Below are 53,747 nucleotides of genomic sequence, written 5' to 3'. Positions count from 1 at the left end.
ATATCGGTGATAAAAGTTGTTATATAACACGTTGTAGGTAATTTACCAACCCAATAAACTGAATGGAAAAAATTCAAAATCAGAAACACACAAAAGAAACATTTTACTACAGTTTATCAAGAATGCTTGAAAGAGCATCTTATTATGGTCTTCGAGCTCTTATTGTTCTTTATATGGTTGGAGAAACAATGAAAATGGAAAGAAGTGAAGCGTTAATTATTTATGGTTGGGTTACGGGTTTATTAGTATTTAGTCGAATCATTGGAGCTGTACTTGGAGACTTACTTATTGGAAATAGAAAATCCGTAATTATTGGTGGAATTATTCAAGCAATCGGAGCTTTTAGTTTGTGTATACCTTCGACAACTGGACTTTATTTAGGGCTGTTTCTTGTTGTTTTAGGTAGCGGATTTTTTACGCCTAATATCATTTCAAATTTCGGGAAATTATATTTAAACAAAACCAAACTGCTAGATTCAGGATTTACGATATTTTATCTTGCAATAAATTTAGGTTCATTTCTCGGAATTTTACTAATTGGATATTTAGGAGAAACATATGGCTACAATATTGGATTTGTTATATCTGGAATACTAATGTTATTGTCAATAGTTCCTATAATTATTTCAAAAGAAAAAACATTAAAAGAAATTGACAAAAGTAAATTTTCGATCAGCAAAAGAGTATTAAATATTTTAATTGCATTTCTTGTTGTTGGACTATTTTGGAGCATTTACGAAATATCAAACATTCGAATTTTTGATTTACAATTGCAATTCAGCGAAATATCAACTTTAGGTATTCCAAAACATTTATGGCAATCTGTCAATGCTATTTTTATTTTACCAATTAGTATAACCGCAATTATATTATGGACATATTTTTATAGCTCTCAATTTTTTAAATTAATGCTTGGTTTCATTTTTGGAGTAATATCATTTGGAATATTGTTTTTAATTCCAGAGATTCCAACCGACAAACAAACAGTTATTTATTTGGTTTCCCTACTTTTTCTTGGAATTTCGGAAATTCTTATTGCACCAATAATTCATTCGATATTGACAAAATATTCAAACCCTAAATATTTAGCAATACTGATAAGCCTAGCATTTATACCGACAAGATTATTTTCTGTGATTTTTGGATTGTTTAACGATAGATTTTATGACAATCCAATGTTAGGACTGAAATTCGGAATTGTTGCAATGACATTTGTTGGAATTGGACTGATTGGATATGTATGGTGGAATAAAAAAACTACCTACAACAATGTATAAAAAACATAGGGTATTTGTGCTAAACCGAAAGGTCCGTAATTATTAACAAAGTCCGCTAAATATAAAATTTGGCGTTTATAAAATAAAAGATAAAAGCAAAATATTTATATTTAGCTAAGTAATAAATCGAAACGAAAGTGCTTTTTAACTGCCCTACGTTTCTTATACTAAACGTTGTGCATAATGTAAGCCGACCCTCAAAAACCGAACTGAATTGAATAAAATACCGAATAATATAAAATATGTGATTTGCGGAATTTCTGCTTTGATTTTTTTGTTATTTTTTCTTGGAATAATTAATCCTTTTGGATTTAATGATTCTCTACAAAAAATTACTGGATATTTTTTCGGACTTTCCTTTAATAATCTTGACTATTTAGCCATTTCTTCGATTCCTATTTTCGGAATGTTATTTAATTCGAAGCGGAATGAATTTAAAACAGCGGAATTAATAAAGGATATTTTATATATCGTACTTTGTGTTTTAATAACAATTGCAATCGGACTTTACTTATTGACTTTTATTGGAAAACCAACTAATCCATTAATACCTCAATATTTAATAACTGAGCCATTTTTTTTATACTCAACATTAACAATCGGAATTGGAATATTAATACCATTCCTTATAATAAAACGGACTGTAAAGCGGAACGAAATAAATGACATTGGAATTGAAAACTGAAAAAACACTATGCACAACACCGTATAAAAATAATTGCGGTTTAGTACTTAATCAAAGGTCGTTGCGTGTTTGTAACGTCTGATTTTCCTTCGGAAAATCCTCGCATACAAACCCGCAACTATTCTTATACATAAACGTTAGGCACAACCTTAAAACAAACTTTGTAACACCTATCCAATTCTTGTATCTAACAAGAAAAAACATCAAATGAATCAACTTGGAGATAAATATTCAGAGGAAAAAAATATAGAACTATTGAAATCCTCTTTGGATGGTAACAAAGATGCATTGAATAAGCTCGTAAAAATTCACAGACCTTATATTTTTAATGTGGCTTGGAAATTCACCTTTGACCCACAAGACGCAGAAGACTTAACTCAGGAAGCACTTATCAAGGTAATTACCAAACTATCACAATTTAAATTCGAGAGCCAGTTTCGAACTTGGCTGTATCGCATTGTATTTAACGAATTTTTGTTATCCAAAAGACGAAAAGGAGACAAACAATTCACGGATTTTGAAAATCAAGGAAAACGACTTGACTCTATTGAAAATGCAACCTTAGACGAAAGTGAAGAAAAGGAATACGAGGAATTGGCAAAGGAGCTTAGATATCGTTGTCTATCAGGTATGATAATGTGTCTTACTAGGGAGCAAAGGCTTTTATTTATTGTAGGAGAAACGTTCGGAGTCGACCACAATTTAGGCTCTGAAATATTCGGAATGACAAAAGGTAATTATAGAGTAAAGCTTCATAGAGCAAGAAAGGAGTTAATCAACTTTATGCAACAAAAATGTGGACTGATGAACCCTAAAAATCCTTGCAGATGTGGCAAAAAGGCAAAAACTATGCACAAAAATGGTCATCTCACTGAAGACCAACAATTTTTCAATGTAGGTTACAAAACCAAAGTAGCGGACTATGCTTTTCAAAACAGTGAATTGGTTGCTGATATTGTAGATAAAAAGCATTTAGAGTTACTTCGAGATATTCCAGCGAAGGATGATTTTTCTAAAGAAACCATTGTTGAGGAAATTATTGGGAGTAATGAATTACTAGATTTTTTTGAGCTAAACTAGTATTACCAATACTTATAAACAAGCCCGTGATTATGAAAATTACGGGCTTTTTGTTTTCTGTTTTGTAACACTAGAGAGTTTTCTGTATCAAAAGGGTGAATTAAAAATTTATACAAAATGGAGATAAAAAAAGAAACCATAATCAATCGTCCTATCCAAGAGGTATGGGAAGTGTTGGGAAATCAATTTACAACTGCCTATATATGGGCAAGAGGTTTAACACATTCAAAAGGTTTTGGAAAACCAAAATTTGATGGATTAGAATGTAGCAATCGAACTTGTGAAGTACCTGGATTTGGAACAATTCAGGAAGACGTCAAAAAATTCGACTCAAAAAATTATGTATTGACTTATGAGGTCGTCAAAGGCTTTCCCGGTTTTATCACTTCCGCTATTAATACTTGGTCTTTGGAAAGAAAGGGAAACAATACGCTCGTAAGTATGCACCTGAAAATGGAAACCAAAGGCTTTAAAGGTGCTATTATGGGGCCAATGATGAAAATGCAACTTAATAAAACGGTAGCAGGCGTTATTGAAGACCTAAAAATATACGTTGAAACTGGTAGCCCAAGCGTATACAAACAAAAAGAATTGGCAAAAAACAAAAAGAAAGTAGCCTAATTCTGTAACACATCAATTAATACAGTATCAAAAGGTAAATTATAAAAATCATTAACAATTAAAAATTACAAACAATGAAAATTAAAAATCTATTATTAAGCACGTTAGTCCTTTTATTAAGTGCAAATTTGGCATCTGCCCAAACTATGGCTGAGCCAAAAGTTCAATTTAGCAAGGTAGTAAATAAGTCTGCAGATGAACTGTGGAAGACAGTTAGGAAACTAGACCAAGTACATAAGTATTCCTCTGCAATTGCAAAGGTTGATTGGAATGGCAATATGGGAGTTGGAGGAGAAAGAATTTGTCACACACCAGATGGGAAAGGATACTTCAAAGAAAAAATTGTTGCTTATGATGAATCATCACGTAGCTTTTCATATGCCTTACTTGAGGGAGCACCAGTAAAAGGAATGACTAACTTTATGCAAGTAGTTGACCTTGGCTATGGAAAATGCATACTTGTTTGGTGGTCAAATTACGATGAGTTTATGAAAAATCCACAAATGACTGAAGAACAATTTCAAGCCTTTATGCTAAGTTCTCTAGAAGAAATGACAGAAAAATGGCTAAAGATTCATAAAAGGCAGTGCCTAATAATGTGTATAAGCAATAGCGGTTTGAGTGATAACTCGAACCGTTTTTTCGTTTAAATAAAGTATATTGCTATCTGAAAAGTAGTTGCTAAGAATCCGCTACTGCTCATACACTAGACCGTTCAAAATTGATATTAACAAAAAAACCGAAGCTTTCACTTCGGTTTTTTCTTAAGTATAAAAATAAATTCTTATTTATTCTCTTGAGACTCAACAAAAGCATCCATAACTTGGTCACTTACGCCCATATTGCTAAATCCTCCATCGTTATAAAGATTTTGAAGCGTTACGCGCTTTGTTAAATCACTAAACATAGAAATAGTATAGTTTGCACAATCTAAAGCAGTAGCGTTTCCTAAAGGACTCATTTTATCTGCATAAGCTATAAAACCATCAAATCCTTTAACACCTTGTCCAGCTGTAGTTGGTGTTGGAGACTGAGAAATAGTATTTACTCTTACATTTTTATCTCTTCCAAAAAAGAAACCAAAACTACGTGCAATACTTTCTAAATAGGCTTTGTTATCTGCCATATCATTATAATCTGGAAAAACACGTTGTGCAGCCATATAAGATAAAGCTACAATACTTCCCCACTCGTTCATTGCATCGTTTTTATATAATGTTTGCATTACTTTATGAAAAGACATGGCCGAAACATCTGTTCCTTTTTGTGTCCAATCGTATTTTTGATCTGTATAAGCTCTACCTTTTCTAACGTTTACAGACATACCAATAGAATGCAATACAAAATCAATTTTTCCACCTAAAATCTCCATAGATTTAGCGACTAAGTTTTCTAAATCTTCTATAGACGTTGCATCTGCAGGTATAATTTGAGAACCAGTTTTTTCTGCTAAAGCATCAATTTGTCCCATACGCATAGCAATTGGTGCATTTGTTAATACAAATTCTCCACCTTCTTCATGAACACGTTCTGCCGTTTTCCAAGCGATTGAATTTGGATCTAGTGCTCCAAAAATAATTCCTTTTTTCCCTTTTAGTAAGTTATAAGACATTGTTATATGTTTTAAATGTTTGGTCTTTTTTAATTGTTATACAAATATAGTGTTAAATAGATAATTGTAATACAAAACTATTGTAATAACTGCTTTGCATGTGCAATTGCAGAGTCGTGTAATTCTGTACCACCAAGCATTAAAGCAATTTCTTTTATACGTTGATCTTTATCTAAAGCTACTAAATTAGTAAGTGTAGTATTATTTACCGTTTCTTTATATACTTTATAATGCATAACACCTTTAGAGGCAATTTGCGGCAAATGCGTTATACTAAATACTTGCATGTTTATACTCATTTTAGACATAATATCTCCCATTCTATGAGCTATTTCTCCAGAAACACCAGTATCAATCTCATCAAACATAATGGTTGGTAGTTTTATGTATTGAGAAAGAATTGCTTTAATTGATAACATAATTCTACTTAATTCTCCTCCAGAAGCAGCTTTTTTAAGCTCATTATAATCCATTCCTTTGTTAGCAGAAAATAAGAAAGCTAAGTTATCTGTTCCATTTTTATGAAATGTATCGCTTTCTGAAACCGATATTTTAAACGTTGCATTTGGCATTCCTAAACCGGATAATAATCGTTCTAACTTTTTAGTTAAAATTGGTATTGCAACTTCTCTACTCGTTCTAATTTCTAAACCTAAAGTTTTTAATGAATTTGAAATGTTATTAATCTCTATTTGACATGTTTTTATTGCATTATCTAATCCTTCTGTAGTAATTACTTTTTGATCTAAATCTTCTCTTATAGAAATTAAACTTTCTACAGAATTTACAGTATGTTTTTGAAATAAGTTGTTTAAAACCGTTAAATGATTATTTACAATCTCTAAACGTTCTGGACTTACTTCTAAATTTTCTTTTAAAGTTTCTAACTCAGAAACAACATCATCAAATTCTAAAAAGACACTTTCTACACGTTCCGAAATTGATGCGTAATTTTGTGACAATTGACTTAGTTTAGATACTATTGTTTTTAATTGTACCAAATTAGACTGAATCCCTAGGTTTTCGTCTTGAATTAAAGCATCTACTTCTTGCGCTTTTTCAAGAATAGCTTCTACATTATTTAAGGTTTCGTATTCTGCTTCTAAATCTTGTATATTAAGAGTTTCTAATTTTGCTTCCTTTAATTCATTTAATAAAAATAAATTATAGTCGTAAGCCTTTATGGCTTCATTTTGCTCTATTTGAAGTGTTTTTAATTGTCTTTTTAATTCTTTGTAAGATTTTAACTCTGAATTATATTGAAGCCTTAATTTATCGTTTTTTGCTAGAGCATCTATTATTTGAAACTGAAAACTCTCATCTACAACTTGGCGTGTTTCATTTTGAGAATGAATATCTATTAAATGTTTCCCTAATTCTTGAAGGCTTGATAAATTTACAGGTGAATCGTTTACAAACGCACGACTTTTTCCTGAAGGTAGAATTTCTCTTCTAATAATTGTTTGTGATTCATAATCTAGATCTTCAGCTTTAAAAAACGATTTTAACTTATAGTTTTCTATATTAAAAGTAGCTTCTATAACACACTTGCTATCTTTAGACCTTAAACTAGATAAATCTGCTCTTTTACCTAAAACAAGAGATAATGCACCTAATAAAATAGATTTACCTGCTCCAGTTTCACCAGTAATTGTTGTGAATCCAGAAGAGAAATCAACATTAAGCGCTTCAATTAAAGCATAATTTTTAATTGTTAAAGCTTGTAGCATTAAATACTAGATATTTTATTAGAATTTTAAATTTCGCCATTTGGCAGAATACATTGGAGCAATTCTGTTTAAAACGGTCAATAACCTATCGACATTTACCGAAGGTCCATCTGTAAATAGTTTTTCTATCTCATCTGCTTTTGTGTCAAAAAAAACACGTGTAACATAAGCGTTTGGTCTTTTACTAGCAATGGAATTAAAAAGAGACAATGCATTTACAATTTGTGTTTTTCCTTCTTTTACATTTTCGTTCATTAAGTCTAAACCTAATCTGTGGTAATTATAAACAATAGTTCTATAGTCAGAAAATGCAGGAGAAAGTAAATCGTCTATTAATTTAAACCTACTTTGTAAACCATCAGATAATTTCCAACCAGCATAATTTTCTTGTTGCGAATAATTTACAATTTGTTGTGCTTGCTTAAAATGTGGCGTTCCACCATTTGGTGAAAAAGAATCTGCATCTAAACCTAAAATCATATAAATATGAAATGCCATTACAGACACTAAATTGTTTTGGTATTGATTTGGTGTAAATTGCATAATTTGAAACTCTGTATACTCAAAAGTAAAATCTTTATCGTTTACATTGTACAAAGATGATGCGTATGATGATCCAAAAACTGGTCTTGACGATTGAACTTGTAAATTTCCACTAAAAAAAGTTCCTGAATATTCTGTAATATTTATAACAAAGTTACAGTTTACACGTTCCTGAGATTTCACCTCTTTTTTAGACCAATTGGAATTATTTACAAACTCATTTAATTGTTTTTCTAAAGTCTTAAATACTTGTATGTTTTCGTCTCCTGTTAATTGTGCATTTACAATTACTTTTGCATTTAAATCTTGACTGAAGCCAGTTAACGTTACAAATAGTAAAAATAATAAAATAAAGTAATTACGCATTTCTAACAATAATTTCGTTAATAATATCTTTAGCAACCTCAGTTTTAGATTTTAATGGAAATTCTTGAATATTATCAAGTTTATCAATTAGAGTTACTTTGTTTGTTGCACTCTTAAATCCAGCACCTTTGTCTTTTAACGAATTTAAGACAATTAAATCTAAATTCTTACGCTTAAGCTTAGATTTTGCATTCTCTATTTCATTATTAGTTTCTAAAGCAAAACCAACTAAAAATTGATGTTTCTTAATTTTTCCTAAAGATGCTAAAATATCTTTTGTTTTTTCTAACTTTAAAGTTAACGTACTTTCTTTCTTTTTTATTTTATTGAGGGCAATTTCTTTTGGTCTATAATCTGCTACAGCTGCTGCTGCAATAGCAATGTTAACATACTGAAACTCTTTATGGCTGGCTTTATACATCTCTTCAGCACTAACCACATGTATAACTGTAATTAAACTATGAGATAATTTTAAATTTGTTGGTCCTGTAATTAAAATAACTTCTGCTCCTAAATTAGCAGCAGCCTTTGCTAACTCGAATCCCATTTTACCACTAGAGTGATTTCCAATAAAACGTACAGGATCTATAGCTTCGTATGTTGGACCAGCTGTTATAAGTACTTTTTGGCCTTTTAAAGGTAATTGGCTTAAAATATCAGCTGTTATAAAGCCAACAATATCTTCTGGCTCTGCCATACGACCTTGACCAACTAAACCACTTGCTAACTCACCAGAAGTAGCTGGAATAATAGTATTTCCAAAAGAATTTAATTTTGCAAATGTATTGGTAGTACTTTGGTGTTTGTACATATCCAAATCCATTGCAGGCGCAATATAAACTGGACATTTTGCAGAAAGATATGTTGCTAATAATAAATTATCGCATACACCATTAGCCATTTTAGACATTGTATTTGCTGTTGCAGGTGCAATAACAAAATAGTCTGCCCAAAGACCAAGTTCTACATGATTATTCCAAAGTTCGTTGTCATTATCCTTTTCGTAAAAATGAGATTCTACAGGATTTTTTGATAGTGTAGATAATGTTAATGGTGTAACAAAATCTTTAGAAGCAGGCGTCATAACCACTTTTACGGTTGCGCCTGCTTTTATAAATTCTCTAACTAAAGAAGCCGATTTATAAGCAGCAATACCAGCGGTAACGCCAAGTAATATATTTTTGCCACTTAGTATAGACATATTAATTAGTCTTTAGTTACGTCTTCTGTATTTCTGTGATAGATTTTACTATCTAACCATTCTTGAACTGCTAAGGCATGTGCTTTTGGTAGTTTTTCGTAAAATTTAGAAACTTCAATTTGCTCTTTATTTTCAAAAACTTCTTCTAAACTATCGTTATAGGTAGCAAACTCTTCTAATTTTTCAATTAATTCTTTTTTAATTTCAGAATTAATTTGCTCACTACGCTTAGCAATTACAGAAATAGCTTCGTAAATGTTTTCTGTTTGTGCATCAACCTTATTTCTATCGTAAGTAATTGTTGATAAAGGTGCGTCGATTTTTTTTAAATCCATAGTATTAAACTTTTGCTACTTAATTATTATTTTGTTTCCTCTGCTATAACTTTTTCTTCTTTTTCTTCTTTTTCAGAATTATCTAAGAATTGAGTATTAGGAAAGGTGTTTTTTAAAATCTCTAAATATTTTTGTGCGTCATCTAAACGCTCCTCTTTTTTCCACTCTACACTTTTAGCAGCAAGCTCTTTTGCTGTAGCGTATCTAATATACATTATTTCTTCTTTAAAAGAAGATCCCGGAAAATCTGACAAGAAGTTATTACAAGAGGTTAAACAGGCTTTAAAAGTTCCCATAGCTGGAGCAATACGATTATACTGCTTAGCTATTTCAAAAGCTTTTTTCTCAAGTTTATAATCCAATTCTTTTACCATTGAATTAATTTCTGGTAAATATTTAGAATCTGGATAAATGTTTGCAAACAATTGTAACTTCTCTAAAGCTTCATATGTTTCCTCTTGATTTTTAGAATAAACAGGAGATAATTTGTAATAAGACAAAGCACTTTTGTAAGCAGCTTCTTCTATTTTTTCACTTTTAGGATAAGCTGTTACAAAACGCCCGTACTGATAACCTGCAGAATAAAAATCTTCGGTTTGAAAAAAAGTATCAGCATATAAAAACATTAGTTTTTCTGCTTGAGGTTTTCCTCTATAATTAGGAACTATTTGCTGAAAAAGTCTATTTGCTTTATTATATTTTCCTTCTTCATATTTTTTTACACCAACAGTGAATTTCTCTGAAGTTTCTTCAGATTTAAGTGCTTTTTGATACTCACTACATGAATTTAGTGATATAAATATAATTAAGATGTAAAATAAGTGTTTCATATAAAATTTACAGGTTGCAAAAGTAAGTTAATATAATGGATTTAAAAAATAAATTTAATCGCTAAACTATAACAATACACTTAGCTTTATAAACGATTAAGTATTATTTAACTTTTACCTTAATATATTTATAAATCATTAAGAACAACTATTATATATTTAAATCCAATTGTAACTACTATTCAATTGTTGGCGCTTTCCATTTTACATTGTCTACACTATTTTGTGTGGCTTTGTTTATTGCTTTAGAATTACGTTTTTTATCGTAAATCATTGCTCCTGTCATTATTAAACTTGTACCAATAATTACAAATAATAATATCCCTGGTTCAAAAGAAGCAATCTTAGCTTCTTCTGGAATTGCATAAAAAAGCAACACTGTAATTAAGCCTCTTGGCGCTATAAATAATTGTGGTATAATATCTTTACCAACAAATATTCTTAATATTACAAAGCGAATAGCATAAATAGACGCAATAATTAAAGTGCTAATTAAAGCAACTTGAAAATTTAATAATGATGAAATAACAATTGTAATCCCAAATACTACAAAGAAAAACGTTCTAACTACAAATGCTGTCTCTGCAGTAATTATATGTAATTCATGATAAATATGATGTGCTTTTTCATAGTTTAATAATTGTTTAAGCTTTCCTTTAAAAAACAACTTCATATTTGCTATAACTAAACCAAAAATCAAAATAATAATTAAAGAAGATAGGTGCATTTTTTTACCTAATGCATACAGTAACAATAAAACTGCTATCAAAAGAAATAGTTTAACTTGACTTTTAATCTTTTGAAATATTAATATAATAGCATAACTTGCTATTAAAGATATTACTATAGTAAGAATAATGTTTCCTGCAAAACCTACTACTCCATCATCTTCAGCCGGATTTAACTTTCCTGTTAAAAAGTAAAACATCATTATTCCTACAATATCTGAAAATGTACTTTCGTAAATATGAAACTCTTTTTTAGCAATACTTAATCCACTTACACTTGGAATTATTATTGCGCTTGAAAGAATAGATAATGGCGTAGCATAAAGCCATGCAGATTGCATAGTCATTTCTGGAATAAGATTATACAATATTAATGCAGCAACCCAAGCTGAAGCAATTAAGCCTATTATAGCAATGGCAAAAGATTTTAGAATAGGTATAAGTTTTTCTTTTTTTAATTCTAATTCTAAAGCTGCTTCAAGAACTATCATTATTAAACCAACAATCCCTAAAACTTCTAAAAGTGGTAAAAAATTAATTGATGTTACATTCAAATAGTCTAGAAAAAATCTTAAACCCACTCCAAGTAAAATAAGCATAAGTACCGCTGGTATATTTGTTTTTTTAGATAAACTACTAAACAAAAATGATACTATAATAACTACCGAAACTTCTATTATTAAGTTATATGATGATAATACGTCCATAATTAATTAGTGATTTTATTTGAATTAGTTGTAATATTTAAGGTCTTTAAATAAGATACTATATCTTTATTATTAGCGCCTTTTTCTAATGTGTATTGCAATTTTAAAACTTTAGAGTTTTCTTGTTTTTTTATAATTGGTGGTTCTTTGTAGTTAATAATTGGATTATCAAATAATACATCTAAAATATAATTAGAATCAAATTCTGATTCTACATAAAGTGTTTGACGAAACAAATTATTTTCTTTAGAATGAATTAAAAATCCTTTTTCTTCTACTTTTGTATAATTAATAAACTGTTCTCCGTTTTTAGTATTAACAACTAAACCTAATGGTAACATTTTTTTTATTTCACCTCTTTGATTACCTATTTTAATAGTTGCATTTAATGTTGTTAATGGGTTAATTTTAAAAACAATTCCACTAACATAATTTTTTATAGTAGGATAACAAAACACACAAATCAAAATTAAAATTAACGTATGAGGAACGTAATTTATTGATATAAAATCTAGCAGTAATAAAACACTAGCTATTGGAACAAACAACAGTTTAAATTTTTGCAAACTAATTCTTAACGCTTTATTAGTTTTATTCTTTGCGCCAAAACGTTCTAACGCAAATTTTAATGCATTCAATAAAAAATACATTAAAACCAAAAATATAAACAGTAGAAAAAGACCTTGCCAGGTATCTATTTTTTGAAAATCCCCCATTAGTTTAATGTGCCTTTATAAATTAATAATTGTTTTATATCTGAATATAAAACAGTATTTAAAACTAAATAATTATTTGTGTTTCTAATAATAACTTTAGTGTTTAAGAGTCTTTTAATAGCTGAATTAAACCCATCAGCATATGTTTCGCCTACATAGTTTTTTAACTCTAATTCTGTAAGTTGCCTATACCTTATTATTTGTTTTAAAATAGTTAACTCTTCATTATTAAAAAAGTCTTTAAACTTTAGATCTAAGTCATTATAAATAACTGTATTATTGGTCGTTAACGTGGTACCAAAAGTCCAAGCTTGTAAAATTTCTCCAATATTATAATCTAATCGTTTTGCCAATTTACTAACATTACGTTCTATTTGCAGGTTAGTTAAAGGTGTCAAGTCCAACCCTACAATAGTCTTATGAGATGCGCTATGACGCAACATAACTGCTTTAAATATCTCATCGAAAGTTGCTTTACTAACATCTATTTCTGAACTAAATAAGTCTGTAAATGGCATTCTTTTATCTAAATGAAATTGCATAAGTTTTGATACAGAAACAATAACTAAAATATGTTCCGGAACTGTTTCTAAAAACATTTTTAAGGCTCTAACATTAGATAACAAACTATTAGTTTTATCTCTCCAAAGCTCCAAATCTTCAATAACAACCAATGTATTGGTGTTAGTAACACTCTTTTTTACATCTAATAATGCTGTTTTTAAATCTGTTGAAGTATTAAACTTATTACCTCCAAGAGTTAGAGTTGTATTTGGAAGTAAATACAAAGTGTTTTTTTTAAAATAATTATGAGCGGAATGGTTTATAAATGTAGATTTACCACTTAAAGAATCTCCTGTAACCAAAACTGCTTTTTTAAAACCTTTTCTCCATTGCTCAATAGAGGTGTTTAACTTTTTATCTTGGTATTCTCTTGGTCTTAAAAATAAATCCCCAAGAAAATTCTTATTTAAAAACAAGGTGTCGTAATGTGCATTTTCCTCTTTAAATAATCTATAATTTATAGTTTCTATAGAAGCTTCTAAATTATTTACATTAGAAAATATAATACTATTCTGATATGTTTTTGTAAGCTTAACTAACGACTTCTTTAAGGCGTCTTTTAATTTATAAAACAAATTACTTTTTTCGCTTGCCATCTGTGAAAAAGATGTTTGAAAAGATACATCTAAAAAAGTCGAGTCGCTATATATATTTGTTTCTAAAAACTCATTTTGCAACTTATCTTTTATAGGACTAATAATATCATTAATTTTAATTTCATTATTCCTTAGAGTCTTTTTAACAGCATTTAATGTATTAACCTGTGCTGCTAAAAATGTTATTTCGTTATTAGACTTTTCCACTAATAAGCTTGTCTTTAAATTTATCCAGTTATGCCTAAAATAAGAGAGTACGTTATTAATATTTTCATCCAAATCTATATAAAAAGGTACTAATTCAAAATCACACCATTTTTGTACAGATTTATTAAAATCTATTGTTTTTAATAATAAATTTCCATCTTGAGTAGCTATTGGAAATGTGGTTTTTTCTAAATTATTAATAAAACTAGAAATAGCTGAGTTAAAAGTTTCGATTTTAAACTTTGAGTCTGAATAACTCTTTATTGTAGCATCTATCCAATTTGTTATTGTGCTAATTTCTGATGCATCTTTTAAGTTTTCAATTTTTGATATTAATTGATTGTTTCGCTCTATTAAATCTAGTGATGTCTCTTTAAACTTATCTAACGTCTCAAAATTATATTTTTTTATCTCTTTAAAAACTAATTGTATAGTTTCAAATACGTTATCTTTTTTAAGTATATCAATACATTGAGCTTCTAAAACTAATAATTGCTCTTTGTAAACTATCCAAGGGTTTTCTTGGTGTTGTATTATATTTAATTCTTTTCTATATGCTTTAGATTTTGTTTTAACAAATTGTTCTTTTGCTTTTAAAGCTTTAAGAATAGAGATTGTTGCATTTTCTAACACCAGTTTACTTTCTTCAAAATGTGTATTAAAAGTCTCTAAATCAACTATATCCTCACTAAGCTTATGTCTAGATATTTGTAGCTGCAACAACACATCTCTATGTAGAATAATTAAATTTTTAATCCCAGGAATTAAAGTATAATGTAATAGATATACTTGATCTATGTTAACATCTGTTTTATCAATATAATTCTTGTATTCTTTATCAGACAAAGAAACATAGCTTAGTAATAGTTCTAAAAAAGATGATTTAATTAATAAAGATAAAGCATTGCTTTTATCTGCTTTAACTAATTTATCAAGATACAACTCTAAATTAAAAACCAGAGAACTAGATGATTCTAAATCCAAATCAGTAGTGCTTTTATCTAAATCTGTTTGCATTATTTTTGGCTTTTATTTTTAATATATTTCTGTAAGCTATAAATTTACATTTAGCGAAAATTAACAATTTTTACTCACATTAAATATACACTCTAATTTATTAGTTCTGTATTAAATTTAATATTAATAAATTAAAGTTTTTCAATTAAATCAAACTTATTATAATCTAGAACCATTTCGCCTTCAGAATTATAATGATATGCTGGCTGAAATTTATAGTCTAATAGCACCTCTTTTAATACATAAGAATACATTTGATGTACTTCTTGATTAAAAGATTCGTCGTAATAAGTTAGCATAACCAACAACTCTCCATTTTGATTTACTATATCATTATTAGGCATATTAAAAAGTGGGCTTTCCTTATCTATTTCATGAACAATTGTCCATGTTGAAGGCAAATACGTAATACTATTTCTTTCTAAATCTAAATTATAAAAATCTCGTTTTGGTGTTTTATCTTTTTTAATAGATGTTAATGCTAATGTTACTGTAATTTTAGGCTTAATCATTACAGAAGATCTATTATTAACAATTCTAAACATAATAGCTTTGGTATGATTAAAATCTCTAAGAATTATTGGCTTACTAAATCTAACAGATGCTTTTGGCTTAGAAAAACGTCCATAAATTAAACCTGTTAAGAATGAGAACATGGCCAAGCCAATAAATGCTTCGAAAGACGAAATTAATCCACTTAACCAACCCGTTGGAGCCATTGCACCATAACCTAAAGTGGTTAATGTTTGAGAAGAAAAGAAAAAAGCATTACTAAAATCGGTTAAAAAAGAATTACTTGGTGTAGCAATTTGTTCTATTCCAATTATTATATAAATAAAAGCAAAAACAATATTTGTTAGGAAGAATACAAATGCTGCTAGTCCAAAAAAAGACCACCAAGTTTGATTAATTAAAAAATGATAAGTCTGTAAAAATTGTGACGACTGATTAATACGTTTTATATTAAACGAACCATCTGTATTTATCATTCTACCAGCATAACTTGAAGCTGATGTACCAAATCCTGGATCTTTTACACGTTTTCCCAATTAATAGTTCTTTAAAAATGTGTTGATTTTTGTTTTCAAACCTAAAGTTGCTTCTACTAACGGTAATCTTACCTCAGCTTTACATAAATCTAAAATTTCTAAAACTGCTTTTATTCCTGATGGATTATTTTCAGAAAAAATTAAATCTGTAATTTCCATTAAATTATAATGCAGCTTAAAAGCTTCTTTTGCATTTCCTTGAAGTCCTAACTGTATCATGGAACAAAAATCTTTAGTCATTGCTTGGCCAATTACAGATATTACACCAGATCCGCCAGCAAGTGTAACGCCTAAAGCTAAATCATCATCCCCAGAAATTACAGCAAAATCTGCTGGTTTCTTTTTTAATAACTGGTAATACTGAGACATTTCCCCAGCTGCTTCTTTAACAGCAACTATATTTTTAAAATCTTTTGCTAAACGAATTGTAGTATCAACTTCCATATTTTTAGCGGTTCTTCCTGGCACATTATATAGAATTATATCTACCGGACAAATTTCTGAAACAGCTTTAAAATGCTGATAAAAACCTTCTTGTGTAGGCTTACTATAGTATGGCGCTACAGAAAGAATTCCAGATAAACCTGTGAAATCTGTCGTTTTAATTTCATTTATAACTTGAGTCGTATCATTTCCTCCAATTCCTAAAACCAATGGAACTCTATTATTAGTAGTCTTAATAATAAACTTGGTAATTTCTTTTTTTTCTTCTGCTGAAACAGTTACACTTTCGCCAGTTGTACCAGAAATCACAATATAATTTACGCCATTTTCAATATTAAAATCTACAATCTTTTTTAAGGCATCATAATCTATAGATTTATCTGCATTAAAAGGCGTAACTATTGCTATTCCTGTACCTAAAAATGTTGTAGACATATTATAATTTATTTAAAATGGTTAAGTATTTTTTTAATTCTGAAGTAAACACATCTACTTTAAAAGGAGATGTTGCCACTAATAAATCGTTTAAATTTTCATTATTACAAGTGGTAGACACTTTAAATTTTGCTTGACTAAATGCATTTACAGCATTTAAATAAATAGAATCAGTTTCTGTTAAGGTGATTAAAACATCAAATTGGGTCTGACAAAATATTTTTAAATCTGGATGTTTTAAAACAGCTTTCCATCCTATATTTTTAGGCGAAATTAGTCCTGACTCTTCATTTGTTTTCTTAACAGTTTTAGTGAAATTCAACTGACCTATATTTTCTGAATCCAAAACGTTACAAATAGAAGACAATTCTGAATCTGTAATTGAAACCTCATCTATATTAATTAAAAAACCAATTGTTTTAACCTTAGAGTTTCCATCTAATAATTCTCGTAAATTATTACACTTACTAATGGCTTTTTGTATGGATTTTTCTTTTAAACCTTTAAAAAACATTTATATTTATTGCTTTAACACAAATGTAGCAAATCTTTCTGCATTTTTTGATTATTTTTAAAGAATGAAACCATTTTTATTACCACTTATTTTAAGTGTAATTTTATTTACTTCTTGTAAAAAAAACACCTTTAATTTAAACGAAAAGCAAGCTCAATCTATTCCTGTAGATAAAAAACTAACTGTAGATAAATCTATAGATAGTTTTATTCAACCTTTTAGAACACATTTAAACAAAACTTTAGATAGCGCTTTAGCTTTTGCGCCAAAAACGTATTCTAAAAAAGATTATGGCACAAACAAAGCTTTAAACACAGCAATTGGTAACTTTATGGCAGATGTTGTTTATACAGAAGCACAACCAATTTTTAAATCTAGAACCAAATTAGATCTTGATGCGGTATTACTAAATTATGGCGGAATTAGATCTGTAATTTCTAAAGGCCCAATTTCTGCTAGAACAGCTTACCAAGTTATGCCTTTTGAAAACAGTATTGTTATTACTAAATTAAAAAGAGCTCAAATAGATAGCTTAATTAATTACTTAGCAACCGAAGGAAAAGCGCATCCTATTTCTAATATGAGTTTAACTCTAGATAAAAACAATTCAGTTCTTACAACATCAATTAATGGAAAACCTTTAGAGGATAGAGCTTATTATATTGCAACTAGCGATTACCTAGTAACTGGTGGAGATAGAATGAACTTTTTTAAAGCTGCGGATACTGTTTATAATACTGATTATAAAATTAGAAATGCCTTAATTGAACATTTCAATAAAGCTGATACTATTACTCCTAAAATTGATAACCGATTTATTAAACTGAATTAATTATGAAACGTAGACAATTTATAAAAAAATCGGCAGTAGCATCTTCTTTATTAACCTTAGGTAGTTACGGTTTACAATCTTGTGTTAATAGTATTTCAACTAAAAAAATAACTATTCTACACACTAATGATGTGCATAGTCATATTGATGCTTTTCCTTCAGATGATGGAAAATATCCTAATCTTGGAGGTTTTGCAAGACGAGCAACTTTAGTTGAACAAATTAGAAAAGAAAACCCAAATACATTACTATTAGATGCTGGAGATATTTTTCAAGGAACTCCTTATTTTAACTATTATGGTGGCGAATTGGAACTTAAGCTAATGAGCAAACTTAAATATGATGCAACAACTATAGGAAATCACGATTTTGATAATAGTATAGATGGTTTATATAAACAATTACCTCACGCAAAATTTGATTTTATATCTGCCAACTACGATTTTAAAAATACAATAATGAATGGAAAAACACTTCCGCACAAAGTATTTGCAAAAGATGGTTTAAAAATAGGTGTTTTTGGACTTGGTGTTGAATTAGAAGGTTTAGTGGATAAAAGGTTATATAAAGAAACAGTTTACTTAGATCCTATAGAAATTGCACAAGATCAAGCTAGAATTCTAAAAGAAGATTTAAACTGCGATTTAGTGATTTGCTTATCACATTTAGGTTATAAATATTCAAAAAAACCAGAAAAGGTTTGTGATATTACTTTAGCCGAAAAAACTAAAGATATTGACTTAATTATTGGTGGACATACACATACTTTTTTAGACGAACCAACTAAAGTTATTAATAGTGCTGGAAAAGAAACTTTAGTTAATCAAGTTGGTTGCTATGGCGTAAATTTAGGTCGAGTAGATTTTACGTTTAGTAATAATGAAAAATCAAAATCAAGTGGAAAAGCTTTAGCTATATAATATCGTTAAAGCTTAGTTCAACTTATCTAAAAACTCTTGTTCTGTAATTAGCAAAATACCTAATTTCTCTGCTTTTTCTAATTTACTTGGTCCCATTTTATCTCCTGCAACAATATAACTTGTTTTAGATGAAATTGAAGACGATACTTTTCCGCCATTATCTTCTATCAACTTTTTAAGTTCGTTTCTACTTACCTGTGTAAATACACCAGAAACTACAACAATATCTCCTTTAAGTGTTTCTGTTTGATTAGCTAAAACATCTGCAGATAATTCTAACTGTACACCAGAAAGTATTAAACGGGAAACCATTTCTACATTAGATTCGTCCGAAAAGAAATCTTTTACACTTTGAGCAATCTTTACACCAATCTCATCTACTGCAATCAGCTCTTCTAATGTTGCACTATTTATAGCTCCAATATTTTTATAATGTTTCGCTAGTTTTTTAGCAACAGTTTCTCCAACAAAACGAATTCCTAAAGCAAATAAAACACGTTCAAAAGGAATGTTTTTTGATGCTTCTACACCATTAATTAAATTCTCTGCACTCTTTTCTGCCATACGTTCTAATGGCATTATATCTTCTTTAGTTAACGTATATAAATCTGTATAATTAGTTATTAAGCCTGCATTTACTAGAAGCGCAACAGTTTCTCCGCCTAAACCTTCAATGTCCATTGCTTTTCTTGAAATGTAATGCTGAATTCTACCAATAATTTGTGGACTACATCCATTATAGTTTGGACAATAATGTTTTGCTTCGCCTTCTATTCTAACTAACTCAGTATTACATTCTGGACAATTTGTTCTGTATTGAGTTGGTTCTGAATTTTTTGGTCTGGTAGATTTATCTACTACGGCAATAATTTTAGGAATAATTTCGCCACCTTTTTCTACATAAACTTCATCTTCTACTCTAATGTCTAATTTTTCAATTTGATCTGCATTATGCAAACTAGCACGTTTTACTGTTGTTCCTGCCAATTCTACAGGTTCTAAATTAGCTACTGGCGTAACAGCTCCTGTTCTACCAACTTGATAATCTATGCTTATTAATTTAGTAGAAACCTGCTCTGCCTTAAACTTATAAGCCATTGCCCAACGTGGCGCTTTTGCTGTAAAACCTAATTCTTCTTGCTGTTGTAAGTTATTTACTTTAACAACTATACCATCGGTTTCATATGGTAGATTATGTCTTTCTTTATCCCAGAAATTTATAAACTCAAAAACATCTTCTATAGAACTAACTAATTCTGAAGCTTCTGGAACTTTAAATCCCATTTGTCTTGCCAACTCTAAACTTTCGTTTTGAGAAGCAACTCCTAAATTTGTTCCAGTAAGGTTATATAATAAACATTCTAATGGTCTTTTTGCTACTTCTGCACTATCTTGAAGTTTTAAACTTCCCGAAGCTGTATTTCGCGGATTCCTGTATGGTTCTTCTCCCGCAGAAATACGTTCTTCATTCATTTTATTAAAACCATCAAATGGTAAGACAATTTCGCCTCTTATATCAAACTTAGCTGGATAGTTTCCTTTTAATTGTAATGGAACAGATTTTATGGTTTTTATGTTTGGTGTAACATTATCGCCCTGAAAACCATCGCCACGAGTTACAGCTTTTAATAATTTTCCGTTTTCATAAGTTAAGCTTATAGAAGCACCATCGTATTTTAACTCGCAGGTGTAATTAATATCACCATCTACTAACTTCTTTATTCTAGTTTCCCAATCTTGTAAATCTTCTAAAGAATATGAATTATCTAAAGAATACATTCTGTGTTCATGTATAACAGTTTCAAAATTCTTGGTTACTTCTCCTCCAACACGTAATGTTGGCGAATTAGCATCAAAAAACTCTGGATGTTTTTCTTCTAAATCTTGAAGTTCTTTAAGTTTTATATCGAAATCGAAATCTGAAATAGTTGCATTGTCAAGCACATAATAATTGTAATTATGATCTCTTAATTCTTGGCGTAAAGTTTCTATATGTTGTTGTGGTGTCATTTTAATTTATATCTAAAATATTCAACAAATTATCTTTTATTTTAAATTTATAGTAAAAATAATTATCAGAATCGTCGTAACAAGTGGTTGCTCCCCAAAATTTCATAATAAATGAGGTATTGCTTAACCAGTAAATTTCGTTTTGATCGGTTGATTTAACAAAGTCTAACTCAGTAAGCTTTTCGGTATCAAGATGAATACTTAATACTTTTATTATTTTACCATTTACTATTTTATCTATAAAAAGCGAACGTTGATTTGGACATTCAGTATCATAATCTACAGAAATCACAATGTTATTATTTGGCGACACATGTGGATAACCTCCAAAATAAGTATCCAATTCATTTCCGTTTCTTTTATCTATAAAGTAAAATCTTTGATAATCAAATAACATACTAGAACTAACAATAAATGTGTTTTTAAAATTTACATCTTCATTTACACTATATGATTTTGTTGGTTCGTACTCAGAATGATAAGTGGTGTCTTTAAATTTAACTTGAGTCCCATTTTCCGAAGTTAACGTTATTGTTTTATCTACTTTATACTGCTTTGTAACATCTTTGAGTTTAGCTGTTTTAACAACTCCAGAAAGTTCGTTATTTAATTTAACTTGCTCTATAGTAAACAGTTCTTTTAAACTGAATAACATATAATCTTGAGTACTTGTAGATAACCCTTGATAATCATAAACTTCGTTTTCGTCATCTTCAATATCATCAAAAAGAAAACCAGAAAACACATAGCCTTTATTAGTGTTGTCGATATAAAAATTTTGTTCTTGTTTAAGTAATTTTGGATTTATAATAACTTCAGTTTTAGTTCCATTAATGGTTTTTCCATTATCTACTATTTTCATTTTCTCTTCGGAATAACTTAAAACTGAAATAATATCTAAATAATTATACTTGCCAATCTTATTACCTAATGAATCTCTAATAATTAAACCATTTTTAGCTTTTACAACACGTTTATTAAACTGTCCAAGGTATAAATCCAAATACTTAAACTCTTTTAATACTAAGTAGTTAAACTTAACTGGTTCTTCTTTCATTACAAATGTTCCATCCATTTTTAATAAATATTCAACAGCTTTGTTGGTATCCTTATTATGAACAAATAATCTGTTACCAAAGACATACGTTTCTGTTTGATTCATTTTTTTGGTTAGGTCATAACACGAAACATCTATGGCATCTATAAAATCGTAATTAGTGGTATAATTAATTAATTTGTATTGCATCTGCTCATTTTCATCATATTGATAAGCTACAAAGGATTTCATCGCTTTACTAAAACCAATGTCTTGGGCTAATCCAAATTGAGAAGTTGTCTTATTGTTTTTAAAAATAGTTCTTAATTCTAATTCTATTACACGTTCTTCTGATAAGTTATTGTAAGTCTTAAAATTGCGCGAAGTTATTACATGTGGTTTTTTAGGCTCTAGATAACCAACACGACCAAGAAACTCGTTTTCTAATTTTTGAATAAAAGCAGTTCTATCTTTTACATTAGTTTTTACAGAAACTCCTGAATTATTTTGGACTTCTTTACAAGTCGTAAAAACCAATATTAACAAAGTAATAAAACTAAATTTTAGCATAATCTATAATTTAGAAATGTCTAACCACTCTGGCTTTGGTAATGGTTTAAAGTTAGTCATTTGTGTTAATAAATCGTCTATAGAGTCACTAACTAAAACAGCATCTAAATTAGCTTGTGCTAAAAACCCTTTATCTACCATTTTTTTTATTTGTCTTAATAAATCATTGTAAAACCCATCAGTATTTAAAACACCTATTGGTTTAGAATGTAGACCTAATTGTCCCCAAGTAGAGATTTCAAAAAACTCGTCCATTGTACCAAAACCGCCAGGTATAATTATAAAAGCATCACTTTTTTGGTACATTACAACCTTTCTATCGTGCATGTTTTTTGTGGTAACAAGCTCGGTTAAATCGTTAGAAACAATTTCTCTTGTTTGTAAAAATTCTGGTATAATTCCTATAACATTTCCATTGTTATCCAAACAACCTTGAGCAACCTTACCCATTAGCCCAATTTTTGCGCCACCATAAACTAAAGTAATTGCTTTAGTAGCTAAGGTTTTCCCTAAGTTATAAGTACTATCTATTACACTTTGGTCTGTTCCTATACCTGACCCACAAAATACTGCTATGTTTTTCATTTTCAAATGGTATTTTATGATTAATGTCTTAATTCAGCTTTCAACATTCTATCCTTTTCAAACATATCTTTTACAATTTCTATGTCTTCAAATTTATAACTCGAAACTAAACTTTTCATTTCTTCTCGTAAATATTCGTTAATTTCAAAATAGAGTTGTCCTTTTTTAGTTAATTGCTTTTCTGCAAACTCTGTAATTGCTTTATAAAATAACAAGGGATTATTATCTGCTACAAATAATGCTAAATGTGGTTCGTTATTTAATACATTTGGTTTTATTTCGGCTTTTTCTAATTCTCTAACGTATGGTGGATTAGAAACAATAACATCAAATTTAGTTTCTAAATTAAAATCTTCTAGAATACTTTGTTCTATAAATGTAACATCTACTTTATTTAATTCCGCATTAGATTTTGCTATTTTTAATGCTTCAGCACTTACATCTAAAGCATATACTGTTGCATTAGGTAAATTTTTAGCCAAGCTAATTGCAATACAGCCAGAACCAGTTCCAATATCTAAAATAGTTATTGGCTTTTTAGTTCTACTTAATTTCTCGACTTCGCTCGAAGTGACATTTGTCAAAATAAGCGACACTAATTCTTCGGTTTCAGGTCTTGGTATTAAAGTCGCTTCTGTTACATTAAAAGGTAATCCGAAAAATTCCGTTTTTCCTAAAATATATTGTATTGGTATTTCTTGTTTTAATTGTTCTAAAGCTTCAATTATTTTAGATTGTTCATCTACAGTTATAGACATATTAGTATCTAACGCTAAATCTAACCTAGATAAATTATAAAAGGATTCTATACACAAATAAAAAAACTGATTCACTTCATCTTTACCAAACAAAGTATCTAATTCTTTATGAAATAAGTATTCTATATCTTTTAATTTCAAAGTGTTTTTTTTCTAAAATTATAAACTAAAAAAAGCTAACTATATATCTTTAACCATCCAAATCCCACAAGAAAAATGTCCTGTATTTCCCATTGGTTTATCTAAATATGTAAAACCAAAATTCTCGTAAACGTGTATTGCCGCTTTTAACTCATCTATAGTTTCTATATAAACTTGCTTGTAACCTAATCTTTTAGCTTCATCTAAACAGGCTTGGAATATTTTTTTACCATAACCTAAACCTCTAGTTTCTGAGGAAAAATACATCTTTTGCAACTCGCAAACCGTAGTTTCAAGTCCAGATAATGGTTTAATTCCTGCACCACCTAAAATAGTTTCTCCATTTTCTAAAACAAAATAGGTTTCGTTTGTATTTGCATAAGCTTCAAACATTTGTTTAGTTTCTGGATCTTCATAAGCAGTTCCAACTAATGGCATATTTAACTCTATAAAACAAGCTCTAATTACCTGTTCTATTTGCTTATTATCTTGCGGCTGAATTTCTCTTATAATGATATTATTATTCTTCACTTTAAAACAGTAATTTTACGAGCTCAAGATACAGTAATTTAATTTTTATAGATGAAACATTTATTAATATTATCAACACTTTTTTTAACCATTTTTAGCTGTACAGTCAATAAAAAACCCGAATTTATTTCGGTAAAAAACATTGAGGTTACAGAATCTACCTCAAAACTAATAACAGTAACTGCAGATGCATTATTTAGTAACCCTAATGATGTTAGCGGAGATATAGAAACTGAAGGTATGATTGTTTTTGTAAACGGTAATGAAATTGCTCACGTATCTTCTGATGTTTTTAAAGTTCCTGCAAAAAAAGATTTTACTATTCCTTTAACCGCAAAAATACCTACAGACAGTTTGTTTAGCAACAATAATTTAGGTGGTCTATTAGGTAGTTTATTTTCTAAAAAAATTAAAGTACAATACAAAGGAGATATTAAATATAAAGTTTTTGGGTTTTCGCATACGTATGCTGTAGATAAAACCGAAGATGTTAAATTAAAATTCTAATTTATTTGAGCAATCATATTACATATATGCAACGTGCTTTGCAAATTGCAAAAAATGGCTTAGGTACCACAAAACCTAATCCTATGGTTGGCGCTGTAATTGTTTGCGACAATAAAATTATTGGCGAAGGTTTTACAAGTCCTTTTGGCGGAAATCACGCAGAGGTTAATGCTATTAACAATGTTAAAGATGAATCACTTTTAGAAAAAAGCACCATTTACGTTACTTTAGAACCTTGTAGCCATTTTGGAAAAACGCCACCTTGTAGTTCTTTAATTATTGAAAAAGGAATTAAAAATATTGTAATTGGTTGCGTAGACGATAATCCACAAGTTGCAGGAAAAGGTATTCAAAAATTATTAGCAGCAAATTGCAACGTAACTATTGGTGTTTTAGAAGATGATTGTAAAGAACATCATAAACGTTTTTTTACATTTCATAATAAAAAACGACCGTATATTATTTTAAAATGGGCACAAAGTCTAGATGGTTTTTTAAGTCCTGAAACTAAAAATAAACAAAAACCAGTTTGGATTACCAATCCATATTCTAGAACATTGGTTCATAAATGGCGTACTGAAGAACAAGCTATTTTGGTAGGAACAAATACTGTTTTACATGACAATCCTAGTTTAACAGCCAGAAATTACTCAGGTGAAAATCCAATTCGTGTGGTTTTAGATAGAAAATTAAAGCTAGATGAAAGTTTAGCAGTTTTTAATACTGAAGCTGAAACTATAGTAATATCTAAGGATAATTGTGATTTTTCAAAACCATTAGCACAACAAATTTGCTCTATTTTACATTCTAAACATATAAATTCTGTAATTATTGAAGGAGGATTACAAACACTTCAAACTTTTATAGACGAAAACCTTTGGGACGAAGCACGTATTTTTAAAGGTACAGTTTCTTTAAATAAAGGTACAAAAGCACCACATTTGAAAGGTGAATTATTAAACTCAGAATTTATTTTAGATGATGTTTTAGAAGTTTACAAAAACAATAAAAATGATTAAAACTTTAGTATTCGATTTTGGAGATGTATTTATCAATTTAGATAAAGAAGGCGCGCACAAAAATGCTTTAGAAGCATTTGGCTTAGACGAATTGCCCGAAGATTTTATTGCAATAAACACACTTTATGAGCAAGGTTTCATACCTACTTATGAATTCTTAGAGTTTTATGAAGGTAACTTCCCTGAGTTATCTAGAAAAGACATTAAATCCATTTGGAATTATATCATTCTAGATTTCCCTAAACATAGATTAGAATGGTTGCAAGAATTAAAAGCTTCTAAAAAATATCAACTTATTTTGTTAAGTAACACTAACGAACTTCATATAGATTTTATAAAAGAAAATATTTCTTTTTATAACGAGTTTAAAGACTGTTTTGATAAGTTCTATTTATCTCACGAAATTAATATGAGAAAGCCAGACAATACTATTTATGAATTTGTTTTAGAAGATAATAATCTAAAAGCTAAAGAATGTGTTTTTATAGACGACACTACAGAGAATACAGAATCTGCTTTCGATTTAGGTTTTGGCACCTGGAACATAGACCCAAAAACACAAGATGTAGTCAATTTATTTAAACTTAAACCACATTTATTTTAATGTATTTACTTTTAAGTATTCTTTGTTCTACATTAATTTTCATCATTTTTAAATGTTTCGAAAAATTTAAAGTCAATACACTACAAGCTATTGTGGTTAATTATTATGCAGCTGCAATTTTTGGGTTCTTAAATTACGATGCACCAATTATTGTTTCTAAAATAACAAGTAGCAATTGGTTTATTGGCGCTTTATGCCTAGCTGTGTTATTTATAGTTGTCTTTAATTTTATGGCTTTAACGGCTCAAAAAAATGGATTATCTGTAGCTTCTGTAGCTAGTAAAATGAGTGTTGTTATTCCTATTATTTTTGGACTTTATGCTTATAACGAATCTTTAAATCTACAGAAAACTATAGGAATTATATTAGCTTTGGTTGCTGTGTATTTAGCATCAATAAAAGCAACAAATTCAGGCAGTTTTCAAATTAAGAGTTTAATCTTACCAATTATTTTATTCTTAGGCTCTGGAACTATAGACACGACTATAAAATATGTAGAAACCAATTATGTGGCAGAAAATGGAATCCCATTATTTTCTGCAACTATTTTTAGTGTTTCTGGTTTAATAGGAATTACTTTATTAGTTATTAAAACAATTAAAAAACCTCAAAAACTAAGCTACAAACCATTAATTGGCGGAGCCATTTTAGGAATAGTGAACTACTACTCTATTGTAATGTTATTAAAAGCTTTACAAATGAATGGATTTGAAAGTTCAACTATTTTTACTGTAAACAATGTTGGTGTTGTAATGTTATCTACTTTAGTTGGATTACTGCTTTTTAAAGAGACATTAATTAGAAAAAACTGGATTGGCATTGCTCTTGCAATCGTTTCAATTACATTAGTTACTTTTGCTTAATATGGAAAAAAAAGACACCTATAAAACTATTGATGTTCCTGCTGAAGGTGAATTATTTAAAGATAGAGGTTCTAAGTTTTATGGTTACACATTTCCTATTAAACATGAAGATGAAGTTAAACAACATATTGATGTATTAAGAAAGCAACACAGTAGCGCCGGACATTTTTGTTATGCTTATCAATTAGGAACAGATACAATAAGATATCGCGCTAACGATGATGGCGAACCAAGTAACAGCGCAGGATTACCAATTTATGGCCAAATACAATCTTACGATGTTACAAATATTTTAATTGTAGTGGTTAGATATTTTGGAGGCACAAAACTTGGTGTTGGCGGATTAATAAATGCGAATAGAACTGGAGCGCAATTAGCTTTAGACGCTTCTAAAATTGTAGAAAAAACCATAAATATAGATTATGTTATTTCTTTCGATTATAAGAACATGAATAAAGTAATGCGTATTATTAAAGAGAAAAACTTAACCATTACTAATCAAGTTTTAGAATTAGATTGTAAAGTTTTTATTTCGGTTAGAAAAAAAGAAGCACAGCAAGCTTTTAATTCTTTTGATATAATTTATGGGGTAGATATTAAAGAATTTGAAGAATAGTTTTTTACTTTATTTAGACCTAGAATAGTTACTCCTTACATTTCTTTAAAAATCATCATTTCAAACTAAATTAAAATTTTATTATCTTTAGTATCAGCCTAATAGGTTGAAATTCTATTAAAGATCATATCTATGGATATTAATGAATATACTGTACTTAGCAAAGAACTACAAAAATTAAGTAAAAGTATGCCATTACATTGGGGAACTATTCAGAACAACAAAACAGATTCTAAAATTAATATGTTTCGTTACAAGACTTTACATCAATTAGAGTCCGCCATAATTAACTTAAATCAAGACACTAAGGATTATTTTAAAAGACGATGGTTTATTTGGCAATGTTCTAGAATTGATGAGTATTTGTCTTACAAGTCAACTAATATTCTTAAAAATCCAAATTCCAAAGATCAAGATTGGGACATTGAGTTTAATGGAGATTCAAAACTCAGATTTGACATAAAAGGAACTATTGTTCCAAAAAATATGAGAATAAGTTTTAAGACTTCTAATGAAAAAGAACTTATTACTTCTTATTATAAAAACCAAAGTAAAGGTGTAAGACATCATATTCAAAACAGACTATTTATTGTACATCATTCAGAGCTACAAACAGAACGAAATATGTTTCTAAGATGCCATTGGAAATTAAAAGAAGAAGCTTATAATTATTTTATAAAACATATTATTAATACAGAATTTATTAGCTATAAAACAGCCATTTCTAAATGCATTTTTATACTAGAAAGTGAATCGAACGAATTTAGTTTCAAAATAAATTAATTATATATATTTGTTCAAAACAGACAACTATGGACAAATTATCCCAATTATTAAGAATTGAAACTGTAGCAAACAGACTTAATGTGTCTCAAAAATCAATTAGAAGATACATACATTCTGGAAAGTTAAGGTCTAGTAAAATTGGTGGTGTTCATAGAATTGAAGAATCAGATCTACAAAATTTCATAAAATCGTCCGCTTTTGAAACTACTCCTGAAAAAGAATCAAAGCCAACAAAATCTAAATCTACAAAAACAGATAAGATTAATTGGATAGACATTTCTGATGAATGGGACAATCCTAAAGAATCTAAGTTTACATCTGCAGATCTATTTTGTGGCGCTGGCGGAATGGCTAAAGGTTTTGAAATGGCTGGATTTAATCAACTTTGTGGCTTAGATTGGTTCAAGGAAGCTGGAATGACTTACAAACACAATTTTAACCATCCACATATAGAAGGAGATATTACAAGTCGAGATATAAAAGATAAATTTATTAATACCGTAAAAAAACAACTAAAAGGAAAACCGTTAACCGTACTTTCTGGTGGTTTTCCATGTCAAGGTTTTAGTATGTCTGGTAGTAGAATTGTAGAAGACGAAAGAAATTCGCTTTATAAAGATATGCTAGAAATTATTGAAGAACTTCAACCGGAGTTTATTGTAGCAGAAAACGTAAAAGGCTTACGTTCTATGTTAAAAGGAAAAGTAGAAGACAAAATAAAAGACGATATTAATAATCTTGGCTATAATGTAAATGTTACGGTTTTAAATTCTGCAGATTATTATGTGCCTCAAAAAAGAGAACGTATTATTTTTATAGCAAATAGAATTGGCAAAACAAATTATCATCCTTCACCACTATTAGAGTCTGGGTCTTATATTACTACAAAAGAAGCTATACAGGATTTAATTGAATTAAAAGACTCTAAGGAATTTAATCATATTAGAACAAAACATAGCGATGATATGAAAAAAAGACTAGCCCTAGTTCCAGAAGGAAAAAGTCTCTATGATAATTACTCAGATTCTTGGAAAAAATGCCCTTGGAACGAAGCAAGTTGTACTATAAAAGAAAATCATGGTGGCGTAAATATTCATCCAATAGAGCCAAGAGTAATTACTGTTAGGGAAATGGCAAGATTACAATCTTTTCCTGACGATTTTATTTTTCAAGGCGCAAAAGGAAAACAAATGGTACAAATTGGAAATGCAGTTCCTCCTTTTTTAGCAAAAGCCATTGGATTAACAATAAAAAAAACATTAAATCATTAAAGACGTCATCTATTAAATCTACAAAATACACTTTTAAAGGTTTAATGTTATAATTGAAATTAAAAATTAATTATTTATTAGTATAGTTTTCTAACGCTTTTAAAAAATATTCTGGTGCTTTAGTTGGTCTATTTCGTTCTGAATTAATAAAAACCAATTCTGTAGATGCAGTTGCTAACAAGACGTTTTCTTGATTAAATATTTCATAATCAAATTCTAAGCGAACAGAAGGTGTTTTTTTAGAGATAGTTTTTATGCGCAAAATATCATCATATAAAGCAGATTTTTTAAATTGAAGAGAAATTGAAGTTACTGGTAAAGCAATACCGGACTCTTCCATTTTTTTATAAGAAATCCCCATATCTCTCAACCATTTAGTTCTGGCTTCTTCTAAGTATGCTGCATAATTTCCGTGATAAACTACTGCCATTTGATCAGTTTCTCCATAACGGACTCTTATAAAAGTTTCGTGATATTTCATATTTTAATAGAATGTTTAATCGGTTTTGTTTAACGTTTTATAGCATGGTAAAAAAAAACTAAAAAATCAATACCTAATCGTTTTTTTTTTAAGTTAATTGTTCACATATTTGTGACGTATTAAAAGTAGAACTATTTCTAACAGTTCTTAGTATTTAACAAAACTTAAAACACCAAAGATAAAACTATGAGTTTAACTGCGCAATCGGTATGGGGCAATTGTCTTCTTTTTATAAAAGATAATATACAGCCACAAGCGTATAAAACATGGTTTGAACCTATTATTGCTGTTAAACTAGTAGATAAAGCTTTAAGTATTCAAGTACCAAGTAAATTTTTTTATGAATGGCTAGAAGAGCACTATGTTAAAATATTAAAAAGTGCTTTACACAAACAGTTAGGAGATACTGCCAAATTAGTTTACATTATTAAAATGGAAAACACATATGGCAACAAACAACCTTTTACAGAACGTATTCCTAGCTCTAATAGAAGCAGTGTAAAATCTCAAGATATAGATGTACCGTTTAATAATAAAAGTAGAGAATTAAAAAATCCTTTTATTATTCCTGGCATTAGAAATGTTAAGATCGAATCACAATTAAATCCTAATTATAACTATGAAAATTTTCTTGAAGGCGATTCAAATCGTTTAGCTCGTAGTGCTGGTATGGCTGTCTCATCTAAGCCTGGAGGAACGTCTTTTAATCCATTATTGATTTTTGGTGGTGTTGGATTAGGTAAAACACATTTAGCCCATGCTATTGGTGTTGATATTAAAGATAAATATCCTGAAAAAACTGTTTTATATATATCTGCTGAAAAATTTACGCAGCAATATATAGAATCTGTAAAAAAGAATAACAGAAATGATTTTATTCACTTTTACCAATTAATAGATGTACTTATTATAGATGATGTACAATTTTTATCTGGTAAATCTGGTACACAAGATGTATTCTTTCATATTTTTAACCATTTACATCAAAACGGAAAGCAAGTTATTTTAACAAGTGACAAAGCTCCTGTAGATATGCAAGATATTGAGCAGCGCTTATTATCTCGATTCAAATGGGGACTTTCTGCCGAGTTGCAAACACCAGATTTTGAAACTCGTGTTTCTATTCTAAAAAACAAACTATATCGTGATGGTGTAGAAATGGAAGACGATATTGTTAATTATGTTGCAAAACATATTAAATCTAATATTCGTGAATTAGAAGGCGCAATTATTTCTTTAATTGCACAATCTTCTTTCAACAAAAAAGAAGTTACAATAGAATTAGCAAGACAAATTGTAGAGAAGTTTGTTAAGAATACCAAGCGCGAAGTTTCTATAGATTATATTCAAAAAATTGTATCAGACTATTTCCAAATGGATGTAGACACCTTACAATCTAAAACACGTAAACGCCATATTGTACAAGCAAGACAATTAGCTATGTTTTTTGCAAAGAAATTTACAAAAGCATCTTTAGCAAGTATTGGTTCACAAATTGGAAAGCGTGATCACGCAACAGTTCTACATGCTTGTAAAACCGTAGACAACTTATCTTCTACAGATAAGCAGTTTAGAAAATATGTGGAAGATATCACAAAAAAACTATCTGTATAATTCCTATTTTAAATGACTAAAATTCTTATGGTGTGCTTGGGTAATATATGTCGCTCGCCACTTGCAGAAGGTATTTTAAAATCTAAGTTACCGAAACAAAACTATTTTATAGATTCTGCAGGAACTAGCAATTATCATATTGGTAGTTCACCAGATAGTCGTTCTGTAAATATAGCTAGGCATAATAACATAGATATCTGTTTACAACAAGCAAGACAATTTACAGCACAAGATTTTAAAGATTTTGACGTTATATATGCAATGGACAACTCCAATTTAAAAAACATATTAGCATTAGCACAAACTGAGACAGAAAAATCTAAAGTAAAAATTATTTTAAACGAAAGTTATCCAAATAGTAATAAAGATGTTCCTGATCCATATCACGATACAGATAAAGGTTTTGAAAACGTTTTTAATATGTTAGATAAGGCTTGCTCCATAATAGCTAATAGATATTTAAACAATTAAAATATGAATCCACCTGGAAAACTATATCTTATTCCAACAACTTTAGGAGAAAATGAACCTTTAAGTGTTTTACCTCTTACTGTAAAAAAAGTAATAGAAGAAGTTGATGTTTTTATTGTTGAAAATGAAAAAACAGCAAGAAAAGACATAAAACGTATTAGTGCTGGCAAACAACAAAGTAATTTAAAGCTATTTCCCCTAAATAAATTCACAGAAGAAAGTGAATTACCTACTTATTTAGAACCTTGTTTACAAGGACAAAATGTAGGTTTAATATCTGAAGCTGGTTGTCCTGGAGTGGCAGATCCAGGAGCAGACATAGTTAACTTAGCACATAAATTAAACATAAAAGTGGTGCCTTTAGTTGGTCCTTCTTCTATTCTATTAGCTATTATGGCTTCTGGTATGAATGGACAAAGCTTCGCATTTAACGGTTATTTACCTAAAGATTCCTCTGCACGGAAATCAGAACTAAAACGTTTAGAACGTTTAACATACGAGCACAACCAAACTCAATGTTTTATGGAAACACCATTTAGAAATAATAAATTATTACAAGATGTAATTACGACACTAAATGATGACACAGAACTTTGTGTAGCTTGTGATATTACTTTGCCTTCTGAATATATAAAAACACTTCCTATAAAAATATGGAAGAACACTAAAGTTGATTTACATAAAAGACCTACAATGTTTGTAATTCAAAGAAAGTAAAACTAATTTCAGATTTAATACTAGAATTCTTAGCATGTAAATAAGATTTAGTAAATTTGAAAACCTCTTAAGTAAGATAATATAGTTTAGACTTTTGAGTATTACAATTTCGGTATATTCCACAAAATATCTTGGTCATGAATATTACATGTCAAAACTTCCAAAAGAACACCAATTTATAGACCTTTCAGATTATGGAAGATTTTTAGGAAGACTTTTAGCAAACCTCTTAAAAAACACAAAATTTACGCCAATTCACGTTACTTTATTATTTGTTGTAGCTGGACTAATTGCAGTGTTTTGCATTCTAAAAAACCACTATTATTACGCTGCTTTTTTTTTAATTTTAAAATCTATAATAGATGCTGCAGATGGCGAATTAGCACGATTAAAAAATACGCCTAGTTATACTGGTCGCTACTTAGATTCTGTTAGCGATATTCTTTTAAATATATTATTACTGGGAAGTATTACATACGTTACCAACACAAATTTCATGTTATCTTTTGCTGCATTTCTAGGTCTACAACTACAAGGAACATTGTACAATTATTATTATGTAATCCTTAGAAATAAATGTATTGGAGGAGACACTACTAGTCGTGTTTTTGAAGTAAAAACTCCAACTGCTTTACCTGGTGAACAACAAAAACACGTAAATATTATATTTAATATTTACATATTTCTTTATGGAGGTTTTGATAAAATTATTTATGCCTTAGATTCAAAAGCGCACAAGTCAAATCCATTTCCAAATTGGTTTATGATGGGATTATCCATATTTGGATTAGGTTTTCAATTATTACTAATTGCAGTATTTTTAATTTTAGGGTTAGATTATTTAATAATCCCTTTTCTTATTGGAATTTCTGGATTAATTATTGTCTTTATTGGAATTAGAAAAACTCTTTTAAAATAAAAAATCGTTTCATTAATTGAAACGATTTTTTATTACTCATTTGTCGATAGACTTTTAATTAACATCTATAATAGTTTCCTCTTCTTTTACTTTAGAAGTCAACACATAAGTATAAAACCACATAATAGTAAAAGTTGGAATAACATCTAGACCTGGTAAAGCTTCTTCTATAAACGAAATAGCAGCACCAACTTTCCCAGATGTACCTTTATACAATTTCATCATTAAAAAAGCGGAAGCTGGAGCCCATATTACATCGGCAAATTCGCCAATTCCTGGTATAATAAAACTTGCATAGCCTAAAGCATCAAAGATTAAGCTTAAGGCAAGTATAAAGTATTTGTTTTTGATTTTGTTTTTGTTTGTGTTTTTTTCTGTAATCATAATATTTTTTTGCTGTTAATACTATGAATAAAGCAAATAGTGTTCCAAAATCAAGTTTTTAGCAGATTGCTATAATACTGCTTAATCTTATCTAATTTAGGCTGAATAACTAATTGGCAATATCTATATTCTTTATTGTTATTATAAAAATCTTGGTGTTCTTCTTCAGCATTATAAAACACATCTAATTTAGAAACCTTAGTTACTATAGTATCTTCAAAAACATTCTGACTTTCTAACAATTCTATAAATTCTAAAGTTTGTTGTTGTTGTATTTTATTAGAATAAAAAATTTCCGACCTATATTGTGTCCCAATATCATAACCTTGCTGATTTAAGGTTGTAGGATTGTGAGTTGCAAAAAAAACTTCTAAAAGTGTTACAAAAGAAGCTTTATTAGGATTAAAAAAAACTTGAACAGCTTCTGCATGTCCTGTTCTACCAGAAATTATTTCTCTATACGCTGGGTTTTTTATTTGTCCACCTGTAAATCCGGAAACAACTAACTCAACACCTTCAATCGTATTAAAAACTGCTTCTGTACACCAAAAACATCCGCCAGCAAAAGTGGCAACTTCTAAATTTTCGTTTTCCATTTTACAAAAATAAGTGTTATTGATTATTTGAAGCTTTATTTATATATAACAAAATCAATATTTAACGTTTAATTAAGAGGTCAATTCTTTTAGTCAATTAATTTTGCAACATATTCTTTTAAAATGAAACCATTATTAACTTTAATAAGTGCACTATTAATAACGTTTAGTAGTTTTTCTCAAGAAAAGAAATCTTATCAAATTACGCGTTGCCAAAATGCTCCTAAGATAGATGGGATTTTAGATGATGCCATTTGGAATGATTTAGAAATAGCTACAGATTTTGTGCAATTCAGACCAGATGTTGGTATTATAGATACACAAGAAAAGCGCACAGAAGTTAAAATGACTTACGATGATAATGCAATCTATATTGCTGCGTATTTGTATGACAACACAGAGGATATTATGACGCAATTTACTCAACGTGACAACTTTGGTCAAAGTGATTTTTTTGGAATGATTTTTAATCCAAATAACGATGCACAAAACAATACAGAGTTTTTCGTTTTTAGCTCTGGAACACAAGCTGATGCTGTAGAAAGCCCAAATAATGGAGAGGATTTTGGATGGAATGCTGTTTGGGAAAGTAGTGTTAAAATACAGCCAAACGGATGGGTTGTAGAAGTAAAAATTCCTTATAGAGCTTTACGTTTTACGCAACAAGAAGATCCAATTTGGGGAATTCAATTTCATAGACATTTTAGAAAAACTCGCGCACAGAGTACTTGGAACGCTATAGATGTTACAAAAGGAAATATAGGATTATATAATGGTGAATTAAAAGGTTTAAAAAATATTACGCCACCTACTCGACTTAATTTATATCCCTATGCTTCTTATTTAGTTTCTGATTTTGAAAATAAAACCGAAAGTGATTTTGCTGCTGGATTAGATGTTAAGTATGGAATTACAGAAAACATAACTTTAGACGCTACATTAATTCCCGATTTCAGCCAAGCTGGATTTGATAATGTTGAATTAAACCTAGGTCCGTTTGAACAACAATTTGCAGAACAGCGCCAATTTTTCACTGAAGGTGTTGACTTATTTAATAAAGGGAATTTATTTTATTCTAGACGTGTAGGAGATTCTCCTTCAAGTTATCCAAATATAAATTCTAATGAAAATGTTATAGATTATCCAGATAAAGTTCAACTTTTAAATGCTATTAAGATATCCGGTAGAACAAAAAACAGCTTAGGTATTGGTTTTTTTAATGCAATTACCGAAAAAACAGATGTAGATATTTTAAATAGAGACACAAATACAACAAGATCAGAAACTGTAGAACCGTTAACAAATTATAACATAATGGTTTTAGATCAACAGTTTAATAAAAACTCATCAGTAACTTTAATAAATACAAACGTTACAAGAAACAACGGCTTTAGAGATGCTAATGTTACAGCTTTTTTAGTTGATCTAATCAACAAAAGCAATACCTATGGTGCTATTGGACAAATAAAGATGAGTACATTTAATGATTCTGATTTAGAAACTGGTTTTAGTTCTACTGTAGGATTTGGAAAAAACAGTGGTAATTTTAGATATAGTTTACTTCATTTTTATGCAGATGAAAATTACAATCCGAATGATTTAGGTATACTTTTTAGAAATAATTACAGCAATATAGGTACTGAGTTATCTTATAGATCTTTTAAGCCTACTGAAAAATTAAATAATTATTACATAGGCTTTTCAGGAGAATATAACCGCTTAAAAAATCCAAATAAATATACAGGATTAGAACTAAATGCAGAGTTTAGAGCAACTAATAAAAAACTTCATTCTTTTGGAACTAGCTTTGAAGTTAATCCTGGTAAGCAAAATGATTATTTTGAACCTAGAGATAATTTTAATAGCTTCTTTACTACAAAAAACTATTACCAACATAATGTTTGGATATCCAGTAATTACAATACATTCTTTTCTTTAGATTCAAATTTAGGTTATGGAACATTGTTAGATTCAGAACGAAATTATCATAATACGTATTTTAGAGTTTCACCTCGATTTAAATTTAATTCAAAATTTTTATTAGTTCTAGGATTGGAACATAATAATTTAAAAGGAGATCAAGGTTATGTTAATGATCAAGCCATAGATAATAGAATTCTTTTTGGACAACGAAATAGAAAAGATATTGAAACTAGTATCTCTGGAAGTTATAATTTTAATTCTCTTAATGCATTAACACTTAGTTTTAGAAACTACTTAAGTACTGTTGAATATGATTATAACTTATATGTATTACAACCTAACGGAACGCTAGAAGAAAGTTTTATTTATAACAAAACCAATTCTGGTGAAGATGCAACTTTTAATCCAGATGTAAATTTTAATACTTGGAATTTAGACTTAAGCTACACGTGGCAATTTGCTCCTGGAAGTCAATTAACCGCTTTATATAGAAATCAAATATTCAATTTTTCTAACAATGCACAAGACGATTACTTTACAAGCACTAATACGTTGTTTAAACAAGAAGCACGTAATACATTTTCTTTACGTTTAGTTTATTTTATAGATTATGGTGGTATAAAAAATGTATTTAAACCTAAAACTAGCTAATGCTTGCTTAAACCATTATAAACCTTTATTTTTCAGTTTTAAACTTAGAATATGATAGTTGCTAAAAACATTCATAAAAATTACGGTGATTTACACGTTTTAAAAGGTGTAGACTTAACTATTAGTAAAGGTGAAATTATCTCTATTGTTGGTGCCTCAGGCGCAGGAAAAACAACACTGCTTCAAATTTTAGGAACTTTAGATCATTTAAAAAAAGACCAAAACAGTGTTTTAGATATTAACAGTGTTAGCATTCCAAATTTATCAGAAAAGGAATTGGCTAGATTTAGAAACAAACATTTAGGGTTCATTTTTCAATTCCATCAATTATTGCCAGAGTTTACAGCTATAGAGAATGTTTGTTTGCCAGCTTTCATAAATAAAACACCTAAAGTAGAAGCAGAAAAACGTGCCAAAGAATTATTAGATTTCTTAGGTCTTTCTAACAGATATAATCACAAACCAAACGAAATGTCTGGCGGAGAACAACAACGTGTTGCTGTTGCGAGAGCTTTAATAAATAATCCTGAAATTATTTTTGCCGATGAACCTTCTGGGAATTTAGATAGTGAAAGCGCAGAAAACCTACATAATCTATTTTTTAAATTACGAGATACTTACGGACAAACTTTTGTTATTGTTACACATAACGAAGAATTAGCTAATCTTGCTGATAAAAAAATTGTAATGCAAGATGGAAAAATAAAAGTTTAATACTATTACTATTGGACTTAACAGCACAACAACTTAAAACATTTTTAGACTCTAAAGTAGAGCAATACAATACATTAGAGTTTATAGAAACTGATCCTGTACAAATTCCACATTTGTTTTCCAAAAAAGAAGATATTGAAATTGCAGGCTTTTTAGCTGCAACCATTTCTTGGGGAAATAGAAAAAGTATTATTAAAAACTGTCATAGAATGATGGATTTACTGGAATATTCACCTTATGATTTTGTTATCAATCATAAAGAATCAGACTTAAAGCCATTAGAGTCTTTTGTGCATAGAACCTTTAATGGATTAGACTTTATAACATTTATAAAAGGTTTAAAACACATTTACAGCAAACATAATGGCATAGAAACTGTATTTACTAAATATGCAGAAGAAAATTCACTACAAACAAGTATTCACGAGTTTAAAAAAGCCTTTTTTGAAATTGAACATTTACAACGCACCGAAAAACATATTAGTGATCCATTAAAAAAATCGGCAGCAAAACGTATCAACATGTATTTACGTTGGATGATTAGAAACGATAAGCATGGCGTAGACTTAGGTATTTGGAAAACATTAAAACCATCTCAATTATCTTGTCCGTTAGATGTACATTCTGGTAATGTAGCAAGAAAACTTGGTCTATTATCTAGAACACAAAACGATGCTAAGGCATTAACAGAATTAGATAATGCTTTAAGACAACTAGATCCAAAAGATCCCGTAAAATACGACTTTGCTCTATTTGGACTTGGCGTTTTTGAAAGCTTTTAAAGACATAACTATTATGAATAATATAAACATAATCCCGTTTAGAACTGAATACTCTAAAGATTTTTATGCTTTAAATATAGAGTGGTTAAAGCACTACTTCTATGTAGAACCTTATGATGAAGATGTTTTAAGTAATCCTGACAAATACATTATTTCTAAAGGTGGTTATATCTATTTTGTACAAATAGATACTAAAATTATTGGAACAGTTGCATTAATGCCTACCAAAACAAATAATGTTTTTGAGTTGACTAAAATGGCTGTGTCACCAAATTATAGAGGTTTAAGGATTGGACAACAATTATTAGATTACAGTATTAACTTCTCTAAATCTAAAAAATGGGATAAGCTCATTCTCTACTCTAGTAGGAAATTAGAAAACGCCATACATATTTATAGAAAAAATAGTTTTATAGAAATTCCTGTAGAAAAAAATTGTCCATACAAACGTTGCGACATTAAAATGGAATTAGCTTTTTAAAATAGCACTTGCAAAGCTATTTCTAAACTTGACTTTGTCAAATTTTTAAGCTAACTTCGTTTAACTGCTGATATAAAACATTAAAACGTATTCATATCATCTTGTTAAACGAATCTTTCACATAACAAAAAATTAAAAAAAATGCCTTACTATATAGTAAGGCATTTTAAATTTATAAACTATTTAAGCTTTTACTTTTCGAACGTTTTTAACGTTTTAACAATAATAGACACACAATCTAATAATTGCTCATTTGTCATAATCAATGGTGGCGCAAAACGAATAATATTTCCGTGTGTTGGCTTAGCTAAAAGACCATTATCGCGTAAAGCCATACAAATATTCCAAGCTGTTTCACTTTCCTCATGATCATTAATAACAATAGCATTAAGTAAACCTTTACCTCTAACTAAAGTTACTAAATCTGTAGTTTCAATATATTTATTTAATTCTGCTCTAAATAATTCTCCTAAATCAAATGCTTTTTGTGCTAAATTTTCTTCTTTAACAACCTCTAAAGCTGCAGTAGCAACAGCAGCAGCAACAGGATTTCCTCCAAAAGTACTACCATGATTTCCTGGTTTAATAACATCCATAATGTTATTGTTAGCTAAAACAGCACTTACTGGGTAAACTCCTCCAGATATAGCTTTACCTAAAATTAAAATATCTGCTTTAACTTCTGGTGTACCAGAACAATTTTTGTCTGTGCAAGAACAGTTTCCGCAAGTAGCTAATAAACGACCAGTTCTAGCAATTCCTGTTTGTACTTCGTCTGCAATAAATAAAACATTGTGCGCTTCACATAATGCTTTTGCTTTTGCTAAATAACCTTCAGAAGGCACATAAACTCCAGCTTCACCTTGAATTGGCTCAACTAAAAACCCTGCAATATTAGCATTACTTTTTAAAGCATCTTCTAAAGCTTGTAAGTTATCATATTCAATTTTAATAAATCCATCTGTGTAAGGTCCAAAGTTTTTACGAGCAACTGGATCGTTAGAAAAAGAAATAATAGTGGTTGTTCTTCCATGAAAATTATTTTCGCAAACAATAATTTGCGCATCATTTTCTTTAATACCTTTTACTTCATAAGCCCATTTTCTACAAAGCTTTAAAGCAGTCTCAACAGCTTCTGCACCTGTATTCATAGGTAACATTTTATCAAATTTAAAAATGTCTGTTGCAAATTTCTCATATTTACCAAGCATATCATTATAAAATGCTCTAGAAGTTAAAGTCAAGGTTTTAGCTTGCTCTACCATTGCATTTACAATTTTTGGATGACAATGTCCTTGGTTAACTGCAGAATATGCCGATAAGAAATCGTAATATTTTTTTCCTTCTACATCCCAAACAAAAACGCCTTCACCTTTACTTAACACAACAGGTAATGGATGGTAATTGTGTGCTCCGTGTTTGTTTTCTAAATCTATCGCTTCTTGCGATGTTAATTGGTTTAAAACAGCCATTTTTTAATATTTTTAAAGTTATAAAGTAGCCATTCCTTCTATACCTTTATCCTTTCGAGAGTTCGAAAATTCAGCGTGGGAGAGAAATCATCCCTGAGAAATTGCAAATTAATCAAATTAAAAGGGATTAAAAATTTATTTAATAAAAAATACTACTTATTTAAATTAATTTCAATTAAACTCACTAATTCATACTGGTAAAAAAATCAAATCAACATAAATTAAAAAAAGCACCTCAACCAAGCTCCTTTTTTTATAATTTTGCACTATAAAATTTAATACATGCCAAGTAGACCTAGAAACAAATTTGTTAAGAGAGGACAAATTATAGAAATAAAAATTGAAGATTATGCTTTTGGTGGAAAAGGCATTGGACGTATTAGAAACGAACATGGAGAATTTGTAGTATTTGTTCCCAACACATTACCTGGGCAACTGGTAAAAGCACAAATAAAAAAAGCAAGTAAAAAATACGCTGAAGGTAAATTATTTGAAGTTTTAGAAGCTTCAAGCGATGAAATTGAGATGCCTTATCAAGAAATTGCAGGTGCGCCTTACATTAAACTTCCGGTAGAAAAACAACACGAATATAAAAAAGAGAGTACGCTTCAATTATTTAAACGCATAGGTAAAGTTGAAAATATTGAAGATTTGTTTGATGAATTTATCACCTCTCCAAACGACTTCCATTATAGAAATAAGATGGAGTATAGTTTTTCTGCTATTGGATACAATAGAGAAAAAAAAACTGATGTTGATGAATTTACGTTAGGTTTTAAAAAACGTGGTACTTGGTGGTGTGGAGAAAACCTAGATAAAGATAGCGGGTTATTTGATAAAGAATTTGAAGACCAACTTATAAAAATTAAAACCCACTGTGAAGCTACTGGTTTAGAGCCTTGGCACGGACCAAAAAGAGAAGGTTTTTTTCGTTTCTTAGTAGTACGTAAGTCTTACAAAACTAATGAGTTACTTTTTAATTTAGTAACCACATCGCACGACCTACCAAAGTTTGATTTAACTAAATTTTCAAACTATTTAGTTGAGTTATTTGGAAGCAGAGTTGCTGGACTTTTACATACTATTAATAACGAAGTTGGAGATAGAACGCTTGCAACTGCAGGAAGTATAGATTTAGTTTACGGGAAAGATAAAATTATTGAAGAACTTTTAGGGTTAAACTTTGAAATTAGCATGAAAAGCTTTTTTCAAACCAATCCCAAATCTGCCGAACGTTTATATACCAAAGTGGTTGATTATGCGTTAGAAAATAAAGAAGCAATTGATAATACAGTTGTTATGGATTTATTCTGTGGAACAGGAACCATTGGACAAATTATAGCTTCTAGATCAAAAAACACAAAAATAGTTGGTGTAGATATTGTTGCTTCTGCGATTAAAGATGCGAAAAAGAATGCGAAAAGAAATAATATAGATGGCTTAACCTTTTTTGCTGCAGATGTAGGGAAGTTTTTATTTGAGCATCCAGAATATAAAGAAAAAATAAGAACTATAATTTTAGATCCTGCAAGAGCAGGAATTGCTCCTAAAACACTTAATAAAATTATAGCTTTAAATGCAGATAGAATGGTTTACGTATCTTGTAACCCAGCAACACAAGCAAGAGATACAGAAACCTTAATGCAAGCAGGATATAACATAAAAAAAATAAGTTTAGTAGATCAGTTTCCTCACACAGCACATATTGAAACTGTTGTCTTATTTGAGAAATAATTATGAAAAAATACATTTTAATACCCTTTTTAATTGCCTTGTCTATTTTTTCATGTGAAAAAGACGACATTTGCGCCGCTACTACTGCTACTACGCCAAGACTACTTGTGAGTTTTAATGATAATATTTTGAGAGACAATCAAAAAAACGTAACAGGTTTTCTTGCTGTAGGGTTTGATTTAGATACTGCTCTAGAGAATTATAGCGTTATAACTACCGCAGATGCTATTTTACCATTGCGTACAGACGCTACAGAAACTAAGTATAGATTTTTTTTAGATTACGAAATAGATGATAATGGAACTCCTGATGACGAAACTGATGATTTCCAAACAGGAAATGAAGATATAATTACAATAAATTACACCATAAAAGAAGTTTTTGTTTCTAACGCTTGTGGTTACAAAGTGCAATACGAAAACGTAAGTATTACCATAGAACCAGATGGAGATAATTGGCTTTTATTTCAGGAAGCTTTAAACGAAAATTTAATAATAGCAGATGAAACGACAACGCATTTTAATCTATATCATTAGTAGTTTTTTACTACTAAGCGTTTCGTTAACCGCACAAAACGAAACAGAAACTACAACCGATTCTATATCTACACAACCAAGAAAGTTTGGTGTTCGTGTAGGAACAGATGCTTCTAAATTATTGAGAACAGCTTTAGACGACGATTATACAGGTTTTGAACTTATTGCTGACTATAGGTTTAGCCGAAAGTTTTTTATAGCTGGAGAACTAGGTAATGAGCAAAAAGAATTTGTAACCGATTTTTTAGATATTACTACTAAAGGAACTTATTTTAAAATTGGTGTAGATTATAATATGCACGACAATCTTTTCCCGTTAGATAATATGATTTATTCTGGATTTAGAATTGGAGCAAGTAGTTTTAGTCAAACCCTAAATAATGCTACATATTATACGACAAACCAATATTGGCAAACACAAGGTGTTGCAAATGAACTAAAAGAATATAGCGGATTAACAGGTCTTTGGGCAGAAATTCAAATGGGAATTAAAGCCGAAGTTTTAACTAATCTATACGTAGGTTTTAATGCGCAATTAAAATATTTATTTAGTCAAGATATACCAGAGAATTTCACCAATGTATTTATCCCTGGCTTTAATAAAGTATTTGAAGATAGTAAGGTTGGTGTAGGTTACGGTTATACTATTTCTTATAGAATACCTTTGTATAAGAAGTAAGTTTTTACTTCTTATACAACTTTTGTTTAGTTGTTTTTTTTTTACAAAATTAAACTTCTAGTTCTTTTCAACTAAACTAGTTTAATTGCTTGTATAAAACATATTCAAAACAAACCTTTACAAACTCACTAAAAACTCTTCAGGTTTATAGTTTACAATAAAACTAAGCTAAAAGGCTCTAATTGCTCTAACATAACTATTAGGATAGTCGACACCAGAGCCAAAAGCATACTGATTACCATCTGTAAACCATTGTAGCCACAAATTAGAACTTCCGCCTGTGTAGTTTGAAGAGCTCCAGTAAGTTGCTTCATTAAAAGCAGTTCCTCCATTTGCTAGACATGTTGTATTAATTGTAGATTTATTTAAGTACATTAAATTTAACTCTTCCTTTGAAGGTAAGTACCAATCTCGAAATGACAGTATAATTGATTCTTGACAAATTTTTGCAGGATGAGTTCCTGTATGATAATAAGATGTAATAAAAGATGTTGCCATTTTCCCGCCATATATTCCATCTCCTGTTACAAACTCTTGATAAGGAGCATCAAAATCCCTATTACCATAACTAGAAATTTGTGAAGATTGATCGGTAATAGCACATACTAAACCGTGTTGTCCTGAACTATCAACCCAGAAAACAACACCTCCATGAGCAAAATCACCTACACTATAAGTAGAATTAGTCGGTATGTTTGGTAGGTTGGTTAGATCGTTATAGTTACCACTAAATACATTATCTGCTGTTTTTGCATTTAATGCATATGGTACACTAAGTAACTGAGTTGTTCCTATACTAACATAAGTACTACCATTTGATACATCAATACTCGTTTCTATAAAATATAAATCAGTTGCCCAATCTATAGTATTAAAAGTGTCTGTACTTGCTCCTTGCCCTACAATCAGGTTAAAAACACCATAGGTATTTGTTGTTGGAGAATGTGTTTCTGTATAAATAACAGATCCAGAAATAGTGGTTTTATGTAATTGAAACTCTACACCAACTATTGTGTTGGCAATAATATCTCCAGAAGCATCTCTTGCTACTGCCTGGTAATTAAATCCTTCTGGCGCTTGTGCGAAAGAGATAACTGACACCAGAAAAATAAATAATACAATATGTATTTTTTTCATAATCTTAAATCATTAATTTTTATTATAATTTGGATATCTATATCCTAGTCTTCTAATAGTGATTCTTCAAAAAAAAACAATTTTAATAAAGAGTAGCTTTAATCTATGAAACACTATTAAAAATCATATAAAATTTCTCATATTAACATCTTCATAATTACGTTTTACAAAGTCTAAAACATTAGAAACAATTTCTCCCATATTAGTACTTTTTCTAAATTCTAAATCCAAAGTAAAATTATAAATTTCTTCGCGTAATAGTTCCATATGCTCAGGAGTAGAAATCGTATCATTTTTCATACAGTTTAGGAGCTTATTTAAACGTTTTTTATAACTTATCATTCGTTTTGCTATAATAGATCGTTCTTCAATTTGATATTGTTCTATAGACTCCTCACCCATTTTTTCTTTAACCAAATCGACCATTTTTAAGTTTTCCTTAAAAAACTGAGGTCTATATACTCTTAATTTTCCTTCGTAACACTGCTGATCAAAATCTATAGCTCTTATTTTATATACAACGTGATCAAAATCGTGAGTTGGTACAATAACATAATTATAAGAACGCATATCTCCTAACAAGCGAATTAAACAGCGCTCATTAAACTTTACAAATTCTTTAGCAATTTGAGTTTTTTCGGAAGGAATACAATCGTCTAAATAATTTTTAATAAACTCATCTCCAGGAATCCCTGCAATATGTTCTTCAATTAAAGTGTCTTTATAAACTAAAAAATTAAGCTGGTCCGGAGATAACATTTGCTCCAATTCTAGTCCATAAATTCTAGAAGCATCTGCTGTTTTTACGTAAAAATAAGTATAATTGTCATTTAAAATATTTCTAATTTTTATACGAAAAGGTTTAGAGTTTCCAAACGTACAAAAATCAATTGCATCTACACTTAAAAACTTAGTAACTGTATCATTTCCATCAGAATTTAGAGCTGAATAAATTCGTTTTAGACTTAAATCAATCTCTTCTCTTTCAAACTGGTTGTAATAGACTCTAATCCAAAGTGTATCATTATCATCTTTATCATAAACCACAAAAGAACCTTCGAAGCGTAACAAATCGTTATAAAAAATAGGTAATCGAATATTTCGATTATATTCTTGCAAATACTTATTCAACTTATCAGACACAGGATAAGTTGCTTTTTTGTGGGTTATTTTAACATCGTTCATAGGACTAAAAAACTAACTGTTGTATTAATAATTGAGTTTACTTTTTCAACTTCATAAATTAACTCTAATCTTTAGTTATTTTAAAATACCTAAAGAACCTTTCCCTTCTCTAACAACCTCAACTTCACCATTAGTAAAATCTAAAATTGTAGAAGCCTGATTATCTCCGTATCCGCCATCTACAACTACATCTACTAGTTTATCCCATTTTTCTAATATTAACCCTGGATCTGTGGTGTATTCTAAAATTTCGTCTTCGTCTCTAATAGAGGTAGAAACAATTGGGTTTCCTAGAGCTCTAACTAACTCTAAAGTAATATTATTATCTGGCACACGAATACCTACTTGCTTTTTCTTTTTAAATACACTTGGCAAACTTTTAGAACCTGGAAGAATAAAAGTATATGGTCCTGGCAAAGCTTTCTTTAAAACCTTAAAAGTTGTAGATTCTATTTGCTTAGTATAATCGCTTAAATTACTTAAGTCATGACAAATAAAAGACCAATTAGCTTTATCTAATTTTACACCTTTTATTCGTGCTAACTTCTCTAACGCTTTATTGTTAGTAATATCACAACCTAAACCATAAACTGTATCTGTTGGATAAATAACCAAACCACCTTTTTTTAAAACATCTACCACGCGTTTTATATCTCTTGGGTTTGGATTTTCTTCGTAAAGTTTAATTAATTCAGCCATAATTATAATGTTAACAATGAAAACTAACCAATAATAGTCAATTTTGCAAAGCGTAATAATAATTTTTTAGTTCCACCAACATCAAACTTAATTTCAGCTTTTAAATCGCTTCCTTTACCTTCAATTTTTAAAACTTGTCCTTTGCCAAATCTCATATGAGATACAATAGATCCCATAACCAAATCTGTATCGAATAAGTTTGCACCTTCGTTTGATGATTCTTTAGTTGTAGCACTAACCTTTTTTAGGTTTTTAGGAGTTGATACTTGGAATTTCTCTGGAGCAGATTTATCAACTTTCTTTTTAAATTTTGGTGTTATAGCTTTTTTAAATCTAATTTTATTTGGTGGCGTATCTCCAAAAATATCCGCGGATAACATTGGATTAACACGCATATCTTCTTTTGGTGTAATATATTCTAAATATTGATCGTCTATTTCTTCAATAAATCGACTTGGCTCAGAATCTACAAGTTTTCCCCAGCGGTAACGTGATAAAGCATAAGTTAAATAGGCTTGTTTTTCGGCTCTAGTTAATGCTACATAAAACAAACGTCTTTCTTCTTCTAGTTCGCTACGAGTATTCATACTCATAGCACTTGGAAATAAGTCTTCTTCTAGTCCTACTACAAATAAATGATTAAATTCTAATCCTTTAGATAAATGTATCGTCATTAGTGCCACTGCATCTTCAGAACCTTTTTCGTTATCTAAATCTGTCGCTAATGCTACATCTTCAAGAAATTCTGCTAAACTTCCTCTAGAATCCACCACTTCTTCCTGGCCTTCAACAAAATCTTTTATACCATTTAAAAGTTCTTCAACATTTTCTAATTTTGCTACACCTTCTGGCGTACCATCTTTATTAATTTCTTTAACTAAACCTGTTGCTCTAACAATATGTTCTGCAAGCTCGAAAGCTGTTGCTGTTTCATTCATTACCTGAAACGATTCTATTAACAAAGCAAACTCGTTTAATTTTTTTTTAGCTCCAGAATTAACACCAATATCTACTTTATCGATATTTTGAACCACTTCAAAAATAGAACGCTTATAACCATTTGCTGCAACCGTTAATCTATCTACAGTAGTTTGTCCAATTCCTCTTGCAGGATAATTAATTACACGTTTTAAAGCTTCTTCGTCTTTGGGATTAATAATTAATCTTAAATAAGACAAAACGTCTTTTATTTCTTTACGCTGATAGAAAGATAATCCGCCATAAATACGATATGGAATATCACGTTTACGTAACGCGTCTTCCATTGCACGAGATTGAGAATTCGTTCTATATAAAATAGCAAACTCACTATTCTGCATTTGGTTATTCATTTTAGTTTCCCAAATGGTACTTGCCACAAAACGACCTTCGTCTCCATCTGTTAAACTTCTATGTACTTTTACTTTTCCACCTTCATCATTAGAAGTCCAAACTACTTTTTCTAACTTGGTTTTGTTTTTCTCAATTACCGAGTTTGCAGCGTTTACAATGTTTTTAGTAGAACGGTAATTTTGTTCTAGTCTGTATTCCTTAACATCATCGTAATCTTTTTGAAAATTTAAAATATTACTAATATTAGCACCACGAAAGGCATAAATACTTTGCGCATCGTCTCCAACCACACAAATATTCTGAAACTTGTCTGCTAAAGCTCTAACTATTAAATATTGTGAATGGTTTGTATCTTGATACTCATCTACCAGTATATACTTGAATTTATTTTGATACTTAGCTAGTACTTGTGGAAATCGTGTTAAAAGCTCATTTGTTCTTAATAACAAATCATCAAAATCCATTGCTCCAGCTTTAAAACAACGATCTACATATTCTTGATAAATCTCTCCCATTCTAGGTCGCCTTGCCATAGAATCAGCTTCCATTAAATCTGGGTTTTTATAATATGATTTTACAGTGATTAAATTATTTTTATAGGAAGAAATACGAGAATAAACCTGTTTAGTTTTATAAATATCTTTATCTAAACCTTTTTCTTTTATAATAGATCCCATTAATTTTTGAGAATCTTGTGTATCGTAAATTGTAAAATTACTTGGAAAACCTAAATGATGACCTTCTACTCTTAATATACGAGCAAAAACCGAGTGAAAAGTTCCCATCCATAAATTTTTAGCTTCGCTTTCTCCAACAATCTGACCAATACGCACTTTCATTTCTCGTGCAGCTTTATTGGTAAATGTTAGTGCTAAAATATTAAACGAATCTACACCTTTGTGCATTAAATAAGCTATTCGATAAGTTAACACACGAGTTTTTCCAGATCCTGCACCTGCAATAACAATCATAGGTCCATTTACCTGAACCGTTGGAGCGTATTGTGCTTCGTTTAGCTGACTTAAATATTTTTCCAATTCTTAATAGTTTTAAGTTGTAAAAATACAAATTGTGTTGGGCTTCTTTAAAAGGAATTACTATAAATTATAAACAATTAGTCCTCATAAATATAAAACACACAATATTGATATTAAATAATTTAAGTATTAATTATTTTTCAATGTACAAATTCGCTATTTATTGACAATTTTCCCTAAATCAGTACATAAATAAACATCATACTTATACAAACTAAAACTTAGGTTTGCAAGAAATTTATAAACTTAACATTTATTATGAAAAAAATGACTTTATTATTTGTGGTATTAATCACAAATTTAAGTATTTCTCAAACAGATATTTGGACATCTGATAGTGAAGATTACACGAACTGGACATTTCAGGATGTAGATAATGACGGAGATGATTGGCAAATAGATGATAGTGGAAATAATGTTGGTTTTGGCTTTAGCGGGACAGTTTTCTTTTCTGATGCTAATAACAAAACACCAAATAATCTTTTAAAATCTCCAACTTTTAATATTAATTCATCTTTAACCACTTTAAATTTCGAAATGAGAATAGGTAACGCTATTGGAGTACCATTCACTTTAGAAAATTATGCAGTTTATATTTACGATACAAGTGTTAATCCAACTGGAATATATACATCTGCTACTGAAATTATTAATACAACGGCAAATCAAACTTCATCCTCAGAAATTATATCAGCAACAATTCCTTCAAATTTTGCAGGAAAAAATGTTGGTATAATAATTCGTCACTATAATACTAGTGGAGTACTTGGTAATTTATTATTGATTGATGATTTTAAAGTCTCTTCCCCTATGAATATTCCAAATATACTATTGTCTGCAAAAGTTTTATTACAAGGAGCATATTTTAACCCAAATTCTGGAGAAGAAAACCTAATGAGAGATGATTTACGTATCGCTAATTACATTCCAACAATATCTCCTTATTCTGATGCTTTAACTTGTAATGCATCCGTATTTAATGCTACAGGAGCAAATGCTATTGTTGACTGGGTTTGGTTAGAGCTAAGAGACGCAATAGACAACACTGTTATTGAAACTAGTACTTCTGCATTATTACAAAGAGATGGTGATGTTGTTTCTGTAGATGGAATATCCAGCTTAAGTTTTAACTTACCTAATGACAACTATTATATAGCTATAAAACATCGTAATCACCTAGGTATAATGACAGCTAATACAATTGCATTATCAGGAATTCCTGTAAGTGTTGATTTTACAGATGCAAATAATCCAATAACATACGGTACAAATGCACAAACAACCTTTAGTATGCCAACAAATATTTTAGGAATGTGGGCTGGAGATGTAAATAATGACGGTAAAATAAACTATATAGGAGTTGAATCTGAAATCCCTTTTATTTCTAGTCACGTTTTTAACGACCCAGATAACTCTTTATTTGGCGGTCCACCTACAGCAACTTATAGCTCTTTAGGTTATTATAGTTCAGATATTGATCTAAATGGTCAAACAATATATATTGGGGTTAGCTCTGATATTCCATTTTTAAGCGGTAATATTTTTAATAATCCATCTAACTCTTTATTTGGTGGTCCACCAACAGCAACTTACACCTTTACACAACAACTACCAGAAGGTGCCAATTAATTTACATAAAACAATAAGTTTAAGTCATTTAAATTCTAACCATATTATTAGATAGTAGTTAGTTATGAATTAAAATATATTTTCAAATTACAAATCAGAAAAGCTTCTAATTCTTATGAATTAGAAGCTTTTTGTTATTAACAAAAAGCGATTAAATAATCGTAGTCACATAATGTTAGTAGTTTTTTTTAGTGCTCTTTTATCTTTTCAAAATATTATGTACCTTAACAAATTATCTTCTTATTAAACTTATGAATAAACTCTACGTATTGTTAATTACTAGTATGCTTCTCGCTTGTAAACAACAAAAAGAAACAAACCCAATAACCGAAGTTGTTTCTGAAGCAAAGGTAGTTATAGAAAAAGTTGACAATCATAAACTGTTTTCAATTTTAGGAAACTTCTCAAAACCTTTGACAAATAACTTAAATGCTAATATTGCCTTAAGTAGTATAGAAGGTGATAAACTTTTTATGTATTCTAAGAACAATAGTAGCATACCAAAACTTATTTATAGCACTCCAAACATAGGTAATAATTTTGCGTGGACTAAAGATGGAATCCATATTGTTTTTAAAGAAAAAACAGCAGATTATCAAACCAAAATAATTAAATTAAACACTACTACTTTAGAGAAAAAAGAACTTAAAAACCTACCTAAGCATACTGCTCTAAAAGCTTTAAAAATTAGTGATACTATTTATTACTTAGATCAAAAAACCTTAGCTGTAAAAGCTAAGTTTAAAAGTAAAGAATGGACTATTTCTTCAGAAAAAGGGAATTATTACAATATTGAAGTTTCTCCTAATAACAAATACATTATAGCCCACAAAGGAGCTTTTATTTATTTATTTACAACTTCAGGAGAGTTTATACGAAAATTAGGCAAAGGCATTGCTACAGCTTGGCATTCAAATAGTAAACAAATTATTGGTTTTATAGACTCTTCAGTAGATGGACATCAAATTACTGGTTCAGAACTATACTTATATCACATTACTGACGATCCAATTCAAATAACACATTCTGTAGATGAAATAGAAACTTGGCCTTCATTTAAAAACAATTCCGAAGTTATGTTTCGTGACGAAAAAAGAAATGGTGTATTCTCTACAAACATAAAAGAATATATTAATTGAAACTAAGAATTTACATCTGCATTTTATTTTGTTTCATCTGTTTCAATACATTTAGTCAAACTATAGTTATAGATCCAGGTCATGGCTATTGTGCAGACTGTACCCAAAGTTGCACCTCTAACGTAAGAAGCAATACCGAAATTCTAACAGCAATGAGTGTTGGAAACAAACTTTCTACCTTATTACAAAATTGCCCTTCTGTAACAAGTTATTTAACACGAACCACATCAGGTTGTGGAGATTTCCCTTCGTTATCTCAACGTGCTGCAATGTCTAATAGTTGGAGCGCAGATCGCTTTTTAAGTATTCATTGCAATGCTGGCGGCGGCTCGGGAACAGAAACATTTTGGTGTGATAATAGCAGTTCATCTAATGCAGCTTGTGAGAATTTTGCCACAGAAGTACAAACTCAAATGGTAACCTACGGCGATTGGAATTCTAGACGCGTGGTAGAAGACGATTCTTATTTAAATTTTCATTTAGGCGTATTAAGTCCAACTAATGCTATTGGTTGTTTAAGTGAAATTGGGTTTGTTGATTCCGCAGATGCTACAAAATTATTAGACGATACTTGGAGAAATCAATTTGCTCTAGCATATTATATTTCCTTACAAAACGATTTAGGAATAACTACGTGTACTGGTTTAGATTGTTCTAGCGCAATTCCAGTTACTTGTGGCAATACCTACAATGGAAGTAGCTCTTCAGCCACATCTTTAGTAGATACTTATGGTTGTAATACTTGGACGGAATCTGGTCCAGAACGAGTTCATACCATCACTCCTACTTCTAACGGAACACTAACTGCTAGTTTAAGTAATTTCACAGGAGATTTAGATGTCTATATTTTAGGGAGTTGTAATCCTAATGATTGTTTAGGAACTGTAAGTTCATCTTCAGCAACCTACACAAACGCAATTGCAGGAACTACGTATTATATTGTTGTAGATGCAGATGATGGTAGCGGAAGTAGTTACGATTTAACGGTTACTTGTCCTATTGAAGACATTTATATAAATAACATAAACAGCAACACAAATAGTTTAGCACCTGGATATGATATTACCATTACAGCTAACCAAAATTATACTGGAGCATCAACAAACATCTATGATTCGTACCTGTATTA

At 29.6% G+C, this 53,747-nt stretch carries 53 protein-coding genes; 28 read left to right on the top strand and 25 right to left on the bottom strand.

All coding sequences use genetic code 11. The annotated features are described in order from the left end of the window. Positions 1 to 62: 62 nt before the first annotated feature. The 5 genes from ACFDSN_RS02245 to ACFDSN_RS02225 all read left to right on the top strand — a co-directional run bounded on the left by ACFDSN_RS02245 (position 63) and on the right by ACFDSN_RS02225 (position 4,313). A complete protein-coding gene (locus tag ACFDSN_RS02245; RefSeq protein WP_375238199.1) occupies positions 63 to 1,277 on the top strand; it encodes an MFS transporter in 1,215 nt (404 codons plus the stop codon). Positions 1,278 to 1,491: 214 nt separating this feature from the next. Next, positions 1,492 to 1,962: a hypothetical protein gene (locus tag ACFDSN_RS02240; protein WP_375238198.1), complete on the top strand. Its 471-nt coding sequence runs from the start codon at positions 1,492 to 1,494 to the stop codon at positions 1,960 to 1,962. A 207-nt stretch (positions 1,963 to 2,169) separates the two neighbouring features. Continuing rightward, entirely contained in the window at positions 2,170 to 3,042 is an 873-nt protein-coding gene (locus tag ACFDSN_RS02235; protein WP_375238197.1) for an RNA polymerase sigma factor, read from the top strand. 117 nt (positions 3,043 to 3,159) lie between these two features. Next, positions 3,160 to 3,663, top strand: coding sequence for an SRPBCC family protein (locus ACFDSN_RS02230; protein ID WP_375238196.1), 504 nt, complete (start codon positions 3,160 to 3,162; stop codon positions 3,661 to 3,663). A 74-nt stretch (positions 3,664 to 3,737) separates the two neighbouring features. After that, positions 3,738 to 4,313, top strand: coding sequence for an SRPBCC family protein (locus tag ACFDSN_RS02225; protein WP_375238195.1), 576 nt, complete (start codon positions 3,738 to 3,740; stop codon positions 4,311 to 4,313). A 134-nt stretch (positions 4,314 to 4,447) separates the two neighbouring features. Here the strand turns inward: ACFDSN_RS02225 and ACFDSN_RS02220 are convergent, their stop codons facing one another. The 12 genes from ACFDSN_RS02220 to ACFDSN_RS02165 all read right to left on the bottom strand — a co-directional run bounded on the left by ACFDSN_RS02220 (position 4,448) and on the right by ACFDSN_RS02165 (position 17,257). Next, on the bottom strand, positions 4,448 to 5,275 hold the full coding sequence (locus ACFDSN_RS02220; protein ID WP_375238194.1) for an enoyl-ACP reductase: 828 nt from the start codon (positions 5,273 to 5,275) through the stop codon (positions 4,448 to 4,450). Positions 5,276 to 5,352: 77 nt separating this feature from the next. Beyond that, complete coding sequence (gene recN / locus ACFDSN_RS02215) at positions 5,353 to 7,005, bottom strand: DNA repair protein RecN (protein ID WP_375238193.1); 1,653 nt, start codon at positions 7,003 to 7,005, stop codon at positions 5,353 to 5,355. Positions 7,006 to 7,023: 18 nt separating this feature from the next. Next, the gene (locus ACFDSN_RS02210; RefSeq protein ID WP_375238192.1) at positions 7,024 to 7,914 is read right to left on the bottom strand and encodes a DUF4835 family protein; all 891 of its coding nucleotides are present in this window, start codon (positions 7,912 to 7,914) and stop codon (positions 7,024 to 7,026) included. Continuing rightward, positions 7,907 to 9,115, bottom strand: a complete 1,209-nt coding sequence (gene coaBC / locus ACFDSN_RS02205; RefSeq protein ID WP_375238191.1) for a bifunctional phosphopantothenoylcysteine decarboxylase/phosphopantothenate--cysteine ligase CoaBC — start codon at positions 9,113 to 9,115, stop codon at positions 7,907 to 7,909. The genes ACFDSN_RS02210 and coaBC overlap by 8 nt, the downstream gene beginning before the upstream one ends. 5 nt (positions 9,116 to 9,120) lie before the next feature. Beyond that, entirely contained in the window at positions 9,121 to 9,450 is a 330-nt protein-coding gene (locus ACFDSN_RS02200; protein WP_375238190.1) for a DNA-directed RNA polymerase subunit omega, read from the bottom strand. 26 nt (positions 9,451 to 9,476) lie between these two features. Then, positions 9,477 to 10,280: an outer membrane protein assembly factor BamD gene (locus ACFDSN_RS02195; protein ID WP_375238189.1), complete on the bottom strand. Its 804-nt coding sequence runs from the start codon at positions 10,278 to 10,280 to the stop codon at positions 9,477 to 9,479. Positions 10,281 to 10,458: 178 nt separating this feature from the next. Continuing rightward, positions 10,459 to 11,715 (bottom strand): cation:proton antiporter, encoded by a 1,257-nt coding sequence (locus tag ACFDSN_RS02190; RefSeq protein WP_375238188.1) that lies wholly within the window; start codon positions 11,713 to 11,715, stop codon positions 10,459 to 10,461. Between the two features lie 2 nt (positions 11,716 to 11,717). Then, positions 11,718 to 12,431: a hypothetical protein gene (locus tag ACFDSN_RS02185; protein WP_375238187.1), complete on the bottom strand. Its 714-nt coding sequence runs from the start codon at positions 12,429 to 12,431 to the stop codon at positions 11,718 to 11,720. After that, a complete protein-coding gene (locus tag ACFDSN_RS02180; protein WP_375238186.1) occupies positions 12,431 to 14,815 on the bottom strand; it encodes a hypothetical protein in 2,385 nt (794 codons plus the stop codon). Before ACFDSN_RS02180 ends, ACFDSN_RS02185 begins: the two co-directional genes overlap by 1 nt. A gap of 131 nt (positions 14,816 to 14,946) precedes the next feature. Next, the gene (locus tag ACFDSN_RS02175) at positions 14,947 to 15,864 is read right to left on the bottom strand and encodes an ion channel (RefSeq protein WP_375238185.1); all 918 of its coding nucleotides are present in this window, start codon (positions 15,862 to 15,864) and stop codon (positions 14,947 to 14,949) included. Next, positions 15,865 to 16,743 carry a 4-hydroxy-tetrahydrodipicolinate synthase gene (dapA, locus tag ACFDSN_RS02170; RefSeq protein ID WP_375238184.1) on the bottom strand — a complete coding sequence of 293 codons (879 nt, stop codon included), beginning with the start codon at positions 16,741 to 16,743 and terminating at the stop codon, positions 15,865 to 15,867. It lies immediately after the preceding gene. 1 nt (position 16,744) lies between these two features. Further along, the gene (locus tag ACFDSN_RS02165) at positions 16,745 to 17,257 is read right to left on the bottom strand and encodes a hypothetical protein (RefSeq protein ID WP_375238183.1); all 513 of its coding nucleotides are present in this window, start codon (positions 17,255 to 17,257) and stop codon (positions 16,745 to 16,747) included. Between the two features lie 64 nt (positions 17,258 to 17,321). Between ACFDSN_RS02165 and ACFDSN_RS02160 the strand changes: the two genes are divergently transcribed. Next, positions 17,322 to 18,089, top strand: coding sequence for a 5'-nucleotidase C-terminal domain-containing protein (locus ACFDSN_RS02160; RefSeq protein WP_375238182.1), 768 nt, complete (start codon positions 17,322 to 17,324; stop codon positions 18,087 to 18,089). Positions 18,090 to 18,091: 2 nt separating this feature from the next. Further along, the gene (locus ACFDSN_RS02155; protein WP_375238181.1) at positions 18,092 to 19,009 is read left to right on the top strand and encodes a bifunctional metallophosphatase/5'-nucleotidase; all 918 of its coding nucleotides are present in this window, start codon (positions 18,092 to 18,094) and stop codon (positions 19,007 to 19,009) included. Positions 19,010 to 19,021: 12 nt separating this feature from the next. On the opposite strand, the gene ligA is transcribed toward ACFDSN_RS02155, so the two are convergent. The 5 genes from ligA to ACFDSN_RS02130 are packed head-to-tail and all read right to left on the bottom strand — an operon-like array spanning position 19,022 to position 24,640. Then, positions 19,022 to 21,019, bottom strand: a complete 1,998-nt coding sequence (gene ligA / locus ACFDSN_RS02150; protein WP_375238180.1) for an NAD-dependent DNA ligase LigA — start codon at positions 21,017 to 21,019, stop codon at positions 19,022 to 19,024. 1 nt (position 21,020) lies between these two features. Beyond that, positions 21,021 to 22,625, bottom strand: coding sequence for a hypothetical protein (locus ACFDSN_RS02145; protein WP_375238179.1), 1,605 nt, complete (start codon positions 22,623 to 22,625; stop codon positions 21,021 to 21,023). 3 nt (positions 22,626 to 22,628) lie between these two features. Then, entirely contained in the window at positions 22,629 to 23,210 is a 582-nt protein-coding gene (locus ACFDSN_RS02140) for a TIGR00730 family Rossman fold protein (RefSeq protein ID WP_375238178.1), read from the bottom strand. 20 nt (positions 23,211 to 23,230) lie between these two features. After that, positions 23,231 to 24,109, bottom strand: coding sequence for a peptide chain release factor N(5)-glutamine methyltransferase (gene prmC, locus ACFDSN_RS02135; protein ID WP_375238177.1), 879 nt, complete (start codon positions 24,107 to 24,109; stop codon positions 23,231 to 23,233). Between the two features lie 39 nt (positions 24,110 to 24,148). Continuing rightward, positions 24,149 to 24,640 carry a GNAT family N-acetyltransferase gene (locus ACFDSN_RS02130; RefSeq protein WP_375238176.1) on the bottom strand — a complete coding sequence of 164 codons (492 nt, stop codon included), beginning with the start codon at positions 24,638 to 24,640 and terminating at the stop codon, positions 24,149 to 24,151. 51 nt (positions 24,641 to 24,691) lie between these two features. Between ACFDSN_RS02130 and ACFDSN_RS02125 the strand changes: the two genes are divergently transcribed. The 7 genes from ACFDSN_RS02125 (at position 24,692) to ACFDSN_RS02095 (ending at position 30,306) form a co-directional block, all read left to right on the top strand. Beyond that, the gene (locus ACFDSN_RS02125; RefSeq protein WP_375238175.1) at positions 24,692 to 25,147 is read left to right on the top strand and encodes an LEA type 2 family protein; all 456 of its coding nucleotides are present in this window, start codon (positions 24,692 to 24,694) and stop codon (positions 25,145 to 25,147) included. A gap of 5 nt (positions 25,148 to 25,152) precedes the next feature. Next, complete coding sequence (gene ribD, locus ACFDSN_RS02120; protein WP_375238174.1) at positions 25,153 to 26,166, top strand: bifunctional diaminohydroxyphosphoribosylaminopyrimidine deaminase/5-amino-6-(5-phosphoribosylamino)uracil reductase RibD; 1,014 nt, start codon at positions 25,153 to 25,155, stop codon at positions 26,164 to 26,166. Next, positions 26,159 to 26,770 carry an HAD-IA family hydrolase gene (locus tag ACFDSN_RS02115; protein WP_375238173.1) on the top strand — a complete coding sequence of 204 codons (612 nt, stop codon included), beginning with the start codon at positions 26,159 to 26,161 and terminating at the stop codon, positions 26,768 to 26,770. The genes ribD and ACFDSN_RS02115 overlap by 8 nt, the downstream gene beginning before the upstream one ends. Continuing rightward, positions 26,770 to 27,633, top strand: a complete 864-nt coding sequence (locus ACFDSN_RS02110) for an EamA/RhaT family transporter (protein WP_375238172.1) — start codon at positions 26,770 to 26,772, stop codon at positions 27,631 to 27,633. The genes ACFDSN_RS02115 and ACFDSN_RS02110 overlap by 1 nt, the downstream gene beginning before the upstream one ends. Before the next feature lies 1 nt (position 27,634). Continuing rightward, positions 27,635 to 28,249: an IMPACT family protein gene (locus ACFDSN_RS02105; protein ID WP_375238171.1), complete on the top strand. Its 615-nt coding sequence runs from the start codon at positions 27,635 to 27,637 to the stop codon at positions 28,247 to 28,249. A 132-nt stretch (positions 28,250 to 28,381) separates the two neighbouring features. After that, complete coding sequence (locus tag ACFDSN_RS02100; RefSeq protein ID WP_375238170.1) at positions 28,382 to 29,032, top strand: hypothetical protein; 651 nt, start codon at positions 28,382 to 28,384, stop codon at positions 29,030 to 29,032. Between the two features lie 29 nt (positions 29,033 to 29,061). Then, positions 29,062 to 30,306 (top strand): DNA cytosine methyltransferase, encoded by a 1,245-nt coding sequence (locus ACFDSN_RS02095; RefSeq protein WP_375238169.1) that lies wholly within the window; start codon positions 29,062 to 29,064, stop codon positions 30,304 to 30,306. Positions 30,307 to 30,376: 70 nt separating this feature from the next. On the opposite strand, the gene ACFDSN_RS02090 is transcribed toward ACFDSN_RS02095, so the two are convergent. Then, positions 30,377 to 30,787 (bottom strand): acyl-CoA thioesterase, encoded by a 411-nt coding sequence (locus ACFDSN_RS02090; protein WP_375238168.1) that lies wholly within the window; start codon positions 30,785 to 30,787, stop codon positions 30,377 to 30,379. Positions 30,788 to 30,973: 186 nt separating this feature from the next. Between ACFDSN_RS02090 and dnaA the strand changes: the two genes are divergently transcribed. The 4 genes from dnaA to ACFDSN_RS02070 all read left to right on the top strand — a co-directional run bounded on the left by dnaA (position 30,974) and on the right by ACFDSN_RS02070 (position 34,508). Further along, positions 30,974 to 32,401, top strand: a complete 1,428-nt coding sequence (gene dnaA, locus ACFDSN_RS02085) for a chromosomal replication initiator protein DnaA (protein ID WP_375238167.1) — start codon at positions 30,974 to 30,976, stop codon at positions 32,399 to 32,401. 12 nt (positions 32,402 to 32,413) lie between these two features. Further along, the gene (locus ACFDSN_RS02080; protein WP_375238166.1) at positions 32,414 to 32,872 is read left to right on the top strand and encodes a low molecular weight protein-tyrosine-phosphatase; all 459 of its coding nucleotides are present in this window, start codon (positions 32,414 to 32,416) and stop codon (positions 32,870 to 32,872) included. Between the two features lie 3 nt (positions 32,873 to 32,875). After that, entirely contained in the window at positions 32,876 to 33,589 is a 714-nt protein-coding gene (locus tag ACFDSN_RS02075) for an SAM-dependent methyltransferase (protein ID WP_375238165.1), read from the top strand. A 148-nt stretch (positions 33,590 to 33,737) separates the two neighbouring features. Further along, on the top strand, positions 33,738 to 34,508 hold the full coding sequence (locus tag ACFDSN_RS02070; RefSeq protein ID WP_375238200.1) for a CDP-alcohol phosphatidyltransferase family protein: 771 nt from the start codon (positions 33,738 to 33,740) through the stop codon (positions 34,506 to 34,508). Between the two features lie 54 nt (positions 34,509 to 34,562). Here ACFDSN_RS02070 and ACFDSN_RS02065 read toward each other — a convergent pair whose 3' ends face one another. Further along, a complete protein-coding gene (locus ACFDSN_RS02065; RefSeq protein WP_375238164.1) occupies positions 34,563 to 34,892 on the bottom strand; it encodes a hypothetical protein in 330 nt (109 codons plus the stop codon). Between the two features lie 50 nt (positions 34,893 to 34,942). Beyond that, entirely contained in the window at positions 34,943 to 35,488 is a 546-nt protein-coding gene (gene msrA, locus ACFDSN_RS02060) for a peptide-methionine (S)-S-oxide reductase MsrA (protein WP_375238163.1), read from the bottom strand. Positions 35,489 to 35,611: 123 nt separating this feature from the next. Here msrA and ACFDSN_RS02055 point away from each other — a divergent pair, with 123 nt between their 5' ends. From ACFDSN_RS02055 to ACFDSN_RS02040, 4 genes are read left to right on the top strand one after another with little or no spacing between them, the layout of a single operon-like run. Next, on the top strand, positions 35,612 to 38,062 hold the full coding sequence (locus tag ACFDSN_RS02055; protein WP_375238162.1) for a DUF5916 domain-containing protein: 2,451 nt from the start codon (positions 35,612 to 35,614) through the stop codon (positions 38,060 to 38,062). 51 nt (positions 38,063 to 38,113) lie between these two features. Then, positions 38,114 to 38,776, top strand: coding sequence for an ABC transporter ATP-binding protein (locus ACFDSN_RS02050; RefSeq protein ID WP_375238161.1), 663 nt, complete (start codon positions 38,114 to 38,116; stop codon positions 38,774 to 38,776). Positions 38,777 to 38,787: 11 nt separating this feature from the next. Then, the gene (locus tag ACFDSN_RS02045) at positions 38,788 to 39,558 is read left to right on the top strand and encodes a TIGR02757 family protein (protein WP_375238160.1); all 771 of its coding nucleotides are present in this window, start codon (positions 38,788 to 38,790) and stop codon (positions 39,556 to 39,558) included. A 13-nt stretch (positions 39,559 to 39,571) separates the two neighbouring features. Further along, positions 39,572 to 40,039 (top strand): GNAT family N-acetyltransferase, encoded by a 468-nt coding sequence (locus ACFDSN_RS02040; protein ID WP_375238159.1) that lies wholly within the window; start codon positions 39,572 to 39,574, stop codon positions 40,037 to 40,039. 191 nt (positions 40,040 to 40,230) lie between these two features. On the opposite strand, the gene rocD is transcribed toward ACFDSN_RS02040, so the two are convergent. Then, entirely contained in the window at positions 40,231 to 41,511 is a 1,281-nt protein-coding gene (gene rocD, locus ACFDSN_RS02035) for an ornithine--oxo-acid transaminase (protein WP_375238158.1), read from the bottom strand. Positions 41,512 to 41,793: 282 nt separating this feature from the next. On the opposite strand from rocD, the gene rlmD reads away from it, so the two are divergent. Genes rlmD through ACFDSN_RS02020 form a run of 3 tightly spaced genes read left to right on the top strand, consistent with a single transcriptional unit; the run spans position 41,794 to position 44,460 of the window. Beyond that, a complete protein-coding gene (gene rlmD / locus ACFDSN_RS02030) occupies positions 41,794 to 43,245 on the top strand; it encodes a 23S rRNA (uracil(1939)-C(5))-methyltransferase RlmD (RefSeq protein WP_375238157.1) in 1,452 nt (483 codons plus the stop codon). A 2-nt stretch (positions 43,246 to 43,247) separates the two neighbouring features. Beyond that, positions 43,248 to 43,781 carry a DUF6452 family protein gene (locus ACFDSN_RS02025; protein ID WP_375238156.1) on the top strand — a complete coding sequence of 178 codons (534 nt, stop codon included), beginning with the start codon at positions 43,248 to 43,250 and terminating at the stop codon, positions 43,779 to 43,781. Next, positions 43,747 to 44,460 (top strand): DUF6048 family protein, encoded by a 714-nt coding sequence (locus ACFDSN_RS02020; protein ID WP_375238155.1) that lies wholly within the window; start codon positions 43,747 to 43,749, stop codon positions 44,458 to 44,460. Before ACFDSN_RS02025 ends, ACFDSN_RS02020 begins: the two co-directional genes overlap by 35 nt. Before the next feature lie 168 nt (positions 44,461 to 44,628). On the opposite strand, the gene ACFDSN_RS02015 is transcribed toward ACFDSN_RS02020, so the two are convergent. From ACFDSN_RS02015 to ACFDSN_RS02000, 4 genes are all read right to left on the bottom strand, one after another. Further along, on the bottom strand, positions 44,629 to 45,597 hold the full coding sequence (locus ACFDSN_RS02015) for a hypothetical protein (RefSeq protein ID WP_375238154.1): 969 nt from the start codon (positions 45,595 to 45,597) through the stop codon (positions 44,629 to 44,631). A gap of 123 nt (positions 45,598 to 45,720) precedes the next feature. Next, the gene (locus ACFDSN_RS02010; RefSeq protein ID WP_375238153.1) at positions 45,721 to 46,782 is read right to left on the bottom strand and encodes a hypothetical protein; all 1,062 of its coding nucleotides are present in this window, start codon (positions 46,780 to 46,782) and stop codon (positions 45,721 to 45,723) included. A 75-nt stretch (positions 46,783 to 46,857) separates the two neighbouring features. Continuing rightward, positions 46,858 to 47,481 carry an L-threonylcarbamoyladenylate synthase gene (locus ACFDSN_RS02005; RefSeq protein WP_375238152.1) on the bottom strand — a complete coding sequence of 208 codons (624 nt, stop codon included), beginning with the start codon at positions 47,479 to 47,481 and terminating at the stop codon, positions 46,858 to 46,860. 23 nt (positions 47,482 to 47,504) lie between these two features. Continuing rightward, the gene (locus tag ACFDSN_RS02000; protein ID WP_375238151.1) at positions 47,505 to 49,850 is read right to left on the bottom strand and encodes an ATP-dependent helicase; all 2,346 of its coding nucleotides are present in this window, start codon (positions 49,848 to 49,850) and stop codon (positions 47,505 to 47,507) included. A gap of 258 nt (positions 49,851 to 50,108) precedes the next feature. On the opposite strand from ACFDSN_RS02000, the gene ACFDSN_RS01995 reads away from it, so the two are divergent. From ACFDSN_RS01995 to ACFDSN_RS01985, 3 genes are all read left to right on the top strand, one after another. Then, positions 50,109 to 51,479, top strand: coding sequence for a hypothetical protein (locus ACFDSN_RS01995; protein WP_375238150.1), 1,371 nt, complete (start codon positions 50,109 to 50,111; stop codon positions 51,477 to 51,479). 251 nt (positions 51,480 to 51,730) lie between these two features. Beyond that, entirely contained in the window at positions 51,731 to 52,618 is an 888-nt protein-coding gene (locus tag ACFDSN_RS01990) for a hypothetical protein (protein WP_375238149.1), read from the top strand. Further along, positions 52,615 to 53,747: N-acetylmuramoyl-L-alanine amidase (locus tag ACFDSN_RS01985; protein ID WP_375238148.1), on the top strand; the 1,133-nt coding region annotated here is incomplete at its 3' end. The genes ACFDSN_RS01990 and ACFDSN_RS01985, both read left to right, overlap by 4 nt.

Origin of the sequence: Aurantibacter sp., assembly GCF_042094015.1 — a bacterium.
Lineage (GTDB): Bacteria > Bacteroidota > Bacteroidia > Flavobacteriales > Flavobacteriaceae > Aurantibacter.
This window is presented reverse-complemented; position numbering and strand designations above follow the sequence as displayed.

Bases quoted from the DNA above. Each gene is read 5' to 3' on its own strand.
- ACFDSN_RS02245 (WP_375238199.1), top strand. From the start codon at position 63: ATGGAAAAAATTCAAAATCAGAAACACACAAAAGAAACATTTTACTAC.
- ACFDSN_RS02235 (WP_375238197.1), top strand. From the start codon at position 2,170: ATGAATCAACTTGGAGATAAATATTCAGAGGAAAAAAATATAGAACTA.
- ACFDSN_RS02230 (WP_375238196.1), top strand. From the start codon at position 3,160: ATGGAGATAAAAAAAGAAACCATAATCAATCGTCCTATCCAAGAGGTA.
- ACFDSN_RS02225 (WP_375238195.1), top strand. From the start codon at position 3,738: ATGAAAATTAAAAATCTATTATTAAGCACGTTAGTCCTTTTATTAAGT.
- ACFDSN_RS02220 (WP_375238194.1), bottom strand. From the start codon at position 5,275: ATGTCTTATAACTTACTAAAAGGGAAAAAAGGAATTATTTTTGGAGCA.
- recN (WP_375238193.1), bottom strand. From the start codon at position 7,005: ATGCTACAAGCTTTAACAATTAAAAATTATGCTTTAATTGAAGCGCTT.
- ACFDSN_RS02210 (WP_375238192.1), bottom strand. From the start codon at position 7,914: ATGCGTAATTACTTTATTTTATTATTTTTACTATTTGTAACGTTAACT.
- coaBC (WP_375238191.1), bottom strand. From the start codon at position 9,115: ATGTCTATACTAAGTGGCAAAAATATATTACTTGGCGTTACCGCTGGT.
- ACFDSN_RS02200 (WP_375238190.1), bottom strand. From the start codon at position 9,450: ATGGATTTAAAAAAAATCGACGCACCTTTATCAACAATTACTTACGAT.
- ACFDSN_RS02195 (WP_375238189.1), bottom strand. From the start codon at position 10,280: ATGAAACACTTATTTTACATCTTAATTATATTTATATCACTAAATTCA.
- ACFDSN_RS02190 (WP_375238188.1), bottom strand. From the start codon at position 11,715: ATGGACGTATTATCATCATATAACTTAATAATAGAAGTTTCGGTAGTT.
- ACFDSN_RS02185 (WP_375238187.1), bottom strand. From the start codon at position 12,431: ATGGGGGATTTTCAAAAAATAGATACCTGGCAAGGTCTTTTTCTACTG.
- ACFDSN_RS02180 (WP_375238186.1), bottom strand. From the start codon at position 14,815: ATGCAAACAGATTTAGATAAAAGCACTACTGATTTGGATTTAGAATCA.
- dapA (WP_375238184.1), bottom strand. From the start codon at position 16,743: ATGTCTACAACATTTTTAGGTACAGGAATAGCAATAGTTACGCCTTTT.
- ACFDSN_RS02165 (WP_375238183.1), bottom strand. From the start codon at position 17,257: ATGTTTTTTAAAGGTTTAAAAGAAAAATCCATACAAAAAGCCATTAGT.
- ACFDSN_RS02160 (WP_375238182.1), top strand. From the start codon at position 17,322: ATGAAACCATTTTTATTACCACTTATTTTAAGTGTAATTTTATTTACT.
- ACFDSN_RS02155 (WP_375238181.1), top strand. From the start codon at position 18,092: ATGAAACGTAGACAATTTATAAAAAAATCGGCAGTAGCATCTTCTTTA.
- ligA (WP_375238180.1), bottom strand. From the start codon at position 21,019: ATGACACCACAACAACATATAGAAACTTTACGCCAAGAATTAAGAGAT.
- ACFDSN_RS02145 (WP_375238179.1), bottom strand. From the start codon at position 22,625: ATGCTAAAATTTAGTTTTATTACTTTGTTAATATTGGTTTTTACGACT.
- ACFDSN_RS02140 (WP_375238178.1), bottom strand. From the start codon at position 23,210: ATGAAAAACATAGCAGTATTTTGTGGGTCAGGTATAGGAACAGACCAA.
- ACFDSN_RS02125 (WP_375238175.1), top strand. From the start codon at position 24,692: ATGAAACATTTATTAATATTATCAACACTTTTTTTAACCATTTTTAGC.
- ACFDSN_RS02115 (WP_375238173.1), top strand. From the start codon at position 26,159: ATGATTAAAACTTTAGTATTCGATTTTGGAGATGTATTTATCAATTTA.
- ACFDSN_RS02110 (WP_375238172.1), top strand. From the start codon at position 26,770: ATGTATTTACTTTTAAGTATTCTTTGTTCTACATTAATTTTCATCATT.
- ACFDSN_RS02105 (WP_375238171.1), top strand. From the start codon at position 27,635: ATGGAAAAAAAAGACACCTATAAAACTATTGATGTTCCTGCTGAAGGT.
- ACFDSN_RS02100 (WP_375238170.1), top strand. From the start codon at position 28,382: ATGGATATTAATGAATATACTGTACTTAGCAAAGAACTACAAAAATTA.
- ACFDSN_RS02095 (WP_375238169.1), top strand. From the start codon at position 29,062: ATGGACAAATTATCCCAATTATTAAGAATTGAAACTGTAGCAAACAGA.
- ACFDSN_RS02090 (WP_375238168.1), bottom strand. From the start codon at position 30,787: ATGAAATATCACGAAACTTTTATAAGAGTCCGTTATGGAGAAACTGAT.
- dnaA (WP_375238167.1), top strand. From the start codon at position 30,974: ATGAGTTTAACTGCGCAATCGGTATGGGGCAATTGTCTTCTTTTTATA.
- ACFDSN_RS02080 (WP_375238166.1), top strand. From the start codon at position 32,414: ATGACTAAAATTCTTATGGTGTGCTTGGGTAATATATGTCGCTCGCCA.
- ACFDSN_RS02075 (WP_375238165.1), top strand. From the start codon at position 32,876: ATGAATCCACCTGGAAAACTATATCTTATTCCAACAACTTTAGGAGAA.
- ACFDSN_RS02070 (WP_375238200.1), top strand. From the start codon at position 33,738: ATGTCAAAACTTCCAAAAGAACACCAATTTATAGACCTTTCAGATTAT.
- ACFDSN_RS02065 (WP_375238164.1), bottom strand. From the start codon at position 34,892: ATGATTACAGAAAAAAACACAAACAAAAACAAAATCAAAAACAAATAC.
- msrA (WP_375238163.1), bottom strand. From the start codon at position 35,488: ATGGAAAACGAAAATTTAGAAGTTGCCACTTTTGCTGGCGGATGTTTT.
- ACFDSN_RS02055 (WP_375238162.1), top strand. From the start codon at position 35,612: ATGAAACCATTATTAACTTTAATAAGTGCACTATTAATAACGTTTAGT.
- ACFDSN_RS02050 (WP_375238161.1), top strand. From the start codon at position 38,114: ATGATAGTTGCTAAAAACATTCATAAAAATTACGGTGATTTACACGTT.
- ACFDSN_RS02040 (WP_375238159.1), top strand. From the start codon at position 39,572: ATGAATAATATAAACATAATCCCGTTTAGAACTGAATACTCTAAAGAT.
- rocD (WP_375238158.1), bottom strand. From the start codon at position 41,511: ATGGCTGTTTTAAACCAATTAACATCGCAAGAAGCGATAGATTTAGAA.
- rlmD (WP_375238157.1), top strand. From the start codon at position 41,794: ATGCCAAGTAGACCTAGAAACAAATTTGTTAAGAGAGGACAAATTATA.
- ACFDSN_RS02025 (WP_375238156.1), top strand. From the start codon at position 43,248: ATGAAAAAATACATTTTAATACCCTTTTTAATTGCCTTGTCTATTTTT.
- ACFDSN_RS02020 (WP_375238155.1), top strand. From the start codon at position 43,747: ATGAAACGACAACGCATTTTAATCTATATCATTAGTAGTTTTTTACTA.
- ACFDSN_RS02015 (WP_375238154.1), bottom strand. From the start codon at position 45,597: ATGAAAAAAATACATATTGTATTATTTATTTTTCTGGTGTCAGTTATC.
- ACFDSN_RS02010 (WP_375238153.1), bottom strand. From the start codon at position 46,782: ATGAACGATGTTAAAATAACCCACAAAAAAGCAACTTATCCTGTGTCT.
- ACFDSN_RS02005 (WP_375238152.1), bottom strand. From the start codon at position 47,481: ATGGCTGAATTAATTAAACTTTACGAAGAAAATCCAAACCCAAGAGAT.
- ACFDSN_RS01995 (WP_375238150.1), top strand. From the start codon at position 50,109: ATGAAAAAAATGACTTTATTATTTGTGGTATTAATCACAAATTTAAGT.
- ACFDSN_RS01990 (WP_375238149.1), top strand. From the start codon at position 51,731: ATGAATAAACTCTACGTATTGTTAATTACTAGTATGCTTCTCGCTTGT.